The organism is Aquipseudomonas alcaligenes (assembly GCF_003205495.1).
Taxonomy (GTDB): domain Bacteria; phylum Pseudomonadota; class Gammaproteobacteria; order Pseudomonadales; family Pseudomonadaceae; genus Aquipseudomonas; species Aquipseudomonas alcaligenes_B.
Genome location: NZ_QJRX01000006.1, coordinates 228,706 through 282,876, shown reverse-complemented (window position 1 = coordinate 282,876; position 54,171 = coordinate 228,706). Strand labels below are relative to the sequence as shown.

Annotated in this window: 56 protein-coding genes and 2 tRNA genes (1 of these 58 only partly in view); 27 read left to right on the top strand and 31 right to left on the bottom strand. The window is 68.3% G+C overall.

Translation table 11 applies throughout. The annotated features are described in order from the left end of the window. The 5 genes in view from DMO17_RS13345 to DMO17_RS13325 are tightly spaced (at most 5 nt apart) and all read right to left on the bottom strand, a layout consistent with a single transcriptional unit that may run on beyond the window. Positions 1–1,235 carry the 5' portion of a pilus (MSHA type) biogenesis protein MshL gene (locus DMO17_RS13345; RefSeq protein ID WP_110683038.1) on the bottom strand. The gene continues 358 nt to the left of window position 1, outside the view, so only the first 1,235 of its 1,593 coding nucleotides appear in the window; it begins with the start codon at positions 1,233–1,235; its stop codon lies off the left edge, out of view. 5 nt (positions 1,236–1,240) lie between these two features. Next, positions 1,241–1,543, bottom strand: a complete 303-nt coding sequence (locus DMO17_RS13340; protein WP_258371541.1) for a Type II secretory pathway component — start codon at positions 1,541–1,543, stop codon at positions 1,241–1,243. A 4-nt stretch (positions 1,544–1,547) separates the two neighbouring features. Further along, complete coding sequence (gene gspM, locus DMO17_RS13335; RefSeq protein ID WP_110682968.1) at positions 1,548–2,222, bottom strand: type II secretion system protein GspM; 675 nt, start codon at positions 2,220–2,222, stop codon at positions 1,548–1,550. Beyond that, complete coding sequence (locus tag DMO17_RS13330) at positions 2,215–2,823, bottom strand: PilN domain-containing protein (protein WP_110682967.1); 609 nt, start codon at positions 2,821–2,823, stop codon at positions 2,215–2,217. Before DMO17_RS13330 ends, gspM begins: the two co-directional genes overlap by 8 nt. Beyond that, complete coding sequence (locus DMO17_RS13325; protein WP_258371540.1) at positions 2,823–3,698, bottom strand: type IV pilus biogenesis protein PilM; 876 nt, start codon at positions 3,696–3,698, stop codon at positions 2,823–2,825. Before DMO17_RS13325 ends, DMO17_RS13330 begins: the two co-directional genes overlap by 1 nt. Before the next feature lie 139 nt (positions 3,699–3,837). Here DMO17_RS13325 and trmL point away from each other — a divergent pair, with 139 nt between their 5' ends. Next, complete coding sequence (gene trmL, locus DMO17_RS13320; protein WP_110682965.1) at positions 3,838–4,299, top strand: tRNA (uridine(34)/cytosine(34)/5-carboxymethylaminomethyluridine(34)-2'-O)-methyltransferase TrmL; 462 nt, start codon at positions 3,838–3,840, stop codon at positions 4,297–4,299. A 46-nt stretch (positions 4,300–4,345) separates the two neighbouring features. Here the strand turns inward: trmL and secB are convergent, their stop codons facing one another. From secB to DMO17_RS13305, 3 genes are read right to left on the bottom strand one after another with little or no spacing between them, the layout of a single operon-like run. Next, positions 4,346–4,819, bottom strand: a complete 474-nt coding sequence (secB, locus tag DMO17_RS13315) for a protein-export chaperone SecB (RefSeq protein ID WP_110682964.1) — start codon at positions 4,817–4,819, stop codon at positions 4,346–4,348. Positions 4,820–4,854: 35 nt separating this feature from the next. Further along, positions 4,855–5,109, bottom strand: a complete 255-nt coding sequence (gene grxC / locus DMO17_RS13310; protein ID WP_110682963.1) for a glutaredoxin 3 — start codon at positions 5,107–5,109, stop codon at positions 4,855–4,857. 1 nt (position 5,110) lies between these two features. Then, positions 5,111–5,524 carry a rhodanese-like domain-containing protein gene (locus DMO17_RS13305; protein WP_110682962.1) on the bottom strand — a complete coding sequence of 138 codons (414 nt, stop codon included), beginning with the start codon at positions 5,522–5,524 and terminating at the stop codon, positions 5,111–5,113. 140 nt (positions 5,525–5,664) lie between these two features. Between DMO17_RS13305 and gpmI the strand changes: the two genes are divergently transcribed. The 3 genes from gpmI (at position 5,665) to DMO17_RS13290 (ending at position 9,906) form a co-directional block, all read left to right on the top strand. Next, positions 5,665–7,200 (top strand): 2,3-bisphosphoglycerate-independent phosphoglycerate mutase, encoded by a 1,536-nt coding sequence (gene gpmI / locus DMO17_RS13300; protein ID WP_110682961.1) that lies wholly within the window; start codon positions 5,665–5,667, stop codon positions 7,198–7,200. Between the two features lie 107 nt (positions 7,201–7,307). Continuing rightward, positions 7,308–8,552, top strand: coding sequence for a murein hydrolase activator EnvC family protein (locus DMO17_RS13295; RefSeq protein WP_110682960.1), 1,245 nt, complete (start codon positions 7,308–7,310; stop codon positions 8,550–8,552). A 43-nt stretch (positions 8,553–8,595) separates the two neighbouring features. Then, positions 8,596–9,906, top strand: a complete 1,311-nt coding sequence (locus tag DMO17_RS13290) for a S41 family peptidase (protein WP_110682959.1) — start codon at positions 8,596–8,598, stop codon at positions 9,904–9,906. Between the two features lie 57 nt (positions 9,907–9,963). On the opposite strand, the gene DMO17_RS13285 is transcribed toward DMO17_RS13290, so the two are convergent. From DMO17_RS13285 to hisB, 6 genes are all read right to left on the bottom strand, one after another. Beyond that, a complete protein-coding gene (locus DMO17_RS13285; RefSeq protein WP_110683036.1) occupies positions 9,964–10,722 on the bottom strand; it encodes a substrate-binding periplasmic protein in 759 nt (252 codons plus the stop codon). Positions 10,723–10,863: 141 nt separating this feature from the next. After that, positions 10,864–11,619: a substrate-binding periplasmic protein gene (locus tag DMO17_RS13280; RefSeq protein ID WP_110682958.1), complete on the bottom strand. Its 756-nt coding sequence runs from the start codon at positions 11,617–11,619 to the stop codon at positions 10,864–10,866. A gap of 277 nt (positions 11,620–11,896) precedes the next feature. Next, entirely contained in the window at positions 11,897–12,655 is a 759-nt protein-coding gene (gene hisF / locus DMO17_RS13275; RefSeq protein ID WP_110682957.1) for an imidazole glycerol phosphate synthase subunit HisF, read from the bottom strand. Positions 12,656–12,666: 11 nt separating this feature from the next. Further along, positions 12,667–13,404, bottom strand: coding sequence for a 1-(5-phosphoribosyl)-5-[(5-phosphoribosylamino)methylideneamino]imidazole-4-carboxamide isomerase (hisA, locus tag DMO17_RS13270; RefSeq protein WP_110682956.1), 738 nt, complete (start codon positions 13,402–13,404; stop codon positions 12,667–12,669). Positions 13,405–13,459: 55 nt separating this feature from the next. Next, positions 13,460–14,098, bottom strand: a complete 639-nt coding sequence (gene hisH, locus DMO17_RS13265) for an imidazole glycerol phosphate synthase subunit HisH (RefSeq protein ID WP_110682955.1) — start codon at positions 14,096–14,098, stop codon at positions 13,460–13,462. Beyond that, positions 14,099–14,692 (bottom strand): imidazoleglycerol-phosphate dehydratase HisB, encoded by a 594-nt coding sequence (gene hisB / locus DMO17_RS13260; RefSeq protein ID WP_110682954.1) that lies wholly within the window; start codon positions 14,690–14,692, stop codon positions 14,099–14,101. A gap of 145 nt (positions 14,693–14,837) precedes the next feature. Between hisB and DMO17_RS13255 the strand changes: the two genes are divergently transcribed. Continuing rightward, positions 14,838–15,236 carry an acetyl-CoA sensor PanZ family protein gene (locus DMO17_RS13255; RefSeq protein WP_110682953.1) on the top strand — a complete coding sequence of 133 codons (399 nt, stop codon included), beginning with the start codon at positions 14,838–14,840 and terminating at the stop codon, positions 15,234–15,236. A 153-nt stretch (positions 15,237–15,389) separates the two neighbouring features. Here DMO17_RS13255 and DMO17_RS13250 read toward each other — a convergent pair whose 3' ends face one another. Beyond that, entirely contained in the window at positions 15,390–16,514 is a 1,125-nt protein-coding gene (locus DMO17_RS13250) for a sterol desaturase family protein (protein ID WP_110682952.1), read from the bottom strand. 101 nt (positions 16,515–16,615) lie between these two features. After that, on the bottom strand, positions 16,616–17,056 hold the full coding sequence (locus DMO17_RS13245) for an Hsp20/alpha crystallin family protein (RefSeq protein ID WP_110682951.1): 441 nt from the start codon (positions 17,054–17,056) through the stop codon (positions 16,616–16,618). Between the two features lie 276 nt (positions 17,057–17,332). On the opposite strand from DMO17_RS13245, the gene DMO17_RS13240 reads away from it, so the two are divergent. From DMO17_RS13240 to DMO17_RS13220, 5 genes are all read left to right on the top strand, one after another. Next, positions 17,333–19,555 (top strand): AsmA family protein, encoded by a 2,223-nt coding sequence (locus DMO17_RS13240; protein ID WP_110682950.1) that lies wholly within the window; start codon positions 17,333–17,335, stop codon positions 19,553–19,555. After that, on the top strand, positions 19,552–20,619 hold the full coding sequence (mutY, locus tag DMO17_RS13235; RefSeq protein WP_110682949.1) for an A/G-specific adenine glycosylase: 1,068 nt from the start codon (positions 19,552–19,554) through the stop codon (positions 20,617–20,619). The genes DMO17_RS13240 and mutY overlap by 4 nt, the downstream gene beginning before the upstream one ends. Then, on the top strand, positions 20,616–20,888 hold the full coding sequence (locus DMO17_RS13230; protein ID WP_110682948.1) for an oxidative damage protection protein: 273 nt from the start codon (positions 20,616–20,618) through the stop codon (positions 20,886–20,888). The genes mutY and DMO17_RS13230 overlap by 4 nt, the downstream gene beginning before the upstream one ends. 124 nt (positions 20,889–21,012) lie before the next feature. Continuing rightward, positions 21,013–21,088, top strand: a tRNA-Phe gene (locus tag DMO17_RS13225). Positions 21,089–21,211: 123 nt separating this feature from the next. Next, complete coding sequence (locus DMO17_RS13220; protein ID WP_181418785.1) at positions 21,212–23,158, top strand: HD family phosphohydrolase; 1,947 nt, start codon at positions 21,212–21,214, stop codon at positions 23,156–23,158. A gap of 45 nt (positions 23,159–23,203) precedes the next feature. On the opposite strand, the gene DMO17_RS13215 is transcribed toward DMO17_RS13220, so the two are convergent. From DMO17_RS13215 to DMO17_RS13205, 3 genes are read right to left on the bottom strand one after another with little or no spacing between them, the layout of a single operon-like run. Continuing rightward, positions 23,204–24,103, bottom strand: a complete 900-nt coding sequence (locus tag DMO17_RS13215) for a M48 family metalloprotease (protein WP_110682946.1) — start codon at positions 24,101–24,103, stop codon at positions 23,204–23,206. Between the two features lie 14 nt (positions 24,104–24,117). Then, entirely contained in the window at positions 24,118–24,618 is a 501-nt protein-coding gene (locus DMO17_RS13210; protein WP_110682945.1) for an SH3 domain-containing protein, read from the bottom strand. Beyond that, positions 24,615–26,456 carry an adenylate/guanylate cyclase domain-containing protein gene (locus DMO17_RS13205; protein WP_110682944.1) on the bottom strand — a complete coding sequence of 614 codons (1,842 nt, stop codon included), beginning with the start codon at positions 26,454–26,456 and terminating at the stop codon, positions 24,615–24,617. The genes DMO17_RS13210 and DMO17_RS13205 overlap by 4 nt, the downstream gene beginning before the upstream one ends. A 392-nt stretch (positions 26,457–26,848) precedes the next feature. Here DMO17_RS13205 and DMO17_RS13200 point away from each other — a divergent pair, with 392 nt between their 5' ends. The 12 genes from DMO17_RS13200 (at position 26,849) to DMO17_RS13145 (ending at position 39,523) form a co-directional block, all read left to right on the top strand. Beyond that, positions 26,849–27,622: an ABC transporter ATP-binding protein gene (locus DMO17_RS13200; RefSeq protein ID WP_110682943.1), complete on the top strand. Its 774-nt coding sequence runs from the start codon at positions 26,849–26,851 to the stop codon at positions 27,620–27,622. A gap of 16 nt (positions 27,623–27,638) precedes the next feature. After that, a complete protein-coding gene (locus DMO17_RS13195) occupies positions 27,639–28,391 on the top strand; it encodes an ABC transporter substrate-binding protein (protein WP_110682942.1) in 753 nt (250 codons plus the stop codon). 114 nt (positions 28,392–28,505) lie between these two features. Further along, positions 28,506–29,198 carry an ABC transporter permease gene (locus DMO17_RS13190; protein ID WP_110682941.1) on the top strand — a complete coding sequence of 231 codons (693 nt, stop codon included), beginning with the start codon at positions 28,506–28,508 and terminating at the stop codon, positions 29,196–29,198. Then, on the top strand, positions 29,198–29,887 hold the full coding sequence (locus tag DMO17_RS13185) for an ABC transporter permease (protein ID WP_110682940.1): 690 nt from the start codon (positions 29,198–29,200) through the stop codon (positions 29,885–29,887). The genes DMO17_RS13190 and DMO17_RS13185 overlap by 1 nt, the downstream gene beginning before the upstream one ends. A 71-nt stretch (positions 29,888–29,958) precedes the next feature. Beyond that, positions 29,959–31,164, top strand: coding sequence for a methyltransferase (locus DMO17_RS13180; protein ID WP_110682939.1), 1,206 nt, complete (start codon positions 29,959–29,961; stop codon positions 31,162–31,164). A gap of 291 nt (positions 31,165–31,455) precedes the next feature. Beyond that, positions 31,456–31,531, top strand: a tRNA-Thr gene (locus tag DMO17_RS13175). A gap of 173 nt (positions 31,532–31,704) precedes the next feature. Continuing rightward, positions 31,705–32,256: a DUF4124 domain-containing protein gene (locus DMO17_RS13170; RefSeq protein ID WP_110682938.1), complete on the top strand. Its 552-nt coding sequence runs from the start codon at positions 31,705–31,707 to the stop codon at positions 32,254–32,256. A gap of 18 nt (positions 32,257–32,274) precedes the next feature. Further along, the gene (locus DMO17_RS13165; protein WP_110682937.1) at positions 32,275–32,901 is read left to right on the top strand and encodes a DUF4124 domain-containing protein; all 627 of its coding nucleotides are present in this window, start codon (positions 32,275–32,277) and stop codon (positions 32,899–32,901) included. Positions 32,902–33,089: 188 nt separating this feature from the next. Further along, positions 33,090–34,172 carry a nitrogen regulation protein NR(II) gene (glnL, locus tag DMO17_RS13160; RefSeq protein ID WP_110682936.1) on the top strand — a complete coding sequence of 361 codons (1,083 nt, stop codon included), beginning with the start codon at positions 33,090–33,092 and terminating at the stop codon, positions 34,170–34,172. After that, positions 34,169–35,602: a nitrogen regulation protein NR(I) gene (ntrC, locus tag DMO17_RS13155; RefSeq protein WP_110682935.1), complete on the top strand. Its 1,434-nt coding sequence runs from the start codon at positions 34,169–34,171 to the stop codon at positions 35,600–35,602. The genes glnL and ntrC overlap by 4 nt, the downstream gene beginning before the upstream one ends. A 298-nt stretch (positions 35,603–35,900) precedes the next feature. Beyond that, positions 35,901–38,093 (top strand): YccS family putative transporter, encoded by a 2,193-nt coding sequence (gene yccS, locus DMO17_RS13150; protein ID WP_110682934.1) that lies wholly within the window; start codon positions 35,901–35,903, stop codon positions 38,091–38,093. Positions 38,094–38,338: 245 nt separating this feature from the next. Then, a complete protein-coding gene (locus DMO17_RS13145) occupies positions 38,339–39,523 on the top strand; it encodes a BaiN/RdsA family NAD(P)/FAD-dependent oxidoreductase (RefSeq protein WP_181418784.1) in 1,185 nt (394 codons plus the stop codon). A 174-nt stretch (positions 39,524–39,697) separates the two neighbouring features. On the opposite strand, the gene DMO17_RS13140 is transcribed toward DMO17_RS13145, so the two are convergent. Together DMO17_RS13140 and DMO17_RS13135 are read right to left on the bottom strand one after the other, a co-directional pair. Further along, positions 39,698–40,564, bottom strand: a complete 867-nt coding sequence (locus DMO17_RS13140) for a type 1 glutamine amidotransferase domain-containing protein (protein ID WP_110682933.1) — start codon at positions 40,562–40,564, stop codon at positions 39,698–39,700. A 100-nt stretch (positions 40,565–40,664) separates the two neighbouring features. Then, a complete protein-coding gene (locus DMO17_RS13135) occupies positions 40,665–41,522 on the bottom strand; it encodes an HDOD domain-containing protein (RefSeq protein WP_110682932.1) in 858 nt (285 codons plus the stop codon). Between the two features lie 91 nt (positions 41,523–41,613). On the opposite strand from DMO17_RS13135, the gene DMO17_RS13130 reads away from it, so the two are divergent. The 4 genes from DMO17_RS13130 (at position 41,614) to DMO17_RS13115 (ending at position 44,133) form a co-directional block, all read left to right on the top strand. After that, a complete protein-coding gene (locus DMO17_RS13130) occupies positions 41,614–42,060 on the top strand; it encodes a hypothetical protein (RefSeq protein ID WP_110682931.1) in 447 nt (148 codons plus the stop codon). An 87-nt stretch (positions 42,061–42,147) separates the two neighbouring features. Next, a complete protein-coding gene (locus DMO17_RS13125) occupies positions 42,148–42,672 on the top strand; it encodes a DinB family protein (protein ID WP_110682930.1) in 525 nt (174 codons plus the stop codon). After that, positions 42,663–43,115 (top strand): GNAT family N-acetyltransferase, encoded by a 453-nt coding sequence (locus tag DMO17_RS13120; RefSeq protein WP_110682929.1) that lies wholly within the window; start codon positions 42,663–42,665, stop codon positions 43,113–43,115. The genes DMO17_RS13125 and DMO17_RS13120 overlap by 10 nt, the downstream gene beginning before the upstream one ends. 70 nt (positions 43,116–43,185) lie before the next feature. Beyond that, a complete protein-coding gene (locus tag DMO17_RS13115; RefSeq protein WP_110682928.1) occupies positions 43,186–44,133 on the top strand; it encodes a DMT family transporter in 948 nt (315 codons plus the stop codon). Here the strand turns inward: DMO17_RS13115 and DMO17_RS13110 are convergent. Then, positions 44,108–44,890, bottom strand: coding sequence for a substrate-binding periplasmic protein (locus tag DMO17_RS13110; RefSeq protein WP_110682927.1), 783 nt, complete (start codon positions 44,888–44,890; stop codon positions 44,108–44,110). The genes DMO17_RS13115 and DMO17_RS13110 overlap by 26 nt on opposite strands. A gap of 108 nt (positions 44,891–44,998) precedes the next feature. Here DMO17_RS13110 and DMO17_RS13105 point away from each other — a divergent pair, with 108 nt between their 5' ends. Further along, positions 44,999–45,466, top strand: coding sequence for a transcription elongation factor GreAB (locus DMO17_RS13105; protein WP_110682926.1), 468 nt, complete (start codon positions 44,999–45,001; stop codon positions 45,464–45,466). Here the strand turns inward: DMO17_RS13105 and DMO17_RS13100 are convergent, their stop codons facing one another. From DMO17_RS13100 to DMO17_RS13060, 9 genes are all read right to left on the bottom strand, one after another. Further along, positions 45,467–46,522, bottom strand: a complete 1,056-nt coding sequence (locus DMO17_RS13100) for a cyclic nucleotide-binding domain-containing protein (RefSeq protein ID WP_110682925.1) — start codon at positions 46,520–46,522, stop codon at positions 45,467–45,469. 247 nt (positions 46,523–46,769) lie between these two features. Further along, positions 46,770–47,270 (bottom strand): M48 metallopeptidase family protein, encoded by a 501-nt coding sequence (locus DMO17_RS13095; protein ID WP_110682924.1) that lies wholly within the window; start codon positions 47,268–47,270, stop codon positions 46,770–46,772. A gap of 4 nt (positions 47,271–47,274) precedes the next feature. Next, entirely contained in the window at positions 47,275–47,712 is a 438-nt protein-coding gene (locus DMO17_RS13090; RefSeq protein WP_110682923.1) for a hypothetical protein, read from the bottom strand. Between the two features lie 60 nt (positions 47,713–47,772). Then, positions 47,773–48,837, bottom strand: coding sequence for a class II fructose-bisphosphate aldolase (gene fba, locus DMO17_RS13085; RefSeq protein ID WP_110682922.1), 1,065 nt, complete (start codon positions 48,835–48,837; stop codon positions 47,773–47,775). Between the two features lie 109 nt (positions 48,838–48,946). Continuing rightward, the gene (locus DMO17_RS13080) at positions 48,947–49,270 is read right to left on the bottom strand and encodes an MliC family protein (protein ID WP_110682921.1); all 324 of its coding nucleotides are present in this window, start codon (positions 49,268–49,270) and stop codon (positions 48,947–48,949) included. 111 nt (positions 49,271–49,381) lie between these two features. Next, entirely contained in the window at positions 49,382–50,542 is a 1,161-nt protein-coding gene (locus tag DMO17_RS13075; protein ID WP_110682920.1) for a phosphoglycerate kinase, read from the bottom strand. 23 nt (positions 50,543–50,565) lie between these two features. Continuing rightward, complete coding sequence (epd, locus tag DMO17_RS13070) at positions 50,566–51,615, bottom strand: erythrose-4-phosphate dehydrogenase (protein WP_110682919.1); 1,050 nt, start codon at positions 51,613–51,615, stop codon at positions 50,566–50,568. Between the two features lie 119 nt (positions 51,616–51,734). Next, positions 51,735–53,735: a transketolase gene (gene tkt, locus DMO17_RS13065; RefSeq protein WP_110682918.1), complete on the bottom strand. Its 2,001-nt coding sequence runs from the start codon at positions 53,733–53,735 to the stop codon at positions 51,735–51,737. A 116-nt stretch (positions 53,736–53,851) separates the two neighbouring features. Continuing rightward, positions 53,852–54,171: SLAC1 family transporter (locus DMO17_RS13060; RefSeq protein WP_463604186.1), on the bottom strand; the 320-nt coding region annotated here is incomplete at its 5' end.

The following is a 54,171-nucleotide window of genomic DNA, read 5'->3' as shown; positions in this document are numbered from 1 at the left end:
TGCAGGGTGACCACGTCGTTCTGGTCGATCTGCGGGGTCACGTCCAGCGAGATGCCGGAGAAGAACGGCGTCAGGGTGATGTCCTGGGTCGGCTCGGTGACGCCGGCGGCGGTGGTGGTCGTGCTGCTGGACGACACCTCGGTGACGAAGAACTCGTCGGAGCCGACCTTGATCACCGCCTTCTGGTTGTTCAGGGTGGAGATGCGCGGGCTGGACAGCACGCGCACCTCGCCCTGGGTCTGCAGCAGCTGGATCAGCCCGGTGAAGTCGCCGAGGGTGACGATGCCGCTGAACACCCCGCCGATGTCGGTGGGGCCGCTGAGGGCCTCGCCCTCGAGAATCGCGCCGCCGTCGCCGCCCAGCTGCTCCCAGCTGATGCCGGCCTGGAAGCCGTCGTTGAGCTGCACTTCGAGGATCTTGGTCTCCAGGATCACCTGGCGCTGCAGGTTGCGCTGGGCCTGTTCGAGGAAGCGCGCGACGTTCTCCTGGTCGGCGCTGCTGGCGCGCACCACCAGCAGGCTGGCCTGCGGGTTGACCACCACGCTGTTGCCTTCCTCGCCACCGACTATGGCCTGCACCACGGCCTGTACCTCGCGCCAGAAGTCGACGTTGCTGGTGGTGATCACCTTGCTGGCGTTGAGGGTGGTCACCGAGCTGTCGCTGCTGGAGGTGCCGTTGCTGTCCGAGCTGCTGTTGCTCTGGCTGCTCTCCACCTGGCCGGAACTGACCCGGGTGTCGGACTCGCCGAGGCGCTGCAGGTTGAGGTAGTTGAGGTCGTAGCTACGCGTGACCACCTTGTTCGGCAGGATCTGGTAGCCGTAGCTGGTGCGGCGGAAGTCATAGCCGTAGCTGTCGCGCACGGCCGCCAGGACTTCCTCCAGGGTCACCCGGCGCAGGCTGAAGGTGATGTTGCCGGTCACTTCCGGGTGCACCACCAGGTTCTGCCCGGCACTCTCCATCAGGCTGAGGAAGAAGTCGCGCGCCGGCATGTCCTTGGCCGCCACGTCGAAGCGCGGCCCGCCGGCGAAACTGGCGCTGCTGGTCAGCGGCGGAATCAGCGCGGCCTGCACGGCGGGCGGCGGGGTGACCTTGCCCTGGGCCTGCTGCAGGCTCTCGTCGAGCAACTTGCCGCTCTGCTCGTAGAGCTGCTGGTCACCGTCGATGAAGGTCTGGCAGGCGCTGAGCAGGCAGGCCAGGCCCAGCAGGAGGCCGCGTTGGGGCAGTGTCGGAGTCATGGGCATCATCGGCTCGGCTTCGCAACGGGTTCGACCAGGCGCAGCAGTTCCTGCCTGCCCTGGCGTTCGATCAGTACGGAATGGGGGTGGATGGCCAGTACGCGCAGGCCGGCGTGCTGCTCGCCGACGCGCAGGCTCTGGCCGTCGATCACCGCGCGGCTGCCCTGGGCGCCGCGCAGGATGGCCTGCAGGCTGAGCGCCGCCGGCGCGCCGGCATCGGCGCCGGCCGGCTGCAGGTCGGCCGGCGGCTGGGTCGGATCGACCGCCGCCTGCGCCACGCCAAGGGTCAGCCACAGGCTGAGGAGCACGCTTCTAGACACCGACCCATCCCGCCTCGCGGCTCAAGGTGAAGAGTTTCAGGCTGATCTGCGCGCGCCCCGGGCCGGCTTCGCCGACGCGGTAGTCGAGGCTGTCCCAGTTCAGCTTCCAGCCGCTGGCCTGCACGGCCTGCAGGTACTGCAGCAGGTCGAAGTAGCCACCCTCCAGCTGCAGCACCAGGCCGTGGCGGTAGAGCACGGCAACCGGCGCGGCGGCCGCGCTGGCGTCTGGCGGCGCGGCGGCATCGTCCTGCGCCAGCTGCACCGGCTCGCTGAAGCTCTGCATGCCCACCAGGCTGAGGCCCTGCTGCGCACGCAGCAGGCTCTGCAGCACGGCCTTCATCTTGGCCGGGGTGACCAGCTCGGCGGTGCCGCTGTCGATCTGCCGCAGCAGTTCCTCGCGGCTCGCCGAGGCCGCCAGCAGGGCGCTGCGGTAGGGAATGTTGGGGTCGACGGCGAGCCGGGCCTGCAGCTCGGCCAGGCCGGCGGCGGCCTCGGCGCCACGGCCTTCGGCCAGCTTGATCGCCGCCTGCTGGCGCGCCAGCTTGGCGCTCAGCGGGTCACCGAGCAGCAGCAGGTAGAGCATGCCGAGCAGCACCAGGCCCACCGCGTAGGTCAGCCACTGCTCGCGCGGGGCCATGCCCTGCCAGCGTTGCAGCCAGTTATTCATCGGCCTTCTCCTGCGCGGCGGGACGTGACGACAGGTCGAAATCCAGCAGGCGGTCGGCGCCGCGCTGCACATCCAGGCGGGCGAACTCGCGACCCTTGAACACCGGACTGCGGCCCAGAGCCTCGAGGTACTGCGGCAGCAGCTCCTGGTTCTGGCTGCGCCCCTGCAGGCGCAGCTGGGTGCCGCCCTCGGCCAGGTGGATGCCGTTCAGCCACAGGCGCCCCTGCGGATGATGCTCGGCCAGGGCCTGCAGCGGCGCGACGAAACCGGCGTTCTGCTGCTGCGAGAGCAGCTGCAGGTAGGCGATCAGGCGCTGCAGCTGGCGGTTGTCCGCCTCGCGCGCGGCCAGTTCGGCGGGCAGGCGGCTGTCCAGCTGCGGCTCGACGAACGCGGTCTTGGCCGCGCCCAGGCGGGTTTCCTGCTCCACCGCAGCCGCCTCGGCGCGGGCCAGGCGCTGCCCGGCCTGGTGCAGCTGCCAGCCCTGCCAGGCAGCATGCAGCAAGCACAGCGCGACCAGCACGGCGACGCCGAGCAGCATCTGCGCCTTCTGCGGGCCGGCGCGGCGCGCGCGCTCGACCTGATAGAGGTTGAGGTTCTGCATCAGGGCGCCTCCTGGCGCAGGGCGGCGCCGACGGCGGCCATGCAGTAGGCCTGCTCGGCCTCGCCCAGCTCGGCGGCGGCCTGGCCGGGGAACAGCTGGCGCAGGTCCAGCGCCTGCAGCTTGACCGCCAGCCCGGCGGACAACGCCTGCAGCGCCGCGGCACCGTCGCGCTTGGCCGGCAGCAGCAGCAGGCGGTTGATGTAGCCCTTGCCCAGCTGGCTCTCGAAGTAGTCCAGCGAGCGCTGGATCTCCAGGGTCACCGCGCCGTAGTCGCCGCTGGCATGCTCCAGCCCCTGCTCGATGCGCCGCGCCATGTACAGGTCGGCGCCATTCTGCACGCTGATCAGCCCCTCGCTGGAACGCAGGCGCAGCAGGGCGAGGTTCATGCCGTCGGCGCCGGCCAGCAGGCCGAGGTTACGGAAGGCCATCTCGGTGACGTCGATGCTCTGCAGGTGCAGCCCGGCCTGGTTGACCAGGTCGCCCCAGGCCTGCATGCGCGCCTTGCCCAGCACGGCGCAGTAGGCCATGCGCGAGCGCCCGCGGTAGGCGTCCTCGGGCAGGCAGAAGGCGTCCACCACCACCTGTTCCAGGGGCTCGGCGATCAGGTCCTTGACCCGCCAGCGCATGGCGTCGCGCAGCTCCTCGGCGGGCACCTCGGGGGCATCGAGCAGGAGCATCTGGTAGGTGGCGGGGTGCAGCACCAGGTTGACCGCCATGTCGGCCAGGCCGAGCTCGGCCACCAGCGCCTTGAGCAGCGCCGGCTGCTCGGCGGGAGCGGCGGCGCGAAACAGGCAGTCGAGCAGGCGCGGGGCCTCACCGGGCACGCGCTGGACCCGCGCCAGGGCGATGCCCTCGGGGCCGGTCTCGATGCCCAACAGTCCTGCCGCTGTCTTTCTTCTTCTGGCGAACCACACCAACTGCGCTTTCCCCCGCTGCCGGCCTTCCCGCTACATGGGCGGGGCGTGCTCGGTGCATTGTAGAATGGCGGCCACCGATCCTGCCTGAGCCCGATCAATGTTCCATGTCGTCCTGTTCCAGCCGGAGATTCCCCCGAACACCGGCAACATCATCCGCCTCTGTGCCAACACCGGCTGCCAGCTGCACCTGATCGAACCACTGGGTTTCGAACTGGATGACAAGCGCCTGCGCCGTGCCGGCCTGGACTACCACGAATACGCGACATTAAAACGCCACTACTCTCTGGACGACTGTATCACGGAAATCCGCCCCGACAGAATATTGGCATTCACCACCAAGGCTAGTCACAGCTACGCGCAGATGGAATACCGCGCCGGCGACATGCTGCTGTTCGGCCCGGAGAGCCGTGGCCTGCCGGCCGAGGTACTGGCGCAATTCCCCGACGAGCAGCGCCTGCGCATGCCGATGCGCCCGCAGTGCCGCAGCCTGAACCTGTCCAACGCGGTGGCCGTGGTGGTCTACGAGGCCTGGCGGCAGCTGGATTTCGCCGGCTCCTGAAATGCAAAAAGCCGCCCGCGGGCGGCTTTTTTCTGCGCCGGCGCGATCAGGCCTGGGCGGCCTGCTGCTGGCGCTGCAGTTCCTGGGCGTAGAGGGCGTCGAAGTTCACCGGCGACAGCATCAGCGCCGGGAAGGAACCACGGATCACCAGGCTGTCCAGCGCCTCGCGGGCGTAGGGGAACAGGATGTTCGGGCAGAAGGCGCCGAGGGTGTGGCTCATGGAGGCGGCGTCCAGACCCTTGATCAGGAAGATGCCGGCCTGCTGCACTTCGGCGATGAAGGCGATCTCCTCGCCGGTTTTCACGGTGACCGAGAGGGTCAGCACCACTTCGTGGAAGTCGCCGTCCAGGGTCTTCTGCTTGGTGTTGAGGTCCAGCGCGACGCTCGGCGCCCACTCCTGGCGGAAGATTTCCGGGCTCTTCGGCGCCTCGAAGGACAGGTCCTTGACGTAGATGCGCTGCAGGGAGAATTGCGGCCCTTCGTTGTTCTGGGCGGCGCCGTTGTTCGCTTGTTCGGTCATGACGGTTCTTCTTGTTTACGGGTTTCTGAAAGGGTTCAGGCGCCGAGCAGGGCGTCGAGCTTGCCGGCGCGCTCCAGGGCGAACAGGTCGTCGCAGCCGCCGACATGGGTTTCGCCGATCCAGATCTGCGGCACCGAGGTGCGCCCGGCCTTGCGGGTCATCTCGGCGCGCACGGCCGGCTGGCCGTCCACGCTGATCTCGCGAAAGGCCACGCCCTTGCCGCTCAGCAGCTGCTTGGCGCGGATGCAGTAGGGGCACCAGGCGCTGGAGTAGACGAGCACCTCGGGCATGTCACTTGACCACGGGCAGGTTGTCGCCACGCCAGCTGGCGATGCCGCCGCCCAGCTTGGCCGCGGTGTAGCCGGCCTTCTTCAGGTCGCGGGCGACGGAGCCGGCATGCTGGCCCATGGCATCGACCACGATGATGGTCTTGGCCTTGTGCTTCTCCAGCTCGGCGATGCGGCTGGCCAGCTTGTCGAAGGGGATGTTCAGCGCGTCGACGATGTGCCCGGCGGAGAAGTCCTTGTGGTTGCGCACATCCAGCACCACGGCCTGGTCGGCGTTGACCAGCGCGGTCAGCTCGCGGCTGGTCAGGCTCTGTCCGCCCTTGCGCAGCTCGGTGACGATCAGCAGCACCAGGAGGAAGACGAAGCATGCGCTCAGTACATAGTGATTAGTGGCAAATTCAATCAGTTGGGCCAGCATCGCGAGGTTCCAAAGCCTTAAAATGGCGGCCAGTATACACAGCCCCACAGGTCGGCCAAGCCCCGCCCGGCGGTGACGCCGCGGGCTTATGGCCGTAAAATGCGCGACCTTTTTTGATCACCCACAGCGAGCCAGCTTTCATGAGCGCGACGCCCAAACCCCTGGTCCTGATCATCCTCGACGGCTTCGGCCACAGCGACAGCCCCGAGTACAATGCCATCCATGCGGCCAACACCCCGGTGTACGACCGCCTGCGCGCCACCTACCCGCACGGCCTGATCTCGGGCTCGGGCATGGACGTGGGCCTGCCGGACGGCCAGATGGGCAACTCCGAGGTCGGCCACATGAACCTCGGCGCCGGCCGCGTGGTGTACCAGGACTTCACCCGGGTGACCAAGGCGATCCGCGACGGCGAGTTCTTCGAGAATGCCGAGATCAATCGCGCCGTGGACAAGGCCGTGAGCGCCGGCAAGGCCGTACACATCCTCGGCCTGCTGTCGGACGGCGGCGTGCACAGCCACCAGGACCACATCGTCGCCATGGCCGAGCTGGCCGCCCAGCGCGGCGCCGAGCGGATCTACCTGCACGCCTTCCTCGACGGCCGCGACACCCCGCCGAAGAGCGCCCAGCCGTCCATCGAGCTGCTCGACGCCACCTTCGCCCGCCTCGGCAAGGGCCACATCGCCAGCCTCACCGGCCGCTACTTCGCCATGGACCGCGACAACCGCTGGGACCGCGTCGAGCAGGCCTACCACCTGATCGTCGACGGCCGGGGCGAATTCAGCGCCGCCAGCGCCGTGGAGGGCCTGCAGGCCGCCTACGCGCGCGGCGAGAGCGACGAGTTCGTCAAGGCCACCACCATCGGTGCGCCGGTGCGGGTGGAAGACGGCGACGCGGTGATCTTCATGAACTTCCGCGCCGACCGCGCCCGCGAGCTGACCCGCGCCTTCGTCGAGGCCGACTTCCAGGAATTCCCCCGCCAGCGCGCCCCGCAGCTGGCCGGCTTCGTCATGCTCACCCAGTACGCCGCCAGCATCCCGGCGCCCAGCGCGTTCAAGCCGGAGGCCCTGACCAATGTGCTCGGCGAGTACCTGGCCAACAACGGCAAGACCCAGCTGCGCATCGCCGAGACCGAGAAGTACGCCCACGTCACCTTCTTCTTCTCCGGCGGCCGCGAGGAGCCCTTCGCCGGCGAGGAGCGCATCCTCATCCCCTCGCCCGACGTCGCCACCTACGACCTCAAGCCGGAGATGAGCGCCCCGGAAGTCACCGACCGCATCGTCGAGGCCATCCTCCAGCAGCGCTACGACGTGATAGTGGTCAACTACGCCAACGGCGACATGGTCGGCCACACCGGCGTATTCGCGGCCGCGGTCAAGGCCGTGGAGACCCTGGACAACTGCATGGGCCGCATCGTCGAGGCGCTGGACAAGGTCGGCGGCGAAGCGCTGATCACCGCCGACCACGGCAATGTCGAGCAGATGGAAGACGAGTGCACCGGCCAGGCGCACACCGCCCACACCTGCGAGCCGGTGCCCTTCATCTATGTCGGCAAGCGCCCGGCGACTGTACGCGCCGGCGGCGTGCTGGCCGACGTGGCGCCGACCCTGCTGACCCTGATGGGCCTGCCGGTGCCGGCGGAAATGACCGGCAAGACCATAGTCGAACTGCAATAACCCGGAGTAATCCGTGAAGCGCCCGTCGGCATTGGCCGGCGGGCGTTTTTTTTGCGCCACACCGCGGGCATACTAGGCCCTCCTTCGCTCCAGGTGCCGCATCGCCCATGTTCCGCGCCCTCGCCCTCGTACTCCTCGCCAGCCTGAGCGTCCCGGCCTTCGCCGACGACAAGGCGCAAACCCAGAAGCAGCTGGAAGCCGCCCGCGCCGACGTGGCCGAGCTGAAGAAGCTGCTGGAGAAGCTGCAACAGGAGAAATCCGGCGTGCAGAAGGAACTGCAGCGCACCGAGAAGGAGATGGGTGGCCTGGAGAAGCAGGTCAAGGGCCTGGAGAGCGAGCTGAAGAAGAGCGAGGAAGAGCTCGAGCGCCTCGACCAGGAGAAAAAAAAACTCCAGCAATCGCGCCTTGAACAGCAGCGTCTGATCGCCATCCAGGCCCGCGCCGCCTACCAGAGTGGCCAGCAGGAGTCCCTGCGCCTGCTGCTCAACCAGCAGCAGCCGGAACAGTTCTCGCGCACCCTCACCTACTACGACTACCTGGGCAAGGCCCGGGTCGAGCAGCTCGCCACCTTCAACGAGACCCTGCGCCAGCTGGCCAACGTGGAGAACGACATCGTCAGCCAGCAGGCTCGCCTGCAGGAGCAGAAGAGCGCCCTGGACAGCCGCCGCGAGCAGCTCGCGGCCGCCCGCAAGGAGCGCCAGAGCTCACTGGCCAAGCTGAACAAGGAGTACGGCGCCGGCGACCGCAAGCTCAAGGCGCGCCAGCAGGAGCAGGAACAGCTCACGCGGGTGCTCAAGACCATCGAGGAGACCCTCGCCCGCCAGGCCCGCGAAGCCGAGGAGGCACGCCGCCTGGCCGCCCAGCAGGCGCAGCAGGCGCGCAACCCGGCCAGCCGCCCGCTGCCGCTCGGCCCCGCGGTGTCCAGCGAGGGCGCCAACTTCGGCGGCCCCTTCGCCAAGGCCAAGGGCAAGCTGCCCTGGCCGGTCAACGGTCGCCTGGTGGCGCGCTACGGCTCGCCGCGCGACGGTGACGCGCGCGCCAAGTGGGATGGCGTGCTGATCGGCGCCAGTGCCGGCAGCCAGGTGCGTGCCGTGCACGGCGGCCGCGTGGTGTTCGCCGACTGGTTGCGCGGCGCCGGGCTTCTGGTCATCCTCGACCATGGCAATGGCTACCTGAGCCTGTACGGCCACAACCAGAGCCTGCTCAAGGACGCCGGCGACATCGTCAAGGCCGGCGAGGCCATCGCCACGGTCGGTACCAGCGGCGGCCAGGACACCCCGGCCCTGTACTTCGCCATCCGCCAGCAGGGTCGCCCGAGCGACCCGGCGCAGTGGTGCCGCGCGCAAGGATGACGGTCCGCGTACCGTCGGCGCCTCTTCATCATTGGGAGTTCACATGCAGCAATTCCGTCGCCTCACCCCCCTCGCCCTGGCCCTCGGCCTGCTGCTCGGCAGCCCCACCCTGCTGGCCGCCGAGGATGACGCCCCTGCCGTCGCGGTGGACAACGGCAAGGCGCCGCTGCCACTGGAGGAGCTGCGCACCTTCGCCGAAGTGATGGACCGCATCAAGGCCGCCTACGTCGAACCGGTGGACGACAAGACCCTGCTGGAGAACGCCATCAAGGGCATGCTCAGCAACCTCGACCCGCACTCCGCCTATCTGGAGCCGGAGGCCTTCGCCGAGCTGCAGGAGAGCACCAGCGGCGAGTTCGGCGGCCTCGGCATCGAGGTCGGCACCGAGGACGGCTTCATCAAGGTGGTGTCGCCGATCGATGACACCCCCGCCTCCAAGGCCGGCATCCAGCCCGGCGACCTGATCGTCAAGATCGACGGCCAGCCGACCAAGGGCCTGTCGCTGATGGAGGCGGTGGACAAGATGCGCGGCAAGGCCGGCAGCACGATCAGCCTGACCCTGGTGCGCGAGGGCGGCCGCCCCTTCGACGTCGAGCTGACCCGCGCGGTGATCAAGGTCAAGAGCGTGAAGAGCCAGCTGCTCGACGACGGCTACGGCCTGATCCGCATCACCCAGTTCCAGATCAACACCGGCGAGGAAGTCGGCAAGGCCCTGGCCAAGCTGCGCAAGGACAACGGCAAGAAGCTGCGCGGCCTGGTGCTGGACCTGCGCAACAACCCCGGCGGCGTGCTGCAGGCGGCGGTGGAGGTGTCCGACCACTTCCTCAAGAAGGGCCTGATCGTCTACACCGAGGGCCGCATCGCCAACTCCGAGCTGCGCTTCAATGCCGACCCGGCCGACGCCAGCGAGGGCGTGCCGCTGGTGGTACTGATCAACGGCGGCAGTGCCTCGGCCTCGGAGATCGTCGCCGGCGCCCTGCAGGACCACAAGCGCGGCGTGCTGATGGGCACCGACAGCTTCGGCAAGGGCTCGGTGCAGACCGTGCTGCCGCTGAACAACGACCGCGCCCTGAAGCTGACCACCGCCCTCTACTTCACCCCCAACGGCCGCTCCATCCAGGCCCAGGGCATAGTCCCGGACATCGAGGTGGCCCGTGCCAAGGTGACCCGCGAGGCGGACGGCGAGCTGGTCAAGGAAGCCGACCTGGCCGGCCACCTGGGCAACGGCAATGGCGGCGCGGACAAGCCGAGCAATGGCAAGAAAGTCCAGGCCCCGCGCCCGCAGGACGACGACTACCAGCTGAGCCAGGCCCTCAACCTGCTCAAGGGGCTGAACGTCACCCGCGGCGAGTGAGCCGGGCGGCAGAAATGAAAAACCCGGGCAAGCCCGGGTTTTTTCTTGTCGGCGCCGTTACTCGACGTACTTCTGGAAGATCTTGTCCACGGTGCCGTCGGCGCGCAGGCCGTCGAGGGCCTTCTGCAGGCGCTCGATCACCTCGTCCGGGGTCTCCGGGTTGAGCGCCAGGTAGAGCTGGGCACTGTCGAAGCGCAGCACGGTCTTCAGACCGGTCACGCCCTCCTGCTTGGCCAGGTAGCGCCCGGCGGGGTCGCCGGTGGCCCACAGGTCGATCTTGCCGTCGACCAGCTTGCGCGCGTTCTCCTGATCGCGGAACGAGCTGATCGGCTGCAGGCCCTGCTTGAGCAGGTGCTCCTCGATGGCGTCGCCCTTGTAGGCACCGACCCGGTACGACTTGGCCTGCTCCAGGCTGAGCAGATTGATGTTGCTGTCGGCCTTGGCCAGCATCACCCAGTCATCCGGCCCGATGGGGCCGACCCACTTGAACAGCTTCTCCCGCTCCGGCAGCTTGGCCGCGACGAACACCCCGTGGTTGGGCATTTCCAGGGCCATCTTGTAGATCCGCGCCCAGGGGAAGCGCAGGGTCATGTGGTAGGCAATGCCGGCCTTCTTGAAGGTCTCGCGCACCACTTCCACGGCGATGCCGTCGAGGTTCTCCTCGCGCGCATAGTTCTTGCCGTTGGTCGCCATGTTGTAGGGCGGGAAGTTCTCGGTGAGCAGCACCACCCGGTAGTCGGCGGGGAGTTCGGCTCGCGCCAGGCTGGAGCACAGCAGGCCCACGCCGAGAAGCAGCAGGGTCAGTCGCTTCGACAACATTTGCGGTTCCTTGAGTCGGGAGAGGCGTGCCCGGCGGCCGGTGCTGGTCCGCCCCGGGCGGGCTGAAGGTTAGCACGAACCCCGCTGCCGGCGAAAAACCGCCGGCAGCGGGCCGAGCGCCGCCACAGCGGCGGGCGCTTACAGGTAGCTGCCGGTGATCTGGTCGACGAAGCCCTCGCTGCGCAGCTCGTCCAGGGCCTTCTGCAGGCGCTGCACCACTTCGTCCGGGGTTTCCTTGTTCAGCGCCAGGTACAGTTCGGCGCTGTTGAAGCGCAGCACCACCTGCAAGCCGCTGACGCCCTCCTGGCGCGCCAGGTAGCGACCGACCGGGTCGGTGGTGGCCCACAGGTCGATCTTGCCGTTCATCAGCTTGGCCACGTTCTCCTGGTCACGCAGGGAGTTGATCGGCTTGAGCTTCTTGCTCTCCAGATGCTGGCTGACGGCATCGTTGGTGTAGGCGCCGATCTTGTACTGGGCCGCCTCTTCCAGGCTGTTCAGCTTGATCTCGCTGCCGGGCGCGGCGAGCAGCACCCACTCGCTCTTGGCCAGCGGGCCGACCCACTTGAACAGCGGCTTGCGCTCCTCGGTGTAGGTGGTGGAGAACAGACCGTAGTTGGGTTTGTCCAGGGTCAGGCGATAGATGCGGTCCCAGGGGAAACGCAGGCTGAGGTTGTAGCCGATGCCGGCACGCTTGAACATCTCGCGGGCGATATCGGCGCTGATGCCGTCGATGTTGTCGTCGCGGGCGAAGTTCTTCTCGTCGATGGCCATGTTGAACGGCGGGAAGTTCTCCGTCAGCAGGATCACCTTGTAGTCTTCGGAGAGTTCGGCGTGGGCGCCGCCGGCCAGCAGGAGCAGGCCGAGGGCGAGGCCCTTCTTCAGATTGTTCAGCATTGCAGTACAGCTCCAGAGTTGTGGTTGTTTTGGCGACTTCATCTGCAAATGGCCACCCACAGGGCCTTGCACCCCCGGATGGTCTTCGACCGGCAGACTGACCGGCGCAGTTGGAAGCGGGCATAGTGCCACGTCAGCGGCCAACTACGTTGAACTGCCTCACGCCGGCGGTCGCCGGATGAGTCGCGCGCGCCCAATGGCAGGCAAGAAACGAACCAATGGTCCGGCGCCATATGAAAACGCCCGCACAAGGCGGGCGTCGGACCAGCAACGGTGATCAGCGCACCACGATGCCGCGGCTGGCCAGATAGGCCTTGGCCTCGGGCACGCTGTATTCGCCGAAGTGGAAGATGCTGGCGGCCAGCACGGCATCGGCCTTGCCCTCGAGGATGCCGGCAGCCAGGTGCTCCAGGTTGCCGACGCCGCCGGAGGCGATCACCGGCACATTCACCGCCTCGCTGATGGCGCGGGTCACGCCCAGGTCGTAGCCGCTCTTCACGCCGTCCTGATCCATGCTGGTCAGCAGGATCTCGCCGGCGCCGAGATCTTCCATCTTCTTCGCCCAGGCCACGGCATCCAGGCCGGTCGGCTTGCGCCCGCCGTGGGTGAAGATCTCCCAGCGGCCCGGGGCGACTTTCTTGGCGTCGATGGCGACGACGATGCACTGCGAGCCGAAACGCGCGGCAGCCTCGCCGACGAACTCCGGATTGAACACCGCGGCGGTGTTGATCGAGACCTTGTCGGCACCGGCGTTGAGCAGGTTGCGGATGTCCTGCACGGTACGCACACCACCACCGACAGTGAGTGGGATAAACACCTGACTGGCCATGCGCTCCACCGTGTGCAGGGTGGTGTCGCGGCCGTCGACGCTGGCGGTGATGTCGAGGAAGGTGATCTCGTCGGCGCCCTGCTCGTCGTAGCGGCGGGCGATCTCCACCGGGTCGCCGGCGTCGCGGATGTTCTCGAACTTGACGCCCTTGACCACGCGGCCGTTGTCCACGTCCAAACACGGGATGATGCGTTTTGCCAGCGCCATCTCAGCAGTCCTCAGCCTTTGAAGGAATCGCAGAAGGCTTGCGCCTCGGCCACATCCAGGGTGCCTTCGTAGATGGCACGGCCGGTGATGGCGCCGATGATGCCGGGCGAGCGGGCCAGCAGCAGTTTCTCGATATCGCCGAGATTGTGGATGCCTCCGGAGGCGATCACCGGAATGCGGCTGGCTGCAGCCAGGGCCGCAGTGGCCTCGACGTTACAGCCCTGCATCATGCCGTCTTTGGCGATGTCGGTATAAACGATGGCGGATACGCCGTCGGCCTCGAAGCGCTTGGCCAGATCGGTCGCCTGCACGCTCGACACTTCGGCCCAGCCGTCGGTGGCGACGAAGCCATCCTTGGCATCCAGGCCGACGATGACCTTGCCCGGGAAGGCCTTGCATGCCTCGCTGACGAATTCCGGCTCTTTAACGGCCTTGGTGCCGATGATCACGTAGCTGACGCCGGCTTTGACGTAGTGCTCGATGGTTTCCAGGGTGCGGATCCCGCCGCCGATCTGGATCGGCAGGTTCGGGTAGCGCTTGGCGATCGCAGTGACCACCTCGCCGTTGACCGGCTGGCCCTCGAAGGCGCCGTTGAGGTCGACCAGGTGCAGGCGACGGCAGCCGCCCTCGACCCACTTGGCGGCCATGCTCACCGGGTCGTCGGAGAACACCGTGGAGTCTTCCATGCGGCCCTGGCGCAGGCGCACGCAAGCGCCGTCCTTGAGATCGATAGCGGGGATAATCAGCATTTCAGCAAGTCCTCAGACCGGGCCAGGTAACGGGCCCGGGATAAAACGAAAGCGGTTAGAGGCGGCCGTCCCAGCCGACGAAGTTCTGCAGCAGCTGCAGGCCGTGGGTATGGCTCTTCTCCGGGTGGAACTGCACGGCGAACTTCGAGCCTTCGGCCAGCGCCGCGGCGAAGTCCTTGCCGTAGTGGCCGCGGCCGACCACCTGGGCCGGGTTGCCGGCCTCGATGTAGTAGCTGTGCACGAAGTAGAAGCGGCCCATGTCCGGGATCTCGTGCCACAGCGGGTGGTCGACCACCTGCGCGACCTCGTTCCAGCCCATGTGCGGCACTTTCAGGTGCTCGCCGTCCTCATGCAAATCCTTGCCGAAGAAGCGCACCTGGCCGGGGAACAGACCGATGCAGTCGACGCCGCCGTTCTCCTCGCTGTGCTCCAGCAGGGCCTGCATGCCGACGCAGATGCCGAGGAACGGACGATCCTGGCTGACTTCGCGCACCAGCTCGTCGAAGCCCAGGCGCCTGATCTCGGCCATGCAGTCGCGGATCGCGCCGACGCCGGGGAACACCACGCGGTCGGCCTCGCGGATCACCGCGGCGTCACTGGTCACCAGCACCCGGCCGGCACCGACATGCTCGAGGGCCTTGGCCACCGAGTGCAGGTTGCCCATGCCGTAGTCGATTACTGCAACTGTCTGCATTTACAGGCAGCCCTTGGTCGACGGCATCTGCCCGGCCATGCGCGGGTCCAACTCGATAGCCATGCGCAGGGCGCGGCCGAAGGCCTTGAACACCGTCTCGATCTGGTGGTGGGTGTTGGTCCCGCGCAGGTTGTCGATGTGCAGCGACACCTGGGCGTGGTTGACGAAGCCCTGGAAGAACTCCTGGAACAGGTCCACGTCGAAGCCGCCGACCACCGCGCGGGTGAAGGGCACGTGCATCTGCAGCCCCGGGCGACCGGAGAAGTCGATCACCACGCGCGACAATGCCTCGTCCAGCGGCACGTAGGAGTGGCCGTAGCGGGTCATGCCCTTCTTGTCGCCGACGGCCTTGGCGAAGGCCTGGCCGAGGGTGATGCCGACGTCTTCCACGGTGTGGTGGTCGTCGATGTGCAGGTCGCCCTTGCAGTGGATGTCCAGGTCGATCAGGCCATGACGGGCGATCTGGTCGAGCATGTGCTCGAGGAAGGGCACGCCAATATCGAACTTGGCCTTGCCGGTGCCATCCAGGTTGATCGAGACCTTGATCTGGGTCTCCAGGGTGTTGCGCTCGACGGATGCCGTACGTTCGGCCATCTCCAGCTCCACAGGCTGCTCACGGGAAAAGGCCGCCATTATAGGCGGGCCGTGGCCTGGCCGGCTACCGGCGGCGGTCGGGGCGGGCTACCGGCGTGCCGGGCGCCGGCTTACACTGCGCCACCCGCCGCCCGAGGAAACCGCCATGCCCGTTCTGGTCGAAACCGTCAGCCGCCCGTCCAGCCAGGACCATATCGACCTGGGCAAGGTCTACGCCGACGCCCCGGACTGGCTGCTGGCGCCCTATGCCAGCGTCGACGCCCTGCTGGCCGACGGCATCGGCAGCGGCCAGCTGATCGCCGGACGCTTCAACGACCGCCTGCTCGGCGCCGCCCTGCTGCAGCGCGGCGATGACCACTGGCGCCTGTCGCACCTGTGCGTGCGCAAGGTCACGCGCAAGCGCGGCGTGGGCCGGCGCATCCTCGACGAAGCACGGCGCCTGGCCCGCGAGGCTGGCAAGCCGCTGCACCTGGCGGCGCCCCGCGATCACCTGGAAAGCCAGGCCCTGGCCGCGCGAACCGGCCTGCCGCTGGACGACCTGTAGGAACCAGCACCGTAGCCCGGATAACATTCGGGAACCGGCAACTATCCCCGGATTTCATCCGGGCTACGCCTGCGCCATCTGCGGCCGCGCCGCCAGCCAGACCAGCCACAGCAGGCTGGCCGCGCACAATCCGGCCAGGCCCAGGCCGAACAGCTACTGCGCCGGCGCCAGCCACAGTCCCCAGGCCAGGGCGAACGCTGCCAGCAGCGCCAGGCGCACGGCCTCCAGCCGCCACAGCGCGCGCCGCCCCTCGAACAGCCAACCCAGACTGACACAGCCGAACAGGATCAGCGGTCCGAGCAGCAGCGGCAGCAGCCAGCCTGCCTGCTTGACGCTGGCCAGGTAGACCAGGGTCAGGGCATTGATCGCCACGAACTGGGCAAAGGCGTACCAGCGCAGCCCGGTCTGGCTGGGGCAGTCGAACTTCTCCGAGCCCATCTTCGGCCACGGCCGCGCGCGCACATCCGCCGGGCGCCAACCGGTGGGCATCCACCACAGGCGCAGCTTGTCCCACCAGGAGCGGGTCGCGACTGCGTCGGCCCATAGCAGGCGCCACCAGGAGAACTGCAGGCGCAGCGGGTCGAAAGTGCGTACCGGGGTGGTCACGCCGTAGCGCACCGCCTCCGTCTCGTCGGCGAAGGTGCCGAACAGGCGGTCCCAGACGATGAATACGCCGCCGTGGTTCCGGTCGATGTAGCGATCGTTCTGGCCGTGGTGCACGCGGTGGTTGCTCGGCGTGACCATGAACCACTCCAGCACGCCCAGCCGCCCGACATGCTGCGAGTGAATCCAGAACTGGTACACCAGCTGCACCCCGAGCAACACCAGGAACAACGGCAGCGGCAGGCCGAGCAGCGCCAGCGGCAGGTAGAAGGGCCAGTCGAAGGCGGTCTGGAAGGCGCCCTTGCGCAGCGCCGTGGACAGGTTGAAGTCCTCGCTGGAATGGTGCGGCTGGTGCGCGCCCCACAGCAGGTTGTAGCGGTGCAGGCTGCGGTGCGCCCAATAGAAGCAGAAGTCCACGGCAACGAAGCCGAGCAGCCAGGTCCAGGGCGAGGCCGGATCGAGCGTCCACAGCCGCGCATGCTCGTACAGCCAGGCGTAGGGGACGACCAGCAGCAGGCGCAACGGCCCTTCCAGCAGCATGCGCAACACGGCGGTGTCGATGCTGGTCACCGCGTCGGCCAGGCGATAGGTATGCCGCCCGCTCCAGCGCTCGTAGGCGAGCTCCAGCAGGATCAGCAGGATATACAGCGGCACGGCCATTACCGCGACATTCATGGGCGAACCTCATCCGCAGGCGTTCAGCCAAGATTATCGCGGCCGGCGCGCGCCAACCCGGCGGATTCCGCCAAAGTGGCGCGCAGGCCGTGCCAGCGGCGTCAGTCGACCGCGATCTCGCGCGCCCGCGGCGTCGCCGTCTCGCGCTTGGGCAGGGTGAGGTTGAGCACGCCGTCGCGGTACTCGGCTTTGATCTGCGCCTCGTCGGCGTCGTCCGGCAGGCTGAAGCTGCGCGAGAAACTGCCGTAGAAGCGCTCGACGCGGTGCTGCTTCTTGTCCTTCTCCTCCTTCTCGAACTTGCGCTCGCCACTCAGGCGCAGCTGGTCGCCCTCGACCTTGACCTGAATGTCCTCGCGCTTGACACCGGCCAGCTCGGCCTTGATCAGGTAGGCCTGCGGGGTTTCACTGATGTCCACCGCCGGCGCCCAGTCGGCCGCGGTCATCAGCTCCTGGCTGGCGCCGCCCAGGCCTTTGCCCAGGCGCGGATAGTGATTGAAGAATTCCTCGAACTCGCGAAACGGATTCCAACGTGCAAGCGACATGATGGGCCTCCAGAGTCATCCAGGCAGCGGCCACACCGGCCGCCCTGTCACGCTAGAACAGCGCCGGCCGGCGATATTGACCTGCATCAAGGAGCCCCCCATGGACGCAGTGGCCGACCTGATCATCGGCACCGGCGCCAAGGAACCGGGCGCCGACTTGCCCATCCAAACCCCTGCCGGCGGCCAGCACGACCACCAGGTCGCCACCGCGCGGTGAAGCACAGCGGCGTTATACTCCCGCGCCTGACAGAAGAACTCCCACACAAGGACTGGTCCATGAAAGCCTTCGGCAAAATCCTGGGTCTGGTAATGCTCGGCCTGCTGCTGATCGTCATCGGCCTCGGCTTCGCCCTCACCCACCTGTTCGATCCCAACGACTACAAGGACGAGATCCAGCAGCTGGCCCGCGACAAGGCCAACCTCGAGCTGCAGCTCAAGGGCGACATCGGCTGGAGCCTGTTCCCCTGGCTCGGCCTGGAGCTGACCGACGCCACCCTGGCCAGTGCCGACACCCCGGACCAACCCCTCGCCAACCTGCGCCTGCTCGGCCTGTCGGTACGCGTGCTGCCGCTGCTGCGCCGCGAAGTGCAGATGAGCGACATCCGCGTCGACGGCCTCGACCTGACCCTGCAGCGCGACGACAAGGGCCGCGGCAACTGGGAAGGCATCGGCAAGCCGGCCAAGGCCGAGGCCAGCACCACCACGACGCAGCCCGCCGCGCAGACCGCCGACAGCGGCGCCAGCGAGCCGCAGCAGGACAGCCAGCCGCTCAAACTGGATATCGACAGCCTGACCGTCAGCAATTCGCGCATCGACTATCAGGACGCCAAGAGCGGCAAGCAGTTCAGCGCCGAGGGCATCGAGCTGACCACCGGCGCCATCCGCGAGGGCGCCGATATCCCGGTCAAGCTGCTGGCCTTCCTCGGCAGCAACCAGCCGGTGCTGCGCGCCAAGACCGAGCTGCAGGGCCTGCTGCGCTTCGAGCCGGAGCTCAAGCGCTACCAGCTGCAGGACCTCAAGCTGGCCGGCGAGGCCTCGGGCGAGCCCCTCAATGGCAAGACCCTGACCTTCGCCAGCCAGGGCCAGCTGCTGCTCGACCAGTCGGCCCAGGTGGCCGAGTGGACCGGCATCAAGCTGTCCGCCAACCAGCTGCGTGCCCTCGGCGAACTCAAGCTGCGCGACCTGGACAAGACCGCCCAGCTGGAAGGTAGCCTGTCGCTGGCGCAGTTCAACCTGCGCGAATTCCTCGACGGCATAGGCGTGGCCCTGCCGGCGATGCGCGACAACGGCACCCTGAGCCGCTTCGAGATGTCCGCGCGCCTGGCCGGCACGCCGAGCAGCCTCAGCTTCAACGACCTGGCCCTCAAGCTGGATGACAGCAGCTTCGCCGGCAGCCTGGCAGTCAGCGACTTCGCCCAGCAGGCCCTGCGCCTGCAGCTCAAGGGCGACAAGCTCGACCTCGACCGCTACCTGCCGCCGCAGGACAAGGACGCCAGCGCCGGCCAGGCACGCCAGAACGAGGTCAAGCAGGCCGTGGCCGCCGCCGGCAAGAGCGGCACCACCCCGCTGCCCAACGCACCCACCCAGCAGGCCTGGAGCAGCGCCCCCGCACTGCCGCTGGAGCAGCTGCGCAAGCTGGACCTGCAGGCCACTCTCGGCCTCGGCCAGCTGACCCTGAGCAAGCTGCCGATCGAGGACGCGCGTCTGGCCCTGACCGCCAAGGGCGGCCTGCTCGAGCTCAAGGAGCTGCGCGGCGACCTGCACGGCGGCGAGTTCGCCATGCAATCGCAGCTCGATGCGCGCCCGAACATTCCGCTGCTGACCGCCAGCCAGCAGCTCAAGCGCATCCCCGTGGAGAAGCTGATCGAGTCCCGCGGCGAGAAAGCCCCACTGCGCGGCCAGTTGGATCTCAACGCCGACCTGCGCACCCAGGGCAACAGCCAGAAGGCCTGGATCGACGGACTGAACGGCAAGGCCAACTTCAGCCTGAGCAACGGCGTGCTGGTCGACGCCAACCTGGAGCAGCAGCTGTGCCAGGGCATCGCCACCCTCAACCGCAAGTCGCTGTCCGGCGAACCGCGCGGCAAGGACACGCCCTTCGAGGAACTGCACGGCAACCTGAAGTTCACCAACGGCGTGGCCAGCAACCCCGACCTCAAGGCGCGCATCCCCGGCCTGACGGTCAATGGCGACGGCGATGTCGACCTGCGCGTGCTGGGCATGGACTACCGTGTCGGCATCGTCATCGAAGGCGACAAGACGGCCATGCCGGACCCGGCCTGCCAGGTCAACGAGCGCTACGTCGGCATCGAGTGGCCCCTGCTCTGCCGCGGCCCGCTGGAGCTGGGCGCCAAGGCCTGCCGCCTGGACAAGGCCGGGATGACCAAGGTCGCCGCCAAGCTGGCCGGCAACAAGCTGGAAGAGAAGATCGAGGAGAAGCTCGGCGACAAGGTCAGCCCCGAGCTGAAGGACGCGCTCAAGGGCCTGTTCAACCGATGAGCCCCGAGCAGTTCAGTGGCGCCGTGCTGGCCTGGTACGACCAGCACGGGCGCAAGGACCTGCCCTGGCAACAGGGCATCACACCCTACCGGGTATGGGTCTCGGAGATCATGCTGCAGCAGACCCAGGTCAGCACCGTGCTCGGCTACTTCGACCGCTTCATGGACGCCCTGCCAACGGTCGAAGCCCTGGCGGCCGCCCCCGAAGACGAAGTGCTGCACCTGTGGACCGGCCTCGGCTACTACACCCGCGCGCGCAACCTGCACAAGGCGGCCAAGCTGGTGGTGGAGCAGCATGGCGGCGAGTTCCCGCGCTCGGTCGAGCAACTGGCCGAGCTGCCCGGCATCGGCCGCTCCACCGCCGGCGCCATCGCCAGCCTGAGCATGGGCCTGCGTGCGCCGATCCTCGACGGCAACGTCAAGCGCGTGCTGGCCCGCTACCAGGCCCAGCAGGGCTATCCAGGCGAGCCCAAGGTGGCCGCGCAGCTGTGGCAACTGGCCGAGCATCTGACCCCGCACGAGCAGGTCAACCACTACACCCAGGCGATGATGGACCTGGGCGCCACCCTGTGCACCCGCAGCAAGCCGAGCTGCCTGCTGTGCCCGGTGCGCGCCGGCTGCCGCGCCCACCTGCTCGGCCGTGAAACCGACTTCCCCGAACCCAAGCCACGCAAGGCGCTGCCGCAGAAACGCACGCTGATGCCGCTGCTGGCCAACGCCGAGGGCGCCATCCTGCTCTACCGCCGCCCCTCCAGCGGTCTGTGGGGCGGCTTGTGGAGCCTGCCGGAACTGGACGACCTCGACGCCCTGGGCGAACTGGCACGCCAGCATGCCCTGCACCTGGGCGAGCCGCGCGAGCTGGCTGGGCTGACCCACACCTTCAGCCACTTCCAGCTGGCCATCGAACCCTGGCTGGTGCGCGTCGAGCAGGCCAGCCATGCCGTGGCCGAGGGCGACTGGCTCTGGTATAACCTCGCCACCCCGCCGCGCCTGGGCCTGGCCGCCCCGGTGAAGAAGCTCCTCAAGCGAGCCGCGCAAGAACTGAATGCAGGAGAAGCCTCATGAGCCGCACCGTCCACTGCCGCAAGTACAACGAAGAGCTGCCCGGCCTCGACCGCCCGCCCTACCCCGGCGCCAAGGGCCAGGACATCTACGACAACGTGTCGAAGAAGGCCTGGGACGAGTGGCAGGCACACCAGACCATGCTGATCAACGAGCGCCGGCTGAACATGATGAACGCCGAGGATCGCAAGTTCCTCCAGGCCGAGATGGACAAGTTCCTCTCCGGCGAGGACTACGCCAAGGCCGACGGCTACGTGCCGCCGAGCGCCTGATGCGAAGGCGGGACGGAAACCGCCCGCCGCCTCGCGAAAATTCGTAACCGCCCGTCTACGCTCAAATTTTTTTCATTCCCTCGCTTGACACTGCAAAGCCAAATCCGTTTAATGGCGCCCCGTTGCCCAGGTAGCTCAGTCGGTAGAGCAGGGGATTGAAAATCCCCGTGTCGGCGGTTCGATTCCGTCCCTGGGCACCAAAACTCCGAAAGCCCGCCTCCATGGCGGGCTTTCTGCTTTCCGCCTCCCGCCTTTGTGGAAGCCCCCCAGCAGCGGTGCAATACTCAGCCGAGCGCAGTCCAATCGGCCCCGGGTATCCCCTGATGACAGCCAGCTTCACGGTGGGACACAGCCCACTGCTTGCCGCCTCGCCCCTGTACGCCCGCCTCGTCCGCGAGGGCATCGCGCTGCGCTGCCTGGAAGCCGACACGAGCATCGCCCAGGACATCGAGGTGCTGCTGCTCGACGCCCCGCTGCTGCAAGCCAGGCCGCTGGCCGACTGGCAGGCATGCGGCGCCAGCCTGGTGGCCTTCGACGCCCCGCCCGGGGTGCTGCCGCTGCCCGGCGCGGCCAGCGAGGACGAGCTGCTCGCCCTGCTCGGCTTCGCCGCCGAGCAGTTCCGCCTCCGGCAGAAGACCGACCAGCTGGCTGCCGCCCTGCACGACAAGGACGGCGACCTGCAGAAGCTGGTCGATGTCGGCCTGGCACTGTCCGCCGAGAAGGACCTGGAGCGCCTGCTGAGCAAGATCCTCACCGAGGGCCGGCGCCTGTCCAACAGCGATGCCGCCTCGCTGTTCCTGGTCGACAAGAAGGGCGAGCAGCCGCAGCTGCTGTTCAAGCTGACGCAGAACAGCTCGCTGCCGACCCGCTTCCAGGAACAGCGCATGCCGCTGACCAAGGCCTCGATCGCCGGCTACGTGGCCCTGACCAGCACCGAGCTGAACATCGCCGACGCCTATGCCATCCCGGCCGACGCGCCCTACCGCTTCAACCGCTCGTTCGACATGCAGGTGGGCTACCGCACCATGTCGCTGCTGGCCATTCCCATGCTCAATCACCGTCACGAGGTGGTCGGCGTGCTGGAGTTCATCAACTGCCAGGACGACGCCGGCAGCGTCATCGCCTTCGACGAGGTGATGGCCGCCTCCCTGCGCGCCCTGGCCAGCCAGGCGGCGGTGGCCATCGAGAATCGCCAGCTGCTGGACGACATCAGCCAGCTGTTCGACGGTTTCGTGCAGGCCTCGGTGTTCGCCATCGAACAGCGCGACCCCACCTCGGCCGGCCATTCCTTCCGCGTCGCCGACCTGTGCATCGCCCTGGCCCGCCAGCTGCCGCTGGCGCCCATGGCCCACCTGCGCACCCAGGCGCTGGGCGACGAGGGCCTGCGCGAATTGCGCTACGCCGCGCTGCTGCACGACTTCGGCAAGGTCGGTGTGCGCGAGCACGTGCTGACCAAGGCCAAGAAGCTGCCGGAGCCGGTTGTCGACAACCTGCGCTACCGCGTGGCCCTGGCCAAGGAGAGCCTGCAGAACCAGACCCTGCGACGCATGCTCAACGCCTACCGGCAATACGGCGCGCTGGACGAGCAGCTGCGCCTGCAGTGGGAGCAGGAGCTGGCCGTCGAGTGCCAGCGGCTGGACCAGTACCTGCATGACATCCTCAAGGCCAACGAGCCGAGCGTGCTCACCGAGGGCGACTTCCAGCACCTGCAGGAGATCCAGGGCCACGTGGTGAAGAGCCATGACGACAGCCTGATCGGCCTGCTCTCGGAGAGCGAGTTCGGCGCCCTGGCCATCCGCCGCGGCAGCCTGACCCAGGAGGAGCGCGCGGAGATCGAGCGCCACGTGGTGCACACCCGCGACTTCCTCAAGCTGATCCCCTGGACCCCGGCGCTGCAGCGCATCCCCGAGATCGCCGCGGCGCACCACGAGAAGCTCGACGGCAGCGGCTACCCCAAGGGCCTGGCCGGCGAGCAGATTCCCTGCGGCTCGCGGATCATGACCATCTGCGACATCTACGACGCGCTGACCGCCTCGGACCGTCCGTACAAGCCGGCGGTGCCGGTGGAGCATGCGCTGGACATCCTCCAGGCGGAGGTCAGGAGCGGGCTGCTGGATGGCGACCTGGTGAGGGTATTCATCGACTCGCGCTGCTACCTCAATCCGGCCCAGAGTGCGGCGCTTCCCCCACCCTCGGCAGCGCCCAGCACGGCGCCGGCGTACGCCCACCACGTCTGCGACTACGAGCCCTGCGACAAGCACCGGCACTGAAGCACAAGGGGCGGCGCGCAGCCGCCCCGCGCCCCGCCCGATGCCTTACTTGGCCGACAGTGCCTTCTGGTAGCGCTGGTCCAGGGTCTGCTGGCTGCCACCGGCGGCCGCCTGGTCCAGGTACTGGTAGGTGGGCTCCAGGCGGGTCAGGCGATCGCCGATGTTCGGGTGCACCTTGAGGAAGGTCACCAGGGTCGCATCGTCCTGTTTCATGGTGCCGATGCCCTGCAGCACGGTGGCCAGGCCATAGGGATCGTAGCCGGCGCGAGCGGCGATCACCGCGCCCATCTGGTCTGCCTCGTACTCGTCGCCACGATCCAGGCCACGGGTATAGAGGTTGGTCACCAGCTGGTCGAACTGCTGGGTGGAGACGCTCGTGCCAGGGGCCGGTGCACTGGAGCCGGCCTGGCTGGCCTGCAGGGCCAGCCGCGACAGGTCGGTGAGCAGCCCGGCGCCGGCCTTCTGCTTGATCGCCGCCAGGTGGTGCCGCTGCACCACGTGCGCCACCTCGTGGGCCAGCACACCGGCCAGCTCGGCCTCGCTGTCCATCTGCGCGAGCATGCCGCTGGTGATGAACACATAGCCGCCAGGCGCCGCGTAGGCGCCGACCACGCTGCTGTCGAGCACGCCGAAACGCCACGGCAGGTCGGGCCGCTCGCTGTGCAGGGCGACCCAGCGGCCGACCTGGTTGACGTAGGCCTGAAGGGCAGGTGCATCGAGCAGGCGGGCCTGCTTGAGCAGCAGTTCGGCGGTGCTGGCGCCGATCACCAGTTCCTCGTCCTGGCTCTTCTCCCCCAGCTCGCCGAGGTTGCGCCCGGCACTGGCCAGCGGCGACAGGTCGACCCCCTGGATCTGCACGCCTTCGAGAACCTGTAGGCTTTCGCAGGCGGGCAGCGCGGCGCAGAGGGCAGCGAGCAGGGCGGTACGGCAAAGAATCTTGTGCATGGCTCGGCTCCGGCTCACTGGGGATAGGCGATGGTCTGGCTGCGCAGGCCACCCTGCTGGGCGAAGGCACGGGCGCTGCCCGGGGTCACCGCGTAGCGGTCGAGCTGCTGCAGGGACAGGCTGCCGGAGCCGCCGCCACCACCGACCTGATCGTCGCTGATGCCACGCACACCGGTGGCCACGCCACTGGCCGGCTCCACCGCGGTACTGCCTTCGAGCAGCGCGCCGATGCTGCCGCCCCTGGCCCCGGCGGCCTTGTCGAAGCGCACCGCCAGCAGCGCCACCCAACCCTGCTGGCCGGCGGCGGTCTGTACCTGATACCAGCCGCCCTGGCGCTTGAGGATGGCCAGGCGGCTCTGCGCCGGCAGCTGCTGCAGCACGGCAGCCGCGGCAGCGGGGCTCTCGCGCAGGGCGGTGGCCTCGACCGTGACAGCGCCGCGCACTTCGGCCAGCGCCACGGCGCTGCCCAGCCAGCCCGCCAGGATCAGCAGGGCGGCGCAAAGGGTACTTCTCATGAGGTCTTTCTCCTGGGTTCGAAGAGGGTCACCGGCTCGACGCGGCCTTTCACCTGGAAATCGCCGTGGGGCACGAAGTCGAAAGCATCGCCGCAGGCCTGCATGGTCGCGGCCGACACCAGCAGGCGCGCACGCCCCTTGGTCAGCCCCTCGATGCGGCTGGCTAGGTTCACCGTATCGCCTATTGCAGTGTAGTCGTAGCGCTTGCTGGTCCCGACCATGCCGACCACCGCCGGACCGCTGTGCAGGCCGATGCCGATGTCGAAATCCGGGTGGTCGAAGTCGCGCCGGTAGCGTTCGACGTTGTCGATCATCTCCAGCGCCGCGTTGACCGCGTCCACCGCCTGGTTGGGGTTGTCCTGCGGCGCGCCCCAGAAGGCCATGATGGCGTCACCGATGAACTTGTCGAGGGTCGCGTGGTGCCTGAACAGCACGTCCACCTGGCCGGCGAAGTAGTTCTCCAGGATCTGCATGATCTCCTGAGCGCTGTGTCGCTCGGACATGCTGGTGAAGTTGCGGATGTCGGAAAACAGCACGGTGAGCTGGCACTCGCGGCTGGCCAGCAGTGCCTGCGGGTCTTCGCGGGCGACCAGCTGGGCCACCACCTGCGGGTCGAGGAAGCGGCTGAACAGGCTGATGGTGTTGGCCAGCTGCTGCCGGCGCCGGCGGTAGAACACCGCCAGGGCCAGGGCCAGCAGCAGCCACAGCGCCAGCAGGCTGGGCAGCACCGGCAGCAACACGCCCTGCAGGATCAGGAGATAGGCACCGAGCAGCAGCACCAGGCTGGCGCCCAGGGTCAGCAGGCTGGCGGCCAGCAGGCGCTCGCGCAGCAGCACAAGCTGCAGGGCGAGCAGCAGGGCGACGCCGAACAGCGCCATGGCCCAGGCCGGCACCATCTGCAGCTGCTGCTGGTTGAGCAGGTTGTCGATGGCGGTGGCGAGGATGAACACCGCCGGGTAGAGATCGTCCAGCGGCGTACGCCGCAGGTCGTAGAGGCCGGCGGCGGTGGTGCCGATCACCACGATCTTGCCGGCGAAGTAGTCGGCTGCCAGCGCGCCGGCCTCGCCGCGCGCCTGGGCCAGGGCGGCGGCGAAGGGGGCACGCGGATAGGGCACGCGCGCGGCGCTGCGCCAGTCGAGCAGGAAGCTGGCGGCATCCGGCAGCGCCACACCGCGATCCTGGGCTACCCGCGCCGGCAGCGAGGGCATGCGCCAGTCGCCGATGCGACGATGAATGTCGTAGCGCCGGCCGACGCCATCGGCGTCCGGGCTGAAGTTGATGGTGCCGACCTTCCAGCTCTGCGGCGCCACGGCCCAGGGCAGCAGCAGCACGCCGCGCTGCTGGCGGTCGCGGCCGGGCAGCAGGCCGGTGGTCGGTGGGTAGTCGGCGAGCAGCGGCGCCTTGGCCGGGTCGACGGCCTGCTGCTGCAGGGCCGCCAGGTAGACCCGCTCGCTGCTCGCCAGCACCTCGCCGAAATAGGCATCGGCGTCGGGATGGAAGCGGTCGGCCTCGCTGAACAGCACATCGAACACCACCGCCTCGGCCTGCTGCGCCAGCAGGTGTTCGAGCAGCTCGGCGTGCAGCGCGCGCGGCCAGGGCCATTTGCCGGCCTCGCCGGCCAGCGCCTGCAGGCTGGTGTCGTCGATGTCGATGACCACGATGCGCGGGTCGGGCGCCTGTTGCGTGGCGCGCTGGCGGATCAGCCAGTCGCCGTGGGCGTTGCTCCAGTGCTGCACCGGCGCCCACAGGTGCAGCAGCGGCACCAGCAGCACAACCAGGACGCAAAGCAGCCACAGACTGGTACGAAACGCCCTGGGTGACTGCTGCGACTGCGCCATGAAGAACTCCGGGAAAGTGGCCTGGCTCGACCCGATCCCCTGGGGAGCAGGCCGACTCTAGCAGACTGGTGGCCCGGCGCCACTTCACCGCGCCGGGTCGCTCCAGTAAACTCCGCGCCCATTCGCCGCACCGGCTGCACTGCCCAAGCCCGATCCATGGATCGGGCTTTTTATCTCCACCTGCGGGCCGCCGCACGCCGCGCTCAGGAGTGCGCCAGGCAATTTTTTGTTTGGGCGCGACACGCAACTGTCATGATGCGACAACCGGCGGCAACCGGCGCCGGCCGCGGCGGCAGCCGGCTTGGCGCTGCCGCAAACGCTATGCTAGGTTCAGCCGCACGCTAGGAAGGCGGCCAGCAGCCGGAGCGCATCCGCAACCAAGAGGACCCCCCATGGCCGAGGCAACGCCCGCGCTGGAAATCCGCAATCTGCACAAACGCTACGGCGACCTTGAAGTGCTCAAGGGCATCTCGCTGACCGCCCGCGACGGCGACGTGATCTCCATCCTCGGTTCCTCGGGCTCGGGCAAGTCGACCTTCCTGCGCTGCATCAACCTGCTGGAAAACCCGCACCAGGGGCAGATCTTCGTCGCCGGCGAGGAACTCAAGCTGAAGGCGGCGAAGAACGGCGACCTGGTCGCCGCCGACAACCGGCAGATCAACCGCCTGCGCAGCGAGATCGGCTTCGTCTTCCAGAATTTCAACCTGTGGCCGCACATGAGCGTGCTCGACAACATCATCGAGGCACCGCGCCGCGTGCTCGGCCAGAGCAAGGCCGAGGCCATCGAGGTGGCCGAGGCGCTGCTGGCCAAGGTCGGCATCGCCGACAAGCGCCACGCCTACCCCAACCAGCTTTCCGGCGGCCAGCAGCAGCGTGCCGCCATCGCCCGCACCCTGGCCATGCAGCCCAAGGTGATACTGTTCGACGAGCCGACTTCGGCCCTCGACCCGGAAATGGTACAGGAAGTGCTTAATGTGATCCGCGCGCTGGCCGAGGAAGGTCGCACCATGCTGCTGGTCACCCACGAGATGAATTTCGCCCGGCAGGTGTCCAGCGAAGTGGTTTTCCTCCACCAGGGCCTGGTGGAAGAGCAAGGGCCGCCCGAGCAGGTCTTCACCAACCCGCAATCGGCACGCTGTAAACAATTCATGTCCAGCAATCACTGAAACGGAGCAATCACGCATGCAGAACTATAAGAAGATCCTGCTGGCCGCCGTCGCCACCCTGGCCTTCGGCACCCAGGCAGTCGCCGCGGACAAGCTGAAGATCGGCACCGAAGGCGCCTACCCGCCCTTCAACCTGATCGACGCCAGCGGCCAGGTCGGCGGCTTCGACGTCGAGATCGCCCAGGCCCTGTGCGCCAAGATGGGCGCCGAGTGCGAAGTGGTCACCTCCGACTGGGACGGCATCATCCCGGCCCTGAACGCCAAGAAGTTCGACTTCCTCGCCGCCTCCATGTCGATCACCGAGGAGCGCAAGCAGGCGGTCGATTTCACCGAGCCCTACTACACCAACAAGCTGCAGTTCATCGCACCTAAGAGCGGCGACTTCAAGACCGACAAGGCCAGCCTGAAAGGCAAGGTGATCGGTGCCCAGCGCGCCACCATCGCCGGCACCTGGCTGGAAGACAACCTGGCCGACACCGTCGAGATCAAGCTGTACGACACCCAGGAAAACGCCTACCTCGACCTGTCCTCGGGCCGCCTCGACGGCGTGCTGGCCGACAAGTTCGTCAACTGGGAATGGCTGAAGAGCGATGCCGGCAAGGACTTCGAGTTCAAGGGCGAGCCGGTGTTCGACAACGACAAGATCGCCATCGCCGTGCGCAAGGGCGATCCGCTGCGCGAGAAGCTGAACACCGCGCTGAAGGCCATCGTCGAAGACGGCACCTACAAGAAGATCAACGACAAGTACTTCCCGTTCAGCATCTACTGATGCGCCGGGCCGCCGCCCCACGGGGCGGCGGTTTCTCACCCGGGCCGGGTGGCGCCTCGCTGGTGCGCCACTGACCGCCACCGCGCGCTTGGAAAAATCGCCCTCAGGCACCCTATGATTCTCGACCTCCATGGCTTCGGCCCCGCCCTCGCCGCCGGCACGCTGGTGACCATCCAGCTGGCCCTGTCCGCCCTGGCCCTCGGCCTGGTGCTCGGGCTGCTCGGCGCCCTGGCCAAGACTTCCCCGTACAAGCCGCTTCAATGGCTTGGCGGCACCTACTCCACCATCGTCCGCGGCGTGCCCGAGCTGCTCTGGGTACTGCTGATCTATTTCGGCACGGTCAACCTGATGCGTGCCCTGGCCGACCTGCTCGGCCTGGAAAGCCTGGAACTGAACGCCTTCGCCGCCGGCACCATCGCCCTCGGCCTGTGCTTCGGCGCCTACGCCACCGAGGTGTTCCGCGGCGCCATCCTGGCCATCCCCAAGGGCCACCGCGAGGCCGGCATGGCCCTCGGCCTGTCCAAGGGCCGTATCCTGTGGCGGCTGATCCTGCCGCAGATGTGGCGCATCGCCCTGCCCGGCCTGGGCAACCTGTTCATGATCCTGATGAAGGACACCGCGCTGGTCTCGGTGATCGGCCTGGAAGAGATCATGCGTCGCTCGCAGATCGCCGTGACCGCCAGCAAGGAGCCCTTCACCTTCTTCCTGGTCGCCGCCTTCATCTACCTGGGCCTGACCATCCTCGCCATGATCGGCCTGCACTTCCTCGAGAAGCGCGCCAGCCGCGGCTTCGTGCGGAGCTCCTGATGAACTGGGAAGTGATCTACAAGTACCTGCCCAAGCTGCTCGAAGGCGCCTGGCTGACCATCGAGCTAGTGGCCATCGCCGTGGTCGCCGGGCTGATCCTCGCCCTGCCCATGGGCATCGCCCGCGCCTCCAGGCACTGGTACGTGCGCGCCCTGCCGTTCGGCTACATCTTCTTCTTCCGCGGCACCCCGCTGCTGGTGCAGCTGTTCCTGGTCTACTACGGCCTGGCGCAGTTCGACGCCGTGCGCCAGGGCCCGCTATGGCCGTACCTGCGCGATCCGTACTGGTGCGCCATCATCACCATGACCATGCACACCGCGGCCTACATCGCCGAGATTCTGCGCGGCGCGATCCAGGCCGTGCCGCCCGGCGAGATCGAGGCGGCCCGTGCGCTGGGCATGTCGCGCGCCCAGGCCATGCTCTACATCATCCTGCCGCGCGCCGCGCGCATCGGCCTGCCGGCCTACAGCAACGAGGTGATCCTGATGCTCAAGGCCAGCGCCCTGGCCAGCACCATCACCCTGCTGGAGCTGACCGGCATGTCGCGCACCATCATCGCCCGCACCTACCTGCCGGTGGAGATCTTCTTCGCCGCCGGCGTGTTCTACCTGGTGATCGCCTACGTCATGGTGCGCGCCTTCAAGCTGCTGGAGCGCAAGCTGCGGGTCGACGCCTGCCAGGGTCGCTGACCCGCGAAGATCCCTCTCCCGCACCGGGAGAGGGATAGAATGCCCGCCATCACTCCCACTGCTGCGCCCGCATGATCCTCACCGGCCCCGCCCTGCGCGAACGCTTCCAGGCCCTGGACGACTTCCTCGTCACCCACCAGCACCTGTGGCGCCCCAAGCCCTTCACCTGCCCGACCCTGCCCTGGGAAGCCGAGCAGCCCGCACTGGCCGCCTGGCTGCGCAGCCGCAGCCTGGAGCAGGCCGAAGCCGAGCACAACCATCCCGAGCGCCTGGCCGCCCCCGCGCCCTTCCCCGAGCTGGCGCGGCGCGCCGCCGCGCTCTCGGCGCTCGATGAACTGCCCGCGCGCGATCTCGGCGTACTGCCCGAGCGTCTGAGCGTCGACGTGCCAGGGCGCAAGTGGCAGCAGATCACCGCCTTCGCCGGGCGCCTGCAGTTCCGGCAGCCGCCGCGCCACTGGCTGGACTGGTGCTCCGGCAAGGGCCACCTCGGCCGCCTGCTGGCCCAGGGCGGCCAGCAGCTGACCTGCCTGGAATACGATCCGCAGCTGGTGGCAGCCGGCCAGCGCCTCAGCGCACGCCAGCAGCTCGCGGCCCAGCACCTGCAGCAGGACGTGCTGGCCGCCGATGCCGGCGCGCGCCTGCACGCCACGCATACGCCGGCGGCCCTGCATGCCTGCGGCGACCTGCACGTGCGCCTGCTGCAGCTGGCCAGCGCCGCCGGCTGCGCCCAGCTGGCGGTGGCGCCCTGCTGCTACAACCGCATCGCCACCGAGTACTATCAGCCGCTCTGCGCCCCGGCACGGGCCTCGGCCCTGCGCCTGTCGCAGGACGACCTGCGCCTGCCGCTGGCCGAGACCGTCACCGCCGGCCAGCGGCTGCGCCGCCAGCGTGACCTGTCGATGGCCCGGCGCCTGGCCTTCGACCTGCTGCAGCGCCAGCAGCGCGGCATGGATGACTACCTGCCGACGCCATCGCTGCCGGTGAGCTGGCTGGACAAGGACTTCGCCAGCTACTGCCATGACCTGGCCGCGCTCAAGGGCCTGGCACTGCACGGCAGCATCGACTGGCCCGCCCTGGAGGCAGCCGGCTGGCTCCGCCTGGCGGAGGTACGCAACCTGGAGCTGGTACGCGGCCTGTTCCGTCGCCCGCTGGAGCTGTGGCTGCTGCTCGACCGCGCCCTCTACCTGGAAGAACGGGGCTACCAGGTGAGGCTGGGCACCTTCTGCGCCCACCAGCTGACCCCGCGCAACCTGTTGCTGCTGGCCGAGCGCCCCTGAAAGCCATCCACAGAAGCTGTGGATAACTCTGTGCACGGATTCTGTAGAAATCTGCACAAGGCGCGCCGCAGCAGGCTTGCGGCGACCTGCTGGTTTTTTGATCTGAGAAAAAAGTTCTTTTGAAACAGCCTCTTAGCAAAATGCGCGATCTGCTGCACAAAAAACATGCATCCCCATCGAGGGCGCATTCTCATTGTGCATAAACACCTCTGCTCTCATAGCCAAGCCCCATCCCAGCTCGCGCGCGACGGTTTACTCCGCCACACCAATGGCTATAATGGCGCCCCCTACGCCGGTATAGCTCAGCTGGTAGAGCAACTGACTTGTAATCAGTAGGTCCCGGGTTCGATTCCTGGTGCCGGCACCATAGATTCCATGAACGCCCAAAGGCCCGCCTCGTTGCGGGCCTTTGTGTTTCCGGAGAGCGATTTACCCTCTGTCGCTCACTTTGTTGCGCTGGGCCACGCCCATCGCAGCCCGCACTTGCCAGGCGGGCGGACCGGTGCAACCCTTGCCGCAGGATCATTCAGGAGCCACCCGATGCGCCTGCTCACCGCCTGCCTGCTCTGCGCCCTGGCCCTGCCCGCCGTGGCGCAGATCTACAAGTACACCGACGCCAATGGCAACACGGTGTTCACCAACCAGCCGCCGGAAGGCCAGGCGGCGGAAACCGTCGAGCTGCCGCCGACCAACACGGTGCAGGCACAGCCCGTCGAGTCCGCCGCGCCGACCGATGCCCCCGCCGCCAGCGCCCAGCCTTATGGGGTGCTGGCGCTGACCGACCTGCCCAGTGAGGAGGCGCTGCGTGCCAACAACGGCACCTTCAGCGTCGGCGTGCAGATCGACCCGCGCCTACAGCCCGGGCACAGCCTGCGCCTGCTGCTGGACGGCCAGCCCTACGGCCAGCCGAGCAACGTGCCGCGCCTGCAGCTGGTAAATGTCGACCGCGGCGAACACAGCCTGGCCGTCGAGGTGCTCAGTGGCGGCCAGTCGCTGCAGCGCAGCGCCAGCGTGACCTTCACCGTGCAACGGGTGAACACCAGCAGCCCGGCATTGCGACCACCGCCCCCTACACCCAAGCCGACCCCCTGATCCAGCGCAAGGTTACCCATGCTCCGCTACCTGTCCTGCATGCTGCTCGGCCTTTGCTGTCTCCACGCCAGCGCCGGCGTCTACACCTACATCGACGCCGACGGCAACCGGGTCTTCACCGACCAGCCACCCTCGGGCGAGGCCGAGCGCATCGAACTGGCGCCCGGCAACCAGATGCCCTCGTCGCCGGCCGCCCAGGCCAGCCCGGCCAGCGAACCGCCCCTGGCGACGGAACCCGGCTACGACCTGCTGCGCATCCTGGTACCGGAACCCGACGCGGTGATTCGCGACACCACCGGCAAGCTGATCGTCACCGCCAGCAGCGACCCGACCCTGCACCCCGGCCACCGCTACCGCCTGATCCTCGACGGCCAGCCCTGGGGGGAAGCGGGGCGCAGCCCGGTGTTCCCGCTGCAGAACATCGACCGCGGCACCCACCAGATCTCGGTGGAGATCCTCGACGCCCGCGGGCGCATCGTCGAGCGCACCCCGGCGCAGCCCTTCCACATGAAGCGCATCTCCCTGGCCGAGAAGCGCACCGCCAATCCGTGCAAGAAGAAGGACTGGGGCGTACGCCCGGAATGCCCCATCGAGGACAAGCCGAAGGACCCGCCGAAGGACATCCCCCTGGTGCCCTTCATCTGACCGCCTCGACGCACCAATTCGGTGCATAAGCCTGCACCGATTTCTATACTCTCCCTGTTTTGGTTCACCGAGCACCCGGCCGGCTGCGCTGAAAGGCGGCCGGGCGGGCCGCATCGGCCACTGCCGCGCGTCTTTTCGGGGCCTTGGTTTGCTTTTTGCATTTTCCCGGTCATTGCCAGGACCCTGCCATGATCAACGACGCGCTGCACCGACTGCTGCTGGACAACCTGACCACCGCGACCATCCTGCTCAACGCCGAGCTGTGCCTGGAGTACATGAACCCGGCCGCCGAGATGCTGCTGGCGGTCAGCGGCCAGCGCAGCCACGGCCAGTTCATCAGCGAGCTGTTCACCGAGTCGCCGGAGGCGCTGCACTCGTTGCGTCAGGCGGTGGAGCATGCCCACCCCTTTACCAAGCGCGAGGCGATGCTCACCTCACTGGCCGGCCAGACCATCACCGTCGACTATGCGGTGACGCCCATCCTCAACCGCGGCCAGACCCTGCTGCTGCTGGAAGTGCACCCGCGCGACCGCCTGCTGCGCATCACCAAGGAAGAGGCGCAGCTGTCCAAGCAGGAGACCACAAAGCTGCTGGTGCGCGGTCTGGCCCACGAGATCAAGAATCCGCTCGGCGGCATTCGCGGCGCCGCCCAGCTGCTGGCCCGCGAACTGCCGGACGAAGGCCTGCGCGACTACACCAACGTGATCATCGAGGAAGCCGACCGCCTGCGTAACCTGGTCGACCGCATGCTCGGCTCGAACAAGCTGCCGAGCCTCGCCATGACCAACATCCACGAGGTGCTGGAGCGGGTCGCCAACCTGATCGAGGCCGAGGCCCAGGGCAGCATCACCCTGGTGCGCGACTACGACCCGAGCATCCCCGACCTGCTGATCGACCGCGAGCAGCTGATCCAGGCCGTGCTCAACATCGTGCGCAACGCCCTGCAGGCGCTGTCCGCGCAGAGTGACCTGCGCCTGGGCCGCATCAGCCTGCGCACCCGCACCCTGCGCCAGTTCACCATCGGCCACACCCGCCACCGCCTGGTGGTGAAGATGGAGATCATCGACAACGGCCCGGGCATCCCGCCGGAGCTGCAGGAAACCATCTTCTACCCCATGGTCAGCGGCCGCCCGGACGGCACCGGCCTGGGCCTGGCCATCACCCAGAACATCATCAGCCAGCATCAGGGCCTGATCGAATGCGAGAGCCACCCCGGCCACACCGTGTTCTCGATCTTCCTGCCCCTGGACCAAGGAGCTACACAGCCATGAGCCGCAGTGAAACCGTCTGGATCGTCGACGACGACCGCTCCATCCGCTGGGTCCTGGAGAAGGCCCTGCAGCAGGAGGGCATGACCACCCAGAGTTTCGACAGCGCCGATGGCGTGCTGAGCAAGCTGAGCCGCCAGCAGCCGGACGTGATCATTTCCGACATCCGCATGCCCGGCGCCAGCGGCCTCGACCTGCTGGCGCGGATCCGCGACATGCACCCGCGCCTGCCGGTGATCATCATGACCGCGCATTCCGACCTGGACAGCGCGGTGGCCTCCTACCAGGGCGGTGCCTTCGAGTACCTGCCCAAGCCGTTCGACGTCGACGAGGCGGTGTCGCTGGTCAAGCGCGCCAACCAGCACGCCCAGGAGCAGCAGAGCCTGGAGGCGCCGGCCGCGCTGTCGCGCACCCCGGAGATCATCGGCGAGGCGCCGGCGATGCAGGAGGTGTTCCGTGCCATCGGCCGCCTGTCCCACTCCAACATCACCGTGCTGATCAACGGCGAGTCCGGTACCGGCAAGGAGCTGGTCGCCCACGCCCTGCACCGCCACAGCCCGCGCGCGGCGGCGCCGTTCATCGCGCTGAATATGGCGGCCATCCCGAAAGATCTCATGGAATCCGAGCTGTTCGGCCACGAGAAAGGCGCCTTCACCGGCGCCGCCAACCAGCGTCGCGGCCGCTTCGAGCAGGCCGACGGCGGCACGCTGTTCCTCGACGAGATCGGCGATATGCCGGCCGACACCCAGACCCGCCTGCTGCGCGTGCTGGCCGACGGCGAGTTCTACCGGGTCGGCGGCCACACCCCGGTGAAGGTCGACGTGCGCATCATCGCCGCCACTCACCAGAACCTCGAATCCCTGGTACAGGCCGGCAAGTTCCGCGAAGACCTGTTCCACCGCCTCAACGTCATCCGCATCCATATCCCGCGCCTGGCCGACCGCCGCGAGGACATCCCCACCCTGGCCCGCCACTTCCTCGCCCGCGCTGCCCAGGAACTGGCGGTGGAGCCCAAGCTGCTGAAGAGCGAGACCGAGGACTACCTCAAGCACCTGCCCTGGCCGGGCAACGTGCGCCAGCTGGAGAACACCTGCCGCTGGATCACCGTGATGGCCTCCGGCCGCGAGGTGCACATCGACGACCTGCCGCCGGAGCTGCTGACCCAGCCGCAGGAGAACGCGCCGGCCGCCAACTGGGAGCAGGGCCTGCGCCAGTGGGCCGACCAGGCCCTGGCGCGCGGCCAGTCCAGCCTGCTGGACAGCGCCGTGCCGGCCTTCGAGCGGATCATGATCGAGACCGCACTCAAGCACACCGCCGGCCGCCGCCGCGACGCCGCCGTGCTGCTGGGCTGGGGGCGCAACACCCTGACGCGCAAGATCAAGGAGCTGGGCATGAAGGTCGACGGCGGCGACGATGACGACGGTGACGACTGAGCACCAGCCAAGCTGATCCGGACGGGCCTGCGGGCCCGTTTTTTCATGGCGCGGCAGAAGCGACTGCGCCATCCACAGCAAGCACTGTAGCCCGGATACAATGCGGGAGCGGAGCTGCCTGTTTCCCGGATTGCATCCGGGCTGCGACCGAGCAGCCTGGCTCCATGGGCCCGTTTTTCATTGCCGGTTGCGGCGGACTATCCTCTGAGCGAAAGGTCAATAAAATGGTGCCTCGCGCACCACCATCGCCGTCTTCTTCGGCAAACCACCTCATTGCTCGCGGGTAGCCGTTCGCCCCATGCCCTCATCGCTGCAACACACCTGGCGCCAGCTCTGGGCGCGCGAGAAATTCACCTACGGCGTGCGCGTGTTCATCGCCCTGGCCGGAGCCATGGCGCTGTGCTGGTACCTGGACCGCATCGCCTTCGTCATTCCGCTGTTCCTCGGCTGCATCGCCAGCGCCCTGGCCGAGAGCGACGACCATTGGCGCGGTCGCACCCAGGCCCTGCTGGTGACCCTGGTCTGCTTCGGCGCCACGGCCACCGCCGTGCAGTTGCTGTTCCCCTACCCTTGGCTGTTCGGCAGCGGCCTGGCGCTGGCGGCCTTCGCCATGACCCTGCTCGGCGGCATCGGCGAGCGCTACGCGGCGGTGGCTCAGGCCACCCTGATCCTGGCCATCTACACCGCCATCGGCCTGGAGCATCGTGCCGGCCTGGCCGGCGGCTTCTGGCAGGAGCCGCTGCTGCTGATCGCCGGCGCCGCCTGGTACGGCCTGCTCGGCATCCTCTGGAGTGCGCTGTTCAGCCAGCAGCCGGTGCAGCAGGCACTGGCGCGGGTGTTCGAGGAACTGGGCGCCTACCTGCGCCTGAAGGCCTCGCTGTTCGAGCCGGTGCGCAAGCTCGACATCGAGGCCCGGCGCCTGGAGCTGGCGCGGCAGAACGGCCGGGTGGTGACGGCGCTGAACCAGGCCAAGGACATCATCCTCAACCGCATGAGCCGCAAGCGCAGCGGGCAGAAGATCAACCGCTACCTCAAGCTGTACTTCATCGCCCAGGACATCCACGAGCGCGCCAGTTCCTCGCACTACCCCTACAACGCCCTGGCCGAAGCCTTCTTCCACAGCGACGTGATGTTCCGCTGCGGCCGCCTGCTGAGCCAGCAGGGCAAGGCCTGCCAGGCGCTGGGGCGGGCCATCCGCCTGCGCCAGCCGTTCGACTACAACGACAACAGCCAGGCCATGGCCGAGCTGGACGCCTCCATGGCCTACCTGCGCGAGCAGAACAACCCGGCCTGGCGCCGCCTGCTGCGAGCCCTCGGCGCCCTGGCCGGCAACCTGGCCAGCCTGGAGCGCAAGCTGACCAGCGCCAGCAACCCGGATGCCCTGGCCGACGAGCAGGACAGCGCCCTGCTCGATCGCTCGCCGCAGAATATCAAGGACGCCTTCGAGCGCCTGCGCCAGCACGTCACCCCGACCAGCCTGGTATTCCGCCACGCCCTGCGCCTGTCCGTCGCGCTGCTCGCCGGCTACGGCCTGCTGCACTGGATCCACCCACAGCAGGGCTACTGGATCCTGCTCACCACATTGTTCGTCTGCCGCCCCAGCTACGGCGCCACCCGCCTGCGCCTGGTGCAGCGGGTCAGCGGTACCCTGCTCGGACTGGTGCTGGGCTGGGCGCTGATCCGCCTGTTCCCCGACCCGCTGCTGCAGTCGCTGTTCGCCGTGGCCGCCGGGGTGGTGTTCTTCACCAACCGGGTCGACCGCTACACCCTGGCCACCACCGCCATGACCCTGGTGGTGGTGCTGTGCTTCAACCAGATCAGCGACGCCTACACCCTGCTCTGGCCGCGCCTGGTGGATACCGTACTAGGCACGGTGATCGCCGGCCTGGCGGTGTTCCTGATCCTGCCCGACTGGCAGGGGCGCAAGCTCAACCAGGTGCTGGCCAGCACCCTCAGCAGCAACAGCCGCTACCTGCTGCAGATCATGCAGCAGTACGAGTCCGGCGCCCGCGACGACCTGAGTTACCGCCTGGCCAGGCGCAACGCGCACAACGCCGACGCGGCGCTGTCCACCACCCTGGCCAACATGCTGCTGGAGCCCGGCCACTTCAGGAAGGACGCCGAGACCGGCTTCCGCTTCCTGGTGCTGTCGCACACCCTGCTCAGCTACCTCTCGGCCCTCGGCGCGCACCGCGCGAGCCTGGCCGACGACGCCAGCGACGCCCTGCACGAGCGCGCCGTGGCCCATATCAGCCAGAGCCTGGAGGCCATCGCCGCCTGCCTGCGCGACAACCAGCCGGTGGCGGTGTACGACGAGACCGACCAGCGCCTGGCCGAAGAGCTGGAGCAGCTGCCGGAGGAGATGGACGAAGGCCACCGCCTGGTGCAGGTGCAGCTCGGCCTGATCTGCCGCCAACTGGCGCCGCTGCGCACCCTGGTGGCGCACCTGCAGAAGCAGGTACCGCAGCCCGGCGAGGCCCAGGCGGCCTGAGTCACCCTCGCCCCCCTAAACGGGCCAGGGGTGACGAATTGCACGGTGCCGCTGTTGCCCCCGCTCCCATTTATGGGAGAGGGCTGGGGAGAGGGTCACCGCACCAGCCGGCGTAGCCCGGATGCAATCCGGGGGCGGGCCTGCCAGTTTCCAGATGGCATCCAAGCCACACGACGACGGTCCTCAGGCTTGGCAACGCTTTCCGCTAGAATGCGCCCCTTCCGCACAGTCCCGAGGTACAGCCCTTGTCCTTCTTCCCGGTCATCATCATCGGCGCCGGCGCCGCCGGCCTGATGTGCGCGGCCAAGGCCGCCGCGCGCGGGCGTGGCGTGCTGCTGCTGGACCACGCCAACAAGCCGGGCAAGAAGATCCTCATGTCCGGCGGCGGGCGCTGCAACTTCACCAACATGTACTGCGAACCGGCCAACTTCCTCTCGCACAACCCGCACTTCTGCAAGTCGGCCCTGGCCCGCTACAGCCAGTGGGACTTCGTCGAGCTGGTGGTCAAGCACGACGTGCCCTACCACGAGAAGAAGCTCGGCCAGCTGTTCTGCGACCGCAAGGCCAGCGACATCCTCAATATGCTGCTGGCCGAGTGCGACGAGCACGGCGTCGACCTGCGCCTGGATACTTCGGTCGAGACCATCGGCAAGACCGCGAACGGCTATGCCCTGCGCACCAGCGCCGGCGAGTTCAGCTGCGAGTCGCTGGTGATCGCCACCGGCGGCCTGTCCATCCCTACCCTCGGCGCCACGGGCTTCGGCTACCAGGTGGCCAGGCAGTTCGGCCATACCCTGCTGCCGACCCGCGCCGGCCTGGTGCCCTTCACCATCACCGAGCCACAGCTCAAGGCGCTGTGCACCGAGCTGTCCGGCACCTCAGTGGAGGATTGCCTGGTCAGCTGCAACGGGGTCAGCTTCAAGGAGAACATCCTGTTCACCCACCGCGGCCTGAGCGGCCCGGCGATCCTGCAGATCTCCTCCTACTGGCAGCCGGGCGATGCCATCAGCATCAACCTGCTGCCGCACATCGATCTGCCCGAGTGGCTGGCGGCGCAGCAGCACGAACGGCCGAACAGTGAGCTGAAGACCCTGCTGGCCGAGCTGTTCACCAAGAAGATGGCCGGTCTGCTGGCCGAGCAGTGGTTCGTCAGCAAGCCGCTCAAGCAGTACACCCCGGCGGAGCTGGAGGCAGTGGCGCAGAAACTGGCCGAGTGGACCCTGGTGCCGGCCGGCACCGAGGGCTACCGCACCGCCGAAGTGACCCTGGGCGGCATTGACACCCGCGAGGTGTCGTCGAAGACCATGGAGTCGCAGAAGTCGCCGGGGCTGTACTTCATCGGCGAGGTGCTGGATGTCACCGGCCACCTCGGCGGCTTCAACTTCCAGTGGGCCTGGGCCTCGGCGCACGCCGCCGCGCAATTTGTCTAGCACCGCGCAGGAGTGATACCCGCGTTGACCGCTGCCCGGGTCTTACCCACCCTACGATAGACAGACACGGGCGCCGCAGAACTCGCGCCTACAGGGACGCCTACGGCCTGGGCAGTATGTAGCCCGGATGCAATCCGGGGGCGGTGCTACCTGTATTCCCGGATTGCATTCGGGCTACGCTGCCGGTAGCAGCTCGATAAAGCGCCGCATCAGCTCGTGCATGTCGCCCGGCCAGCGCCCGGACACATAGTTGCCGTCGCGTACCACCCAGGCCGGGCGGCTGTCGTCCGGCGTGTCGCGGTGCAGGCCGCTGGTCTTGCGCCAGAAGTCGGGGGCGTCGCGCGGCACATCGAGAAAATCCGCCGGGCTGGCCAGCAGTCGGCCCACCTCGCCCTGCACGCTCATGTAGCCGGCCGGCTCGCCCGGCGCCTCGGAGTAGGTGCGGTAGTAGTCGCCGTCCCACCAGCGGCCGTAGAAGCGGGTCAGGTCCCAGGCGGTCTTCTCCATCTTCCAGGTCAGGCCGGTGGTCTTGCGCCCGTGCAGCACCGAGCGGCCGTCCGCGCCCTGGCTGCGCGCCGCCAGCAGCACGCCGTGGCAGACCGCCGCCAGCGGCTTGTCGGCGGCGAAGAAGGCCGCGACCAGGGCCTGCAGCGTCGCGCTCTCCAGGTATTCGCGCATGCCGCGGGCCCAGTGCCCGCCGGGCAGCATCAGGCCGGCGAAGTCCTCGACGCGCAGGCCCTCGTGACGCAGCGGCTGCCGGTAGTCCGGGTCCTCCAGCATCTCGGCGCAGGCCGCCCGCGCCGCGCCGTTGGCGCGCAGCAGCAGGCCGAGCAGTCGCACCCGGCGCAGGCCGGGGACCAGCCCCCAGGCATCCAGCCCCTCGCCGCTGAGCATCTGCGGGTCCGGCTCCGCCGGCTGGCCGTCCGGGGTGGCGAAGCACACCCGGTAGCCGGCCCGGCGCAGCTGGCGCCAGGCCAGGGCGGCCTCGCTGGGATCGAAATCGCGGCGCGGCAGGGGGATCAGGATGCAGGGCGCGGACATGGCGGGCTCTCGTGGCGGTAGCAGTGCAGCACGACCTTAGCAGGCCTGGCGACAACCCGGCAGACCGACGACGCCAGGCGCGCGCGCCGCGGCCGCCAGCTCAGCGCAGGGTGGCGGCGATGGCGTGGATGTCCGCGCGGTGGCTGACCACCAGCTCCAGCTCGCCGTTGTCGCCGATGAAGTTCAGCGGCGGCCGCAGCTTGTGGTAGGCCGCCAGCTCCACCAGCTGCGGCAGCTCGGCCAGGGCATCGCGCTCCTTGATGGCATGGAACAGGGCCAGGTTGACCAGATCGATCAGCTCCAGCCCCCATCCACTGCTGGCGCCCCAGTCGCCGGCGCCACGGATCACCCCAATGTACTCGTCGTCCACCGCCCACTTCTTCAGCACTATCACCCCCAGCGACTTGCTGTATTCGCGGCACAGCTTGTAGTACAGCTCGCCGGAGGGAATCTGCGCCTCGTCCTTGAACGCCGAGAGCACGGCCAGGGTGCCTACCTCGCTGAGCAGGCTGGCCAGCAGGGCGTGCTCCGGCGCCACCTGGCCGAGCAGGCGGGCGAGCATGGCGCAGGTGCTGGCCTTGAGCACCAGGCGCTCCCAGACCTCCATGAACAGGCGCTTGTGCGCCGGGCTGTGCAGGGTGAACAGGCTCTTGATGCTGTGCACCATGGTGATGCGATCGACCTCGCCCACGCCGAGCAGCACTATCACTTCCTGCAGGGTGCGCGGCGCCACCGGGTGGCGGTACAGGGCGCAGGAGGCATGTTTCATCAGCAGCGCGGCCAGCGCCGGGTCGCGGCTGACCAGGCGCGCCAGCGCGCCCAGGCTGGCCTGGCCGTCGCTCAGCGCCCGGCGGATCTCCAGGGTCAGCGCCGGCAGGCTGGGCAGTTGCTCCTGGCCCTGCATCAGTTGCGACACCACCCGCCGGTAGATCGAATAGTCCGAAACCTCGACCGCCAAGGCACACCTCCTAGCTCCCCAGAAGCAGTGTAGGTGCTGCCGGCAGCTCGGACGCCTATGATGGGCCAAGCCCCCATCACACGTGCCCACCATGAACTGGCTGGAAGAATCCAAGGCGCTGTTCGCCGCGCCCAGGCCCGCACACTTCACCGACTACCGGCACTGCGATGAATGCTGCGAGCACGACCAGACGCTGCTCAACGCAAGCATCGACGGCATCGGCCTGCGCGAGCTGGGCAACCCCGGCTGGGACCCGCTGTGCTTCGTCACTCCCGAGGGCCTGGGCTATTTCTTCCCGGCGCTGGTGCGCCTGTGCCTGGAGAGCGACGAGCACAGCTCCTACATCGGCCAGTTCCTCTTCCACCTCAGCTACGACGGCCCGCAGAACCGCCATGTGCTGGCGTTCAGCCAGGCGCAGCGGGACTTCGTGGGGCGCTTCCTCGAGCATCTGCTGGAGATCCGCGCCGAGCTGATCGAGCGCTACGGCGAAGCCGACGACCTGTTCGCCGCCCTCCGCATCTGGCGCGATGCGGCCTGACTGCCGTCCCGATTTTCTCGCCATCTGTATCGCGCGGCGCGGCCCGCGCCGTGCCAGCATGGGAACTCTGTCCGCCGGAGCAGCGCCATGCTCAGCCTCACCCTGAATGCCCTCGCCGTCTTTCCCGACCAGCTGCAGGCCCACTTCGCCGCCTTCCCCACCGCCTGCCGGCACTGGCGGCCGGAGTCCTGGGAGGGCATCCCCAGCGAGCCCTTCAGCGCCATCGAGCAGCTCTGCCATGTGCGCGACATCGAGGTGGAGGGCTACCAGCTGCGCATCCGCCGCACTCTCAGCGAAGACAACCCGCTGCTGCTCTCGCTGGACGGCGCGGCCATGGCCCGCGAGCGCCGCTACGCCGAGGCGGATGCCGACTCGGTGCTGGCCGAGTTCCGCCGCGCCCGGCGCGAGACCCTGGCGCTGCTCGGCACGCTCGACGCGGCCCAGCTGCAGCGCCCGGCCCGCTTCGAGGGCTACGGCGAGCTGACCCTGCGCAGCCTGCTGCACTACCTGTGCAGCCACGACCAGCAGCACCTGGCCGGCCTGCAGTGGCTGCTCGGCAAGCTCGCCGCGACCGCCCCACACGCCCCTGCGAGCACTCCGACATGCAACTGACCTGGCACCTCAAGCACCACAGCGACCTGGACAAGCGCGAGCTGTACGCCCTGCTCGAACTGCGCTCGCGCGTCTTCGTGGTCGAGCAGCACTGCCCCTACCAGGACGTCGATGGCCAGGACCTGCTCTGCGATACCTGCCACCTGCTGGCCTGGCAGGACGAGCGGCTGCTGGCCTACCTGCGCCTGCTCGACCCGGCGACCCAGGGCGGCGAGGCGGTGATCGGCCGCGTGGTGATCGCCCCCGAGGCGCGCGGCAGCGGCCTCGGCCACCAGCTGATGGAGCGCGCCGTGGCGGCCTGCCTGCAGCGCTGGCCCGGACTGCCGATCTACCTCTCGGCGCAAGCCCACCTGCAGGGCTACTACGGCCGCTATGACTTCGTCGCGGTGACCGCGCCGTACCTGGAAGACGACATCCCGCACGTCGGCATGCGCCGCACCTGAGCAAGAGCGTTCAAGACGGCCGCGCGCCGGGCAGCCACACTGACCCGCGATGGCTACGAGGAGTCTTGTCATGTGGATGGGTACGCTGTTCGCCCTGATCGCCGGGATGATGTGGGGGCTGGTATTCGTCGGCCCGCTGCTGCTGCCGGAATACCCGGCCGCCCTGCAATCGGTCGGGCGCTACCTGGCCTTCGGCCTGATCGCCCTGCCGCTGGCCTGGCTCGACCGCGCGCGCCTGCGCCAGCTGTCGCGCAGCGACTGGCTGGAGGCGCTGAAGCTGTCGGCGGTGGGCAACCTGCTCTACTACCTGTGCCTGGCCAGCGCCATCCAGCGCGCCGGCGGGCCGCTGCCGACCATGATCATCGGCACCCTGCCGGTGGTCATCGCCATCGCCGCCAACCTGCGCAACGTCGAGCGCGACGGCCGTCTGCCCTGGGCCCGGATGCTGCCCTCGCTGGGGCTGATCGGCGCCGGCATCGCCTGCGTCAACCAGGCCGAGCTGCAGGCCCTGAGCGCCGCCGGCAATACCGACTGGGGCCGCTACGCCAGCGGCGCGCTGCTGGCGGTGATCGCCGTGGCCTGCTGGACCTGGTACCCGTTGCGCAACGCCGACTGGCTGCGTGACCATCCCGGGCGCAGCCCACGCACCTGGGCCACCGCCCAGGGCCTGGTGACCCTGCCCATGGCCCTGCTCGGCTATGCCCTGCTGTGGGCCGGCATGGCCGCCAGCGGCAGCGACTTCGCCATGCCGCTGGGGCCGCGCCCGGAGCAGTTCATCGCCCTGATGCTGGTCATCGCCCTGCTCGCTTCCTGGGTCGGCACCCTGTGCTGGAACGAGGCCAGCCAGCGCCTGCCGACCTCGCTGGCCGGCCAGCTGATCGTCTTCGAGACCCTGGCGGCACTGGCCTATGCCTTCATCCTGCGCGGCCAGTGGCCGGCGCCGCTGACCCTGGCCGGCATCGCCCTGCTGATCGTCGGCGTGCTCTGGGCGGTCAGGGTAAGGCCGCAGCGGGCCTGAGCAGCTCGGCCGGCGGCTCCTGCCCCGGCAACCAGCGCCGGTAGATCAGGGCGAAGCTGCCGTCGGCCTTCATCGAATCCAGCGCCTGCTGCCAGTCGCGCACCACGGCGTCCGCGGTACTCGGCGAGAAGGCGATGTAGGCTTCGCTGCGCAGGAAGCCATACAGCGGCTCGACCTGCTCCGGGCGCAGCCCGCCCAGGGCCAGCAGGCTCTCCAGGGTCACGTTGTCGGCCACCACCACCGGTACCCGGCCGTGGCGCAGCATGCTCATCATCTGCTGCGGACCGATCACTCCGTACAGGTTGTCCAGGCCGCGCGCCTCGAGTGCCTGGTAGCTGTACCACTGCCGCGGCACGGCGACCGTGCCGACCCGCGCGGCATCCTCCAGGCTGTCGATGCGGATGCCCGAACCCCTGAGCGCGTAGAAGCTGGTGACCACCACCGCCACCGGCCCGACCCACTTGAACAGCGGCTCGCGCTCGGCGGTGCGCATGGTGACGAACAGGCCGCTGTCGGGCTCGCTGCTGGCCGCCTGGTAGCCGCGCGCCCAGGGCACCACCGAGATCTGCGCGCGCTGGCCGGTGCGCTCGAGAATCTCGCGCACCAGGTCGACGGCCAGGCCCACGGGGCGGCCGTCGCGGGCGAAGTTCAGCGGCGGGTACTCCTCGGTATACAGCTGCAGCGGCGCAGCCTGCAGGCCGGGGAACAGGCTCAGGGCGAACAGGCATCCCAGCCAACGCCAGCGGGCAGTGCACATCGCGGTTTCACCTGGGCTGGGCAGACACTTCCACAGTCTAGTCGGGCGCGGGCAGCGGGCACGGCGCGGCTCTGCTACCCTGGCCGCCCCGTTGCACGACGCCCGAGCATGGACAAACACGCCCTCCAGCAGCTGGTCTGCGCCCGCCTCGAAGCCGACCTGGCCCTGCTGGTCGCGGCCGCCGAGAGCGCGCGCCAAGCCGCCACCCACGAAGAAAGCAAGGCCGAGAACAAGTACGACACCCGCGGCCTGGAGGCCTCCTACCTGGCCGCCGGGCAGTCGCGCCGCGCCGCCGAGATCCGCGCCGCCCTGGCCGCCTGGCGCGCCCTGGCGCCGCGCCCCTACGACGAGGCGCAGGGCATCCAGCTCGGCGCGCTGATCTGGCTGGCCGCCGCAGGACGCGAGCAGTGCCTGCTGCTGGGCCCCGACGGCGCCGGCCTGAAGCTGCAGGCCGAGGGCGTGGCCATCACCCTGATCACGCCGCACGCCCCGCTCGGCCGTCAGCTGCTCGGGCAGGGCCCGGGCGACAGCGTGCAGATCGGCGCGCACACCTGGGCAGTGCTGCGGGTGGAGTGATCAGGCTGCCGCCGACTGGCCGCCCTCCAGCAGGTAGGCGTCGAAGCCCAGCTGGTTGAGCAGGTGCACGGCCAGTTCGCTGCGGATGCCGCCTTCCGGGGTGACCACGTAGCAGGTGGCGCGGTCGAGGCTGTCGGCATGGGTGCGCAGGTTGGCCACCGGCAGGTTGAGGCTCTCCGGCAGGTGGCCGAGGCGGTACTCCACGGCCAGGCGCACGTCCAGCAGGAGGTGCGGGCGCTGCCCCTGCTGGCTCAGCTGCTGCAGGTCGTGCGTGCTGATGCGCGGGATCAGGGTCGGCCGCACCAGCTCGACGAAGTCGTCGCGGTGCAGGCGCGCCAGCTCGCCATCCTCCAGCATGGTCACGCTGGCCGAGCGCACCGCGCCGCTGACCAGCGCCTCCTCGCCGAAGAAGTCGCCACGCTCCAGCACCAGGGCCGGCTGCTCGCGGTAGGCGGAGGGCAGGCTGACCTGGGCGCGGCCGCGCTTGAGCACGAAGAAGTGCTCGCCCGGCTCGCCATAGCCGACGACCCGCTCGCCGGCCCTGGCCTCGACGTACTCGAAGCGCGCCAGCAGGGCATGCAGGTGCGACGGCGGCAGGCGGCCGAACAGCGGCGTGCCGAGCAGGCGCGCCAGCCAGTCGTCCGCGTCCTGTTCCTCCACCTGCATCTCGCCCAGGCTGCTGACCTGGTAGGCCGCCTCCTGGCTCCAGCCCAGCAGGCGCTCCAGCAGCTGGCGCTCGACGGCGAACAGGCGCACGTCGGTGAGCGCGCGTACGCTGGAAGGGTTGTGCTGCCCCGGGTTGAGCGGCAGGTGGGCCTGCGGCGAGCCGCTCTCGATGGACTGCTTGCCGTTGCCGCTGTCCACGCTGACCCGGCCTTCCAGCAGGTAATACTGGGCCACCGAGCGCTCGCCCTTGTGCAACAGCGGGGTGCCGGCCGGGCGCTGCAGGTAGGTGAGGCTGGCATGCAGCTGCTGGCGGTAGTGCGGGGTGAGGAAATCCATCGGGCTGAAGCTGCTCAGCTGTTCGCAGGTCAGCGGGGACGGTGCAGTGCTCATGGTGAACCTCCGCAATGAAGCGCGGCCGTGCGTGTCGAGAGCGCTCCCTTGCCAGGCTATGCCTTAACCATAGCCCTTGGCCATCAGGGCGGTGCTGACACTGGTCGGATTGCCCAAGCCGAAAAACAATTTCCTTTTTTCTCAATGAGTTGCGCACAGAGCCAGGGGATGACTCTGTGGATAACAGGGGGATCGGCCGCCGCACCCCAGGCTGGCCGGGGCCTGCGCCGGACTGTTCAGTTTTCGCTCAGGCGCCGCCCTGCAGCTCGCGCCAGGTCAGGTGCAGACGCAGGTCGAACTCCAGCTGGTGGTAGTCCGGCAGCATGTACTGACACAGCTTGTAGAAGGCCCTGTTGTGTTCGGCCTCCTTCAGGTGCGCCAGCTCGTGTACCACGATCATGTTGAGGAACTCCGGCGCCGCGTCCTTGAACAGCGCGGCCACGCGGATCTCCTTCTTCGCCTTGAGCTTGCCGCCCTGCACCCGCGAGATCGCCGTGTGCAGGCCCAGGGCGCGGTGGGTGAGGTCGAGTCGGTTGTCGTAGAGCACCTTGTCGATGGCCGGCGCGCTGCGCAGGTACTCCTGCTTGAGGTCGAGCACGTAGCCATAGAGCGCCTTGTCGCTCTGCACCTGGTGGCGATGGGGGTAGCGCTCGGCCAGATAGTCGCCCAGGCGGTTCTCGGCGACCATCTGCAGCACCTGCTGCTGCAGGTGCGGCGGGTAGCCCTGGAGGTACTTGAAGGGCGTCATGCCGTCACTCCCGGCAGGCCCGCACGGCGCTGTCCAGCAACAGCGAGCAGGGCCGCTCGGCCAGGTAGCTGCGGTAGACCCGCAGCAACTGCTCGGCGCTGTAGCGGCAGTGCGCAACCTGGCACTCGGTGCTGAACTCGAAACGGCCACCCGCCGGCTCGGCCAGGCGGATGGAGAGCGCCGGCCAGTCGCTCGGCGGCGCTTCCAGCGGGGTGAACAGCAGGCGCTCCTGGCGCTGCACCAGCTGGCCTCCGGCGGCGGCGTAGTCGAAGACGAACAGCAGGGTGCGCGAGACCTTGGTGGTGCACTCGGCGCGCGTGGCGCAGCGCAGCGGCTCCCCCGGCGACGCGGCGACCGGGGCCGGCGGCACGGCGGTCGGCGCCTGGCTGGCGCAACCGGCCAGCAGCAGGACGGCGCCCAGCGCCAGGGTGCGTGACGGCATTGTTCCCTCCCTCAGACGCGAAAGCCCCGCGGAGCGGGGCTTTCGGTACGGCATGGCGGCTTAGTTGACCTTGGCCGCCAGCTCGCCGCTGGCGTAGCGCTTGTACATGCCTTCCAGGGAGATCGGCTTGATCTTGGAGGCATTGCCAGCGGTGCCGAAGGCTTCGTAGCGGGCGATGCAGATGTCGCGCATGGCTTCGATGGTCTTGGCGAAGAACTTGCGCGGGTCGAACTCGCTCGGGTGCTCGGCCATCATGCGGCGGATGGCGCCGGTGGAGGCCAGACGCAGGTCGGTGTCGATGTTGACCTTGCGCACGCCGTGCTTGATGCCCTCGACGATTTCCTCGACCGGCACGCCGTAGGTTTCCTTGATGTCGCCGCCGAACTCGTTGATCACCTTCAGCCACTCCTGCGGCACCGAGGAGGAGCCGTGCATCACCAGGTGGGTGTTGGGGATGCGCTTGTGGATTTCCTTGATGCGCTCGATGGAGAGCACGTCGCCGGTCGGCGGCTTGGTGAACTTGTAGGCGCCGTGGCTGGTGCCGATGGCGATGGCCAGGGCATCGACCTGGGTGGCCTTGACGAAGGCCGCGGCTTCTTCCGGATCGGTCAGCAGCTGACTGTGGTCCAGCACGCCTTCGGCGCCGACGCCGTCTTCCTCGCCGGCCATGCCGGTTTCCAGGCTGCCCAGGCAGCCCAGCTCGCCTTCCACGGACACGCCGCAGGCATGCGCGAAGGCCACGGTCTGCTGGGTCACGCGCACGTTGTAGTCGTAGTCGGCCGGGGTCTTGCCGTCTTCCTTCAGCGAGCCGTCCATCATCACCGAGCTGAAGCCCAGCTGGATCGAGCGCTGGCACACGTCCGGGCTGGTGCCGTGGTCCTGGTGCATGCACACCGGGATATGCGGGAATTCCTCGATGGCGGCCAGGATCAGGTGGCGCAGGAAGGGTGCGCCGGCGTATTTGCGGGCACCGGCGGAAGCCTGGACGATCACCGGGGAGTCGGTCTTGTCGGCCGCTTCCATGATGGCGCGCATCTGCTCGAGGTTGTTGACGTTGAAGGCCGGCACGCCGTAGCCGAATTCGGCGGCGTGGTCGAGCATCTGGCGCATGCTGATAAGTGCCATCTGTGAAGCTCCCAATCAGGGTCGTTGAGTTGTGCAAGCCTGCCGCAGGGGCGGGCCGGGTTCAAGTTCCCGGGGAGGAGCGGTCATCCCCGGGGCAAAGCAAAATGGATCAGGGCGCCTTGCAGCCACGCCCGATCAGGTCGTCGTCGGCTACCCGGTAGACCAGGCCTTCCTCGCCCTTGGTGTGGAAGGCCAGCCTGCCGTCGCTGTACAGCACGCCCGAGGCCGCCGGTTCCTGCACCAGGCGGTGGACGATATCGTCGCCGCCCAGGCGCAGGTCGACGCTCTCGCCATCGGCGCCAGCGAGACGCCACAGCACCTCGACCTGGCTGTCGCAGACCCAGCGGGTCCACTCGTCGCTCGGCGCCGGCTGGCTGGCGCAGCCGCCGAGCAGGACGGCCAGGGCCAGGGTGATGCATCCCTGTTTCAGCATGGTGGTTCTCCGGTTGGCCTTTCTCCCCTCTCCCACGCGTGGGAGAGGGGCCGGGGGAGAGGGTGCAGTCCACCGCCCTCCCCAACCCTCTCCCGTAAACGGGAGAGGGGGTTATTGGGCGCGCTGTTCCAGCACTGCCACGGCCGGCAGCACCTTGCCCTCGACGAACTCGAGGAAGGCGCCGCCACCGGTGGAGATGTAGCTGATCTGCTCGCCCACGCCGTACTTGTCGATCGCGGCCAGGGTGTCGCCACCACCGGCGATGGAGAACGCCGGGCTCTCGGCGATGGCCTGGGCCAGCACCTTGGTGCCATTGCCAAACTGGTCGAACTCGAACACGCCGACCGGGCCGTTCCACAGGATGGTCTTGGACGACTTCAGCAGCTCGGCGAACTGCGCGGCGGTCTGCGGGCCGATGTCGAGGATCATGTCGTCGTCGGCAACGTCGGCGATCAGCTTGACGGTCGCCTCGGCATCCTCGGCGAAGGCCTTGGCCACCACCACGTCGACCGGCAGCGGCACGCTGACCTTGGCGGCGATGGCGCGGGCGGTGTCGACCAGGTCGGCCTCGTACAGCGACTTGCCGACCTTGTGCCCGGCCGCGGCGAGGAAGGTGTTGGCGATGCCGCCGCCGACGATCAGCTGGTCGCAGATCTGGCTCAGGCTGTTCAGCACATCGAGCTTGGTGGAGACCTTGGAGCCGGCGACGATGGCCGCCATCGGCCGGGCCGGGTTGCCCAGGGCCTTGCCCAGGGCGTCCAGCTCGGCGGCCAGCAGCGGACCGGCGCAGGCGACCTTGGCGAACTTGGCCACGCCGTGGGTCGAACCCTCGGCGCGGTGAGCGGTGCCGAAGGCGTCCATGACGAACACGTCGCACAGGGCGGCGTATTGCTGGGCCAGCTCGTCGGCGTTCTTCTTCTCACCCTTGTTGAAGCGCACGTTCTCGAACAGCACGATCTCGCCGGCTTTCACCTCGACGCCGCCCAGGTAGTCCTTGACCAGCGGCACGTCGCGGCCCAGGGCCTTGCTCAGGTAGGCGGCGACCGGCGCCAGGCTGTTCTCCTCGGAGAACTCGCCCTCGGTCGGGCGGCCCAGGTGCGAGCAGACCATCACCGCAGCGCCCTTCTCCAGGGCCAGCTTGATGGTCGGCAGGGAGGCGAGGATGCGCGCGTCGCTCTTCACCACGCCGTCCTTCACCGGCACGTTGAGGTCTTCGCGGATCAGCACGCGCTTACCGGCGAGGTCGAGATCGGTCATCTTCAGAACGGTCATGGTCAGTCCTTCACGGGGGCTGGTTACTTGGAGGAATTGGCGACGGCGAGGAAGTGTTCCGCGACGTCGAGCATGCGGTTGGCGAAGCCCCATTCGTTGTCGAACCAGGCCAGCAGGTTGACCAGGCGCGGGCCGGAGACCCGGGTCTGACTGCCGTCAACGATGGCCGAATGGGCATCATGGTTGAAGTCACAGCTGGCGTGCGGCAGCTCGGTGTAGGCCAGCAGGCCCTGCAGCGGACCGGCCTCGGCAGCCTGGCGCAGCACGCGGTTGATCTCGGCGGCACTGGTGTCGCGCGCCACCTGCAGGGTGATGTCGAGGCAGGAGACATTCACCGTCGGCACGCGGATGGCCTTGGCCTGAATGCGCCCGGCCAGCTCCGGCAGCAGGCGCTCGATGCCCCGCGCCAGGCCGGTGGACACCGGGATCACCGACTGGAAGGCCGAGCGCGTGCGACGCAGATCTTCATGGTGGTAGGCGTCGATCACCGGCTGGTCGTTCATCGCCGAGTGGATGGTGGTGATGGAGACGTACTCCAGTCCCACCGCCTCGTTGAGCAGCTTGAGCAGCGGCACCGCGCAGTTGGTGGTGCAGGACGCATTGGACACCAGCTTCTCCGCGCCGCTCAGGCAGGCCTGGTTGACGCCGAACACCACGGTGGCGTCGATGTCCGCCTCGCTGGCCATCGGCTGGGAGAACAGCACCCGCGGCGCGCCGGCCGCAAGAAACCGCTCGCCATCGACGCGGCTGTGGTAGACGCCGGAGCACTCCAGCAGCAGGTCGATGCCCAGCGCGGCCCAGTCGATGCCTTCCGGCTCGCTCTGGCGCAGCACCTTCACGCAGTCGCCGTTGATGTGCAGGCAGTCACCGTCGACCTGCACCTCGCCGGGGAAGCGGCCGTGGGTGGAGTCGAAACGGGTCAGGTATTCGATGCTGGCCTGGTCGGCCAGGTCGTTCAGCGCGACTATCTCGAAGCCCGCCGCCGCGCCACGCTCGTGCAGGGCGCGCAGCACGCAGCGGCCGATACGGCCGTAGCCGTTGAGGGCGACTTTGTAGGGGCGGGCGTTGGGCATGGGTTCTCTCGGCGTCTGCGGTGTGCCACCTCTCCCATTCATGAGAGAGGGATGGGGAGAGGGGCCAGCGACGCAGCCCTCTCCCCCTGCCCCTCTCCCGCAAGCGGGAGAGGGGTGACTCAGGCGTCCAGCAGCTCGGCAGCGGTTTCCAGGATGTTCTCGACGGTGAAGCCGAACTCCTCGAACAGCTGCGCGGCCGGGGCGGACTCGCCGAAGGTGGTCATGCCGATGATGCGGCCTTCCAGGCCGACGTACTTGTACCAGTAGTCGGCATGCGAGGCCTCGATGGCGATGCGCGCACCGACCTGCAGCGGCAGCACGGCCTGCTTGTAGGCGGCGTCCTGCGCATCGAACACGGAGGTGGACGGCATGGACACGACGCGGACCTTCTTGCCCTGCTCGGTCAGCTTGTCGAAGGCCTGCACGGCCAGGCCGACTTCCGAACCGGTGGCGATCAGGATCAGCTCCGGCTCGCCGGCGCAGTCCTTGAGCACATAGGCGCCACGGGCGATGTCGGCGACCTGCTGGGCGTCGCGCGCCTGGTGCGGCAGGTTCTGCCGGCTGAAGATCAGCGCGGACGGGCCGTCCTTGCGCTCGATGGCATGCTTCCAGGCCACCGCGGATTCCACCGCGTCGGCCGGGCGCCAGGTGTCCAGGTTCGGCGTGCCGCGCAGGCTGGCCAGCTGCTCGATCGGCTGGTGGGTCGGGCCGTCTTCGCCGAGGCCGATGGAGTCGTGGGTGAACACGTACAGCACGCGCTGCTTCATCAGCGCCGACATGCGCACGGCGTTGCGCGCGTATTCCATGAAGATCAGGAAGGTCGCGCCGTAGGGGATGAAGCCGCCGTGCAGGGCGATGCCATTCATGATCGCGCTCATGCCGAACTCGCGCACGCCGTAGAACAGGTAGTTGCCGGCGGCATCGCCGGCCTCCACGCCCTTGCAGCCCTTCCACAGGGTCAGGTTGGAGCCGGCCAGGTCGGCGGAGCCACCGAGGAATTCCGGCAGCAGCGGGCCGAAGGCATTCAGTGCGTTCTGGCTGGCCTTGCGGCTGGCGATGGTTTCGCCCTTGGCGGCGACTTCCTGCACGTAGGCGGCGGCCTTGGCGGCGAAGTCGGCCGGCAGCTCGCCGGCCAGGCGGCGCTTGAACTCGGCGGCCAGTTCCGGGTGGGCGGCGGCGTAGGCGCTGAACTTGTCGTTCCAGGCGGCTTCGCGGGCGGCGCCGGCTTCCTTGGCGTCCCACTCGGCGTAGATCTCGGCCGGGATCTCGAAGGGGCCGTGGTTCCAGCCGAGGGCGGCGCGGGTGGCGGCGATCTCGTCGTTGCCCAGCGGGGCACCGTGGCACTCTTCCTTGCCCTGCTTGTTCGGCGAGCCGAAGCCGATCACGGTCTTGCAGCAGATCAGGGTCGGGCGGTCGCTGGTCTTGCGCGCGGTCTCGATGGCGGTCTTGATCTCGTCGGCATCGTGGCCGTCGACGTTGCGGATCACCTGCCAGCCATAGGCCTCGAAGCGCGCCGGGGTGTCGTCGGTGAACCAGCCGTGGACTTCGCCGTCGATGGAGATGCCGTTGTCGTCGTAGAAGGCGATCAGCTTGCCCAGGCCCAGAGTGCCAGCCAGCGAGCAGACTTCATGGCTGATGCCTTCCATCATGCAACCGTCGCCGAGGAAGGCGTAGGTGAAGTGGTCGACGATCTCGTGGCCGGGACGGTTGAACTGCGCGCCCAGAACCTTCTCGGCGATGGCGAAGCCCACGGCGTTGGCGATGCCCTGGCCCAGCGGACCGGTGGTGGTCTCCACGCCCGGGGTGTAGCCGTATTCCGGGTGGCCCGGGGTGCGGCTGTGCAGCTGGCGGAACTGCTTGAGGTCGTCGATGCCGAGGTCGTAGCCGGTCAGGTGCAGCAGCGAGTAGATCAGCATCGAGCCGTGGCCGTTGGACAGCACGAAGCGGTCGCGGTCGGCCCAGTTCGGGTTCTGCGGGTTGTGCTTGAGGTAGTCGCGCCACAGCACTTCGGCGATGTCGGCCATGCCCATGGGGGCGCCGGGGTGGCCGCTGTTGGCCTTTTGCACGGCATCCATGCTGAGGGCACGAATGGCATTGGCTCGCTCACGACGGCTGGGCATCGCTGAATCTCCTGCGGGGGCTGCTTCTGAATGAAGGGGGCGGAAAAAGGCGCGTATTTTCGCCCAGCAGGCGCCGCGGGGGCAATGACAGATGGTCGAACGCCCCGCGGCAATCGTCAGTCGGCGCTGAACACCCCGTGCGCCGGCGCCTGCGGCCCGCCCAGGCAGGGCGCCTGGAACAGTTCGCCATGCCACACCCCGCGCAGGGTGCGCTGCAGCACCAGCAGCCAGACCGCCGCCAGCTGCACCGCCAGCACCAGGCCGACCAGGGCGAAGAAGCGCAGTTCGGTCAGGCGCAGCAGCTCGAAGGTGGCCAGGGCGAATACCCCGAGCGGGAAGGTGAAGCCCCACCAGCCGAGGTTGAACGGCATGTTGTCGCGGATGTAGTGGCGGGTGAACAGGACGGCGATGACCAGCCACCACAGCCCCGCGCCCC

Excerpts from the sequence above, each read along its gene's own strand:
- DMO17_RS13080 (WP_110682921.1), bottom strand. The coding sequence starts at position 49,270 with ATGCTGAAACAGGGATGCATCACCCTGGCCCTGGCCGTCCTGCTCGGC.
- DMO17_RS13215 (WP_110682946.1), bottom strand. The coding sequence starts at position 24,103 with ATGCACAAGATTCTTTGCCGTACCGCCCTGCTCGCTGCCCTCTGCGCC.
- glnL (WP_110682936.1), top strand. The coding sequence starts at position 33,090 with ATGATCAACGACGCGCTGCACCGACTGCTGCTGGACAACCTGACCACC.
- DMO17_RS13185 (WP_110682940.1), top strand. The coding sequence starts at position 29,198 with ATGAACTGGGAAGTGATCTACAAGTACCTGCCCAAGCTGCTCGAAGGC.
- hisA (WP_110682956.1), bottom strand. The coding sequence starts at position 13,404 with ATGCTGATTATCCCCGCTATCGATCTCAAGGACGGCGCTTGCGTGCGC.
- secB (WP_110682964.1), bottom strand. The coding sequence starts at position 4,819 with ATGACCGAACAAGCGAACAACGGCGCCGCCCAGAACAACGAAGGGCCG.
- DMO17_RS13090 (WP_110682923.1), bottom strand. The coding sequence starts at position 47,712 with ATGCCGTCACGCACCCTGGCGCTGGGCGCCGTCCTGCTGCTGGCCGGT.
- DMO17_RS13245 (WP_110682951.1), bottom strand. The coding sequence starts at position 17,056 with ATGTCGCTTGCACGTTGGAATCCGTTTCGCGAGTTCGAGGAATTCTTC.
- DMO17_RS13280 (WP_110682958.1), bottom strand. The coding sequence starts at position 11,619 with ATGCTGAACAATCTGAAGAAGGGCCTCGCCCTCGGCCTGCTCCTGCTG.
- DMO17_RS13100 (WP_110682925.1), bottom strand. The coding sequence starts at position 46,522 with ATGAGCACTGCACCGTCCCCGCTGACCTGCGAACAGCTGAGCAGCTTC.
- fba (WP_110682922.1), bottom strand. The coding sequence starts at position 48,837 with ATGGCACTTATCAGCATGCGCCAGATGCTCGACCACGCCGCCGAATTC.
- DMO17_RS13220 (WP_181418785.1), top strand. The coding sequence starts at position 21,212 with ATGACAGCCAGCTTCACGGTGGGACACAGCCCACTGCTTGCCGCCTCG.
- DMO17_RS13140 (WP_110682933.1), bottom strand. The coding sequence starts at position 40,564 with ATGTCCGCGCCCTGCATCCTGATCCCCCTGCCGCGCCGCGATTTCGAT.
- DMO17_RS13095 (WP_110682924.1), bottom strand. The coding sequence starts at position 47,270 with ATGACGCCCTTCAAGTACCTCCAGGGCTACCCGCCGCACCTGCAGCAG.
- DMO17_RS13180 (WP_110682939.1), top strand. The coding sequence starts at position 29,959 with ATGATCCTCACCGGCCCCGCCCTGCGCGAACGCTTCCAGGCCCTGGAC.
- DMO17_RS13255 (WP_110682953.1), top strand. The coding sequence starts at position 14,838 with ATGCCCGTTCTGGTCGAAACCGTCAGCCGCCCGTCCAGCCAGGACCAT.
- DMO17_RS13295 (WP_110682960.1), top strand. The coding sequence starts at position 7,308 with ATGTTCCGCGCCCTCGCCCTCGTACTCCTCGCCAGCCTGAGCGTCCCG.
- DMO17_RS13250 (WP_110682952.1), bottom strand. The coding sequence starts at position 16,514 with ATGAATGTCGCGGTAATGGCCGTGCCGCTGTATATCCTGCTGATCCTG.
- DMO17_RS13240 (WP_110682950.1), top strand. The coding sequence starts at position 17,333 with ATGAAAGCCTTCGGCAAAATCCTGGGTCTGGTAATGCTCGGCCTGCTG.
- DMO17_RS13290 (WP_110682959.1), top strand. The coding sequence starts at position 8,596 with ATGCAGCAATTCCGTCGCCTCACCCCCCTCGCCCTGGCCCTCGGCCTG.
- DMO17_RS13125 (WP_110682930.1), top strand. The coding sequence starts at position 42,148 with ATGCTCAGCCTCACCCTGAATGCCCTCGCCGTCTTTCCCGACCAGCTG.
- DMO17_RS13075 (WP_110682920.1), bottom strand. The coding sequence starts at position 50,542 with ATGACCGTTCTGAAGATGACCGATCTCGACCTCGCCGGTAAGCGCGTG.
- trmL (WP_110682965.1), top strand. The coding sequence starts at position 3,838 with ATGTTCCATGTCGTCCTGTTCCAGCCGGAGATTCCCCCGAACACCGGC.
- DMO17_RS13120 (WP_110682929.1), top strand. The coding sequence starts at position 42,663 with ATGCAACTGACCTGGCACCTCAAGCACCACAGCGACCTGGACAAGCGC.
- DMO17_RS13210 (WP_110682945.1), bottom strand. The coding sequence starts at position 24,618 with ATGAGAAGTACCCTTTGCGCCGCCCTGCTGATCCTGGCGGGCTGGCTG.
- DMO17_RS13230 (WP_110682948.1), top strand. The coding sequence starts at position 20,616 with ATGAGCCGCACCGTCCACTGCCGCAAGTACAACGAAGAGCTGCCCGGC.
- hisH (WP_110682955.1), bottom strand. The coding sequence starts at position 14,098 with ATGCAGACAGTTGCAGTAATCGACTACGGCATGGGCAACCTGCACTCG.
- DMO17_RS13130 (WP_110682931.1), top strand. The coding sequence starts at position 41,614 with ATGAACTGGCTGGAAGAATCCAAGGCGCTGTTCGCCGCGCCCAGGCCC.
- DMO17_RS13330 (WP_110682967.1), bottom strand. The coding sequence starts at position 2,823 with ATGCAGAACCTCAACCTCTATCAGGTCGAGCGCGCGCGCCGCGCCGGC.
- yccS (WP_110682934.1), top strand. The coding sequence starts at position 35,901 with ATGCCCTCATCGCTGCAACACACCTGGCGCCAGCTCTGGGCGCGCGAG.
- DMO17_RS13305 (WP_110682962.1), bottom strand. The coding sequence starts at position 5,524 with ATGCTGGCCCAACTGATTGAATTTGCCACTAATCACTATGTACTGAGC.
- epd (WP_110682919.1), bottom strand. The coding sequence starts at position 51,615 with ATGCCCAACGCCCGCCCCTACAAAGTCGCCCTCAACGGCTACGGCCGT.
- DMO17_RS13205 (WP_110682944.1), bottom strand. The coding sequence starts at position 26,456 with ATGGCGCAGTCGCAGCAGTCACCCAGGGCGTTTCGTACCAGTCTGTGG.
- DMO17_RS13115 (WP_110682928.1), top strand. The coding sequence starts at position 43,186 with ATGTGGATGGGTACGCTGTTCGCCCTGATCGCCGGGATGATGTGGGGG.
- DMO17_RS13190 (WP_110682941.1), top strand. The coding sequence starts at position 28,506 with ATGATTCTCGACCTCCATGGCTTCGGCCCCGCCCTCGCCGCCGGCACG.
- tkt (WP_110682918.1), bottom strand. The coding sequence starts at position 53,735 with ATGCCCAGCCGTCGTGAGCGAGCCAATGCCATTCGTGCCCTCAGCATG.
- DMO17_RS13170 (WP_110682938.1), top strand. The coding sequence starts at position 31,705 with ATGCGCCTGCTCACCGCCTGCCTGCTCTGCGCCCTGGCCCTGCCCGCC.
- DMO17_RS13110 (WP_110682927.1), bottom strand. The coding sequence starts at position 44,890 with ATGTGCACTGCCCGCTGGCGTTGGCTGGGATGCCTGTTCGCCCTGAGC.
- DMO17_RS13200 (WP_110682943.1), top strand. The coding sequence starts at position 26,849 with ATGGCCGAGGCAACGCCCGCGCTGGAAATCCGCAATCTGCACAAACGC.
- DMO17_RS13195 (WP_110682942.1), top strand. The coding sequence starts at position 27,639 with ATGCAGAACTATAAGAAGATCCTGCTGGCCGCCGTCGCCACCCTGGCC.
- DMO17_RS13105 (WP_110682926.1), top strand. The coding sequence starts at position 44,999 with ATGGACAAACACGCCCTCCAGCAGCTGGTCTGCGCCCGCCTCGAAGCC.
- ntrC (WP_110682935.1), top strand. The coding sequence starts at position 34,169 with ATGAGCCGCAGTGAAACCGTCTGGATCGTCGACGACGACCGCTCCATC.
- gpmI (WP_110682961.1), top strand. The coding sequence starts at position 5,665 with ATGAGCGCGACGCCCAAACCCCTGGTCCTGATCATCCTCGACGGCTTC.
- gspM (WP_110682968.1), bottom strand. The coding sequence starts at position 2,222 with ATGAATAACTGGCTGCAACGCTGGCAGGGCATGGCCCCGCGCGAGCAG.
- hisF (WP_110682957.1), bottom strand. The coding sequence starts at position 12,655 with ATGGCGCTGGCAAAACGCATCATCCCGTGTTTGGACGTGGACAACGGC.
- DMO17_RS13165 (WP_110682937.1), top strand. The coding sequence starts at position 32,275 with ATGCTCCGCTACCTGTCCTGCATGCTGCTCGGCCTTTGCTGTCTCCAC.
- hisB (WP_110682954.1), bottom strand. The coding sequence starts at position 14,692 with ATGGCCGAACGTACGGCATCCGTCGAGCGCAACACCCTGGAGACCCAG.
- grxC (WP_110682963.1), bottom strand. The coding sequence starts at position 5,109 with ATGCCCGAGGTGCTCGTCTACTCCAGCGCCTGGTGCCCCTACTGCATC.
- mutY (WP_110682949.1), top strand. The coding sequence starts at position 19,552 with ATGAGCCCCGAGCAGTTCAGTGGCGCCGTGCTGGCCTGGTACGACCAG.